This is a genomic window from Micromonospora sp. DT53 (genome assembly GCF_049841535.1).
Classification (GTDB): Bacteria; Actinomycetota; Actinomycetes; order Mycobacteriales; family Micromonosporaceae; genus Micromonospora.
On sequence record NZ_JBNCKM010000005.1, the window covers coordinates 183,035 to 237,167 of the forward strand.

Below are 54,133 nucleotides of genomic sequence, written 5' to 3' on the forward strand. Positions count from 1 at the left end.
GGCGGCGTTGACCAGCAGCGCCCCGTCCGGCATCGCGGCCAGGAACGCCTTGTCGATCAGGCCACGGGTCTGGTCGGTGAGCGGCACCACCACCACCACGACGTCCGCGTCGGGCAGCAGCCGAGGCAGGGCCTCCACGGCGTGCACCCCCTGCTCCGGGCGGGCCGTCCTGGCGACCAGGGTGAAGCTCACGTCGAAGGGGGCGAGCCGGTCACGCACCGCGGCGCCGATCGAGCCTGCACCGACGATGAGCACCCGCTTTCCGGTCAGCTCGTCGGTCGGGGTGTTCTCCGCGTACGTCCAGCGCCGCTCGGCCTGCGCGCGGACGAACGCCGGGAACGCCCGCAGCTGGGTGAGGATCGCGGTGACGATCCACTCGGCGGTGGAGGGGTCGTGCACGCCCCGGGCGTCGCAGAGCGTGACAGCCGGCGGTGTCCGGCCGGCCCACGCCTCGGCACCGGCGGAGAGCAACTGCACCACCGCCAGGTCGGGCAGCTCACCCAGCACCGCCGTCGCGTCCGAGCCACCCAGGAACGGCGGCACCCAGAAGCGGACGTCGGCCGCCTCGGACGGCATCCGGTCGGTGTGCTCGAAGACCTCCACGGTCACGTCCGCGGGCAACTCGCCCAGCAGGTCGAGGCCGGCCTGGTGCGGAATCCATACCTTCACGTCCACCGACGATAGTCCCCGACGCCGAGGCCGGCGGAGGCACGGCGGCGAACCGGCGTCCCGGGGGATGGCGCGCGGGGGCGAGGCGGGCGAGACTCAGCACACCGATGTTCGACGCCGACCTGGACGAGGTATAACGAAGGGTCGGAGGGCCGGTCGGCCTCCGCCCCGGCAGACAGGTGCTCGATGACCGACGGCTCCCCCGGCACCGCCCGGCGTTCGATCGCGCCACCTTCGGTGCTCGGCGACCCAGCGAGGTTGCGCGCGCTAGCCGACACCGGGCTGGACGCCGCCCCGGACGAGGCGTTCGACAGGTTCGCACGGCTGGTCAGCGACCTGCTGGACGTGCCCGTCGCGCTGGTCTCCCTGGTCTCCGCCGACCGGCAGTTCTTCCCGGGCGCGGTCGGTCTGCCGGAGCCCTGGTCGGAGCGCCGCCAGACCCCGTTGAGCCACTCGTTCTGCCAGCACGTGGTGGACATCGAGGCGCCGATGGTGCTGCCGGACGCCCGGCTCTACCCCCGCGTCCGGGACAACCTGGCCATCGACGACCTCGGCGTGGTCGCGTACGCCGGGATGCCGCTGACCGACCTGTCCGGACGGGTGCTCGGCTCGCTCTGCGCCATCGACAACAAGCCCCGCGCCTGGACGGCCGCGCAGCTGCGGACCCTGGCCGACCTGGCCGCCGCCTGCTCGTCGGAGCTGCGACTGCGGATCGCGCTCGACGGCGCGCAGGAGGCACGGCGGCGGGTCGTGCAGGCGCACGAGCGGCTGGAGCTGCTGGCCGGGGTGAGCGAGACCCTGGCCGGCACCCTGGACGTGGGCACCGCGCTGCGCCGACTCGCCGCCACCATGGTGCCGCTGCTCGCCGACTGGTGCCTGCTCACCCTGATCGGGCCGACCGGCCTGCCCCGCGAGGTCGTCTCGGTGCACCGGGACCCGGCCCGCGCGGCGGACGTCGACCGTTTCGGCGAGCTGCTGCGCACCGGGCTGAGCCCCGAGTCGAGCATCCGGGCGGTGCTCCGGACCGGCCAGCCCCGGCTCGGCAGCATGGCGTCGCTGGCCGACGTGACGCGGGGCACCACCCACCCGGAGATGGCCTCCATCGCCGGTCGGCTGGGGATCGCCTCGTACCTGAGCGTGCCGGTGCGGGGCGTCGGTGGCACGGTGCTGGGGGCGATCACCCTCGTCAACGGCGGCCAACGGCAGCAGTTCGACGACCGGGACCTGCTCACCGCTGTCGACATCGGCCGGCGGGCCGGCCAGGCCGTCGGCAACAGCTCGATGTACGGCGAGCAGCGGCACGTCGCCGAGGTCCTGCAACACAGCATGCTGCCCCAGCTGCCGGTGGTGGCGGAGTTGGAGCTGGCGGCCCGCTACCAGCCGGCGGCCGACCGGGTGGAGGTGGGCGGCGACTGGTACGACGCCTTCGTGCAGCCCGACGGCGACGTGATCGTGGCGATCGGGGACGTGGCCGGGCACGACATCGAGGCGGCGGCGACCATGGGCCAGCTGCGCAACCTGGTGCGGGGCAACGCCTTCGGCCGGCCGGACGCGGTCGGGTCACTGATGAGCAACCTGGATGGCGCCATCCGTGGCCTGCGGCTGCCGATCGCTGCCACCGCGACGCTTGTGCGGATCTGCCCGCAGCGCGCCGGTCTGCACGAGGTGACCTGGTCCAACGCCGGGCACCCGCCGGCCCTGGTGGTCCGCGTGGGCGGGGCGGTCGAGGTCCTGGAAGCGACGCCGGAGCCACTGCTCGGCCTGGCCCGCCCGTCGCCGCGAAGCAGCCAGTCGACAAGCCTGTCCACCGGTGACACCCTGCTGCTCTACACCGACGGGCTGATCGAACGGCGGGACCGCTCGATCGACGAGGGGTTGGCCGAGCTGGCGGGCCGGCTGACCGGCACCGACACGCTGCCCCTCGACGACCTGTGCGACCTGCTGCTCGCCTCGATCGAGCACCGCGAGGACGACACCGCGCTGCTGGCCGTACGGGCACGGTGAGCGGTCCACCGGGGACCACCGAGCGGGTCCGTCGGCGCCCGTTGCATCTCGACGGACACGGCCGGGCCGCGCGGCGGGCTACCCTGGGCCGGGTGAGCGCCCGTCCCCCGTACCCTCGCATCCACCGCCTCCGGGTGGCCCTCGCGGCGTCCTGCGCGGCGCTGCTGTTCGTCGCCGGTTGCAGCTTCGGCGAGCCGGAGCCCGACCCGGCCGGCGAACCGCCAAACCTGCCCACCCCGTCCGCGTCGGCGAGCCCCGGCGGCGCCGGCCAGCAGGCGGTGGCGACAGTGCTCGCCAAGCGTCTGCGGGTGCCCTGGGCCATCGCCTTCCTGCCGGACGGCGGCGCGCTGGTCACCGAACGGGACAACGGCCGGATCCTCCAGGTCGGGCCCCAGTCGGGGCCGGACGGGCTGACTGTCCGCCCGCTCCAGACCATCCCCGACGTGGCGGCGGCGGGCGAGGGTGGCCTGCTCGGCATCGCCGCCTCCCCCGACTACGCCCGGGACCAGACGGTGTTCGTCTACTACACCACCGAACGGGACAACCGGGTCGCCCGGCTGCGACTCGGCGGGCAGCCCACCCCGATCCTCACCGGCATCCCCAAGGCCAATGTGCACAACGGTGGTGGGCTGGGCTTCGGCCCGGACAAGCAGCTCTACGTCAGCACGGGTGACGCCGGTCAGCGCCCCCTCTCGCAGGACGTGAAGAGCCTCGGCGGCAAGATCCTCCGGATCACCCCGGACGGCAAGCCCGCCGCCGGCAATCCGTACCCCAACTCCCCGGTGTGGTCGATGGGCCACCGCAACGTTCAGGGCTTCGCCTGGGACGCCGCGAAGCGGATGTACGCCGTCGAGTTCGGCCAGAACACCTGGGACGAGATCAACCAGATCACCAAGGGCGGCAACTACGGCTGGCCGGAGGTCGAGGGTAAGGCCGGCGACAATCGGTTCACCGACCCGATCGCGCAGTGGGCGACGTCGGACGCGTCCTGCTCCGGTCTGGCCGCCACGGACCGGCTGCTGGTCACCGGCTGCCTGCGCGGCAAGCGCCTCTGGGTGATGGAGCTGACCGACACCGGCACGCTGCTCGGTCAGCCCAGTGAGCTGCTCACCAACCGCTACGGCCGGCTGCGTGCGGTCGCTGCGGCACCGGACGGGTCGCTCTGGGTGAGCACCTCCAACCACGACGGGCGCGGCGACCCGGCGGGCGACGACGACCGGCTCCTGCGGGTGGTCTTCGCCGGCGGCGACGGCGGACGCAGCTGATTTCGTCACCATCCGTTCAGGTTTACCAAGATCTTCCGACGGGCAGGTCAGACTCTCAGCATGGACGGCCAACGCGACGAGCGGCACGACGACGCCGATGACCGGGGTGACCCGGTGACCGGCGACGATCGGCCACGCCCGACGGGTTGGCGGGTCGGCGCCGCCGGCCCGCTGCGCCGCCTCGGGCTGATCGTCGCCGTCCTCGCCGTGGCCCTGGCCGGGGCGGTGCTGGGGGTGCTGGCGGGCGGTCAGGTGAGCACCGACATCGGCCCGTTCCGGGCCAACCTCAGCATCTCCCCCGCCCGGGACGGCGGCACCACCGTCGACATCCCGCCGCTCGGCGCGCTGCTGCTCGACAGCCACGACGGGCCGACCCACCTCACCGTCCGGCTGGGCGCCCTCGACCAGGGGCGCACCGAGGCGCTGATCGACGACCCGGCCAGCATCAGCCGGGCCAGCCAGAGCGCCGTGGAGGACGTCCGCTCCGGGGTGATGCGCCTCGGCCTGCGTACCCTCGGCGCGTCGGTTCTTGTCACGTTGGTCCTGGCCGGGCTGATCTTCCGCGACGTCCGGCGTACCGCCTGGGCGGGTGGGCTGGCGCTGCTGGTCACCGCCGGCAGCCTCGGCACGGCGGCGGCGACCCTGCGTCCGCAGGCCATCGAGGAGCCCCGCTACGAGGGGCTGCTGGTCAACGCGCCGGCCATCGTCGGTGACGCCCGCCGGATCGCCAACGACTACACCAAGTACGCGGAGCAGTTGCAGCGCCTGGTCGGCAACGTCAGCCAGCTCTACACCACCGTCTCGGCGCTGCCACTGCTGGAGCCGACCCCGGGCACCACGCGGGTGCTGCACGTCTCCGACATGCACCTCAACCCGACCGGCTGGCAGCTGATCCGGACGGTCGTGGAGCAGTTCGGCATCGACGTGGTGATCGACACCGGGGACATCACCGACTGGGGCAGCGAGCCGGAGGCCTCCTTCGTCGCCTCGATCGGCCTGTTGAAGAAGCCGTACGTCTTCATCCGGGGCAACCACGACTCCGGCAAGACCGCCGCAGCGGTGGCCCGCCAGCCGAACGCGATCGTGTTGAGCAACTCGACCACGACCGTCGGCGGGCTGACCATCGCCGGGATCGGCGACCCGCGCTTCACCCCGGACAAGAACACCTCCCCCGCCGGCAGCGGGTTGACCCAGCAGGTGGCCGACCAGGTGACCGGGGTCGGCAACCAGCTCGCCGCGACGATCCGCAGCTCACCGCGACCGGTAAACATCGCCCTCGTGCACGACCCGGCGTCGGCCGGGCCGCTCGCCGGCACCTGCCCGCTGGTGCTGGCCGGGCATACCCACTCCCGGCAGGTCTCCAAGCTGCCGGAGACACCCGGGCAGCAACCCACCACGCTGATGGTGGAGGGCTCCACCGGCGGTGCCGGGCTGCGTGGCCTGGAGGGCGAGAAGCCCACCCCACTGTCGATGAGCGTGCTCTACTTCGACCAGCAGAAGCTGCTCCAGGCGTACGACACCATCACCGTCGGCGGCACCGGGCAGGCCCAGGTCAACCTGGAACGACGCCTGGTGGAGAACCCGACCGCCGGCGTTCCCGCCACACCCACGCCCACGCCCACGCCGACCGACGGTGTCCCCGGCACACCCACACCCACGCCGACCGGCTGAGCCGACACCGGCGGGCGCGGACGGTCAGCGGAGGGCGATGGCGGCCAGGGCGGCGGTGACGATGCTGCCGGGCAGCAACACGGTCAGCACCGGCACCCGATCGGCGAACGCGGACCGCAGGGGGTGGCGGCAGGCCGCCGCCGGGTCACGGCGGCGGCGTGCTCCGGGTGGGTGTCAGCCCTGGACGCCGAGGCGCTCCAGGATCAGCTCACGCAGGGTCTTCGCGTCGGCCTGGCCCCGGGTGGTCTTCATGACCGCGCCGACCAGCGCGCCGACCGCCGCGACCTTGCCACTGCGGATCTTGTCGGCGATGCCGGGGTTCGCGGCGATCGCCTCGTCCACGGCGGCGGTGAGCGCGCCGGTGTCCGACACGACCTCCAGGCCCCGACTGGTCATGATCTCGGTGGGCGAGCCCTCACCGTCGACCACGCCCTCCAACACCGTGCGGGCCATCTTGTCGTTGAGCTTGCCGGCGTCGACCAACCCCTGCAGCTCGGCGACCTGGGCGGGGGTGGCACCGATCTCGGCCAGCTCCACGCCGCTCTCGTTGGCCCGGCGGGACAACTCACCCAGCCACCACTTGCGGGCCGCGGCCGGGGTGGTGCCGGCGGCCACGGTGGCCTCGATCAGCTCGACCGCGCCCGCGTTCAGCACCGACTGCATGTCCAGGTCGGAGAGGCCCCACTGCTCCTGGAGCCGACGCCGGTGCACCCGGGGCAGCTCCGGCAGGGCGGCCTTCAGCTCGGCGACCCACGCCGGGTCCGGGGCGATCGGCACCAGGTCCGGCTCGGGGAAGTACCGGTAGTCGGTGGCCGTCTCCTTCGAGCGACCCGGGGTGGTGTCGCCGGTGTCCTCGTGGAAGTGGCGGGTCTCCTGGGTGATCCGGCCGCCCGCGTCGAGCACCGACGCCTGCCGCAGCATCTCCGAGCGGACCGCGCGCTCCACCGACCGCAGCGAGTTGACGTTCTTGGTCTCGGTACGGGTGCCCCACTCCTCGCCCGGCAGGTTGAGCGAGGTGTTCACGTCACAGCGCAGCGAACCCTCCTCCATCCGCACGTCCGAGACGCCGAGGGTGCGGATCACGTCGCGCAGCTCGGCGACGTACGCCTTGGCCACGTCGGGGGCGAGCGCACCGGTGCCCGTGATCGGCTTGGTGACGATCTCGACAAGCGGAATGCCGGCCCGGTTGTAGTCGACGAGCGACTCCGTCGCGCCGTGGATGCGGCCGGTGGCGCCACCGACGTGCAGCGTCTTGCCGGTGTCCTCCTCGAGGTGCACCCGCTCGATCTCGATCCGCACGGTCTCGCCGCCCACCTCGACGTCCAGGTAACCGTCGACGCAGATCGGCTCGTCGTACTGGCTGATCTGGAAGTTCTTCGGCATGTCCGGGTAGAAGTAGTTCTTCCGGGCGAACCGGCACCACTCGGCGATCGAGCAGTTCAATGCCAGGCCGATCCGGATGATCGCCTCGATGGCCGCCTTGTTGGCCACCGGCAGCGAACCGGGCAGACCCAGGCACACCGGGCAGACCCGGGTGTTCGGCTCGCCGCCGAAATCGGTCGGGCAACCGCAGAACATCTTGGTGTTCGTGCCCAGCTCGACGTGGGTCTCCAGGCCGATCACCGGTTCGAAGCGCGCAACGACCTCGTCGTACGCGGGCAGTGTCGTGGTCATGAGACGCTCCAGGCGCGATCCGGGACAGAACCTGTCCAGCCTAATGGGGTTGTCCGATCAATCCTCGGCCGGGTTTCGTCAGGCGCGCGTGGCGTCGTTGGCGGCGGGGTACGAAGCGACAATGACGAATACGGGGAGAGAGCCAGGAGTGCAGGTCCGGCCGGTGCTCGTCGGAGTGGTCGCGGTGTGGGCGGTGGCCGTCGTGGTGACCCTGATCAGCTGGTTCGCCTCCGGGGAGGATCGCCAGCCGGACACGGCCGCCGAGCTGGTGATCGGCATGGTGTTGCCCGGGGTGGTGGCGGTGGCGATCGCGTACGCCCTGGCGCATTTGGTGAACCGGCGGCGCCGGAATCAGGGGCGGCCGTGACCACCGAGGAACGTGGCGCAGCCGATGGGCAGGTGACGCAGAGGCGGGACCCCAGCACGTACGTTGTCGCCGCGTTGGTAGTGGTCCTCTTCGCCGCGCTGGGCACCGCCGCATTTGTCGGCCGCGGCACCGTGAAGTCCGATGACCTGCTCGTGACGTTCGCGTGGATGCTGGTCCCGCCGCTGGTCGGCGCGGTCGTCGCCCTCGCCTTCGGCCGTCGGCTGATCAGGCGGATGCCGCAGACGGCCGGCACCGCTCCGGCGACGAAGCGGCGGGTCGAGCGGGCGCTACGCGACGGGTCCACCGACGACCCGCAACTCGACGCGCTCGCCCGTAAGGAGGCCCAACTCCGCATCAGTCAACGCTGGCTGCTGTGGCTGTTCGCCGCAGGCGTCCTCACCCAACTGCTGACCCTGGTGAGCGCGGTCCGCCCGTCCACCCGCTTGCTGGCCGTCCTGCTGATCCTGCTCTGGGGAGGTGCCGCCTGGTTCCGCTGGCGTGGTCTGCGGGAGGCCCGCCGCTACCTCGCCGAGCCGCCGAGCCGGCCCTGATCGACACCCCACCTGCCCGGACGCGCGATCGGCGCCGAGGGACAGATCCCTCGGCGCCGATGCGATGACTTCCGTTCTAGAGCGTCGGCGGGGTGAACGTGCCGACGGCGGACTCCAACGCGGCGGCGACCCGGTACATCCGGTCGTCGGCCATCGTCGGGGCCATCACCTGCAGACCGACCGGCAGCCCCTCGGAGAGCCCACAGGGCACCGAGATGCCCGGCCCGCCGTACAGGTTGGTCGGAATCGTGTACAGGTCGGCCAGGTACATCTGGTACGGGTCGGCGGTCCGCGCGCCCATCGGGAACGCCACCGACGGAGTGGTCGGCGAGATCAGCGCGTCGACCCGCTCGAACGCGGCGGTGAAGTCCCGGGTGATGAGCGTCCGGACCTTCTGCGCCTGCCCGTAGTACGCGTCGTAGTAACCCGACGACAGCGCGTACGTGCCGATCATGATGCGGCGCTTGACCTCCGGGCCGAAGCCGGCCTCCCGGGTCAGCGACATGACCTCCTCCAGCGACCGGTTGCCGTCGTCGCCGACCCGCAGGCCGAACCGGACACCGTCGAACCGGGCCAGGTTGGAGGAGCACTCGCTCGGGGCGATCAGGTAGTAAGCCGGCAGGGCGTACGCGAACGTCGGGCAGGACACCTCGACGACCTCGGCGCCCATCTTGGTCAGCGCGTCCACCGACTCCCGGAAGGCGGCCATCACACCCGGCTCGGCGCCCTCGCCGACGAACTCGCTCACGATGCCGAGCCGCACACCGGTCAGGTCACCTGTCGCGCCGAGCTTCGCCGCGGCCACCACGTCCGGCACCGGCAGCGGGATCGAGGTGGAGTCACGCGGGTCGTGCCCGCCGATCACCTGGTGCAGCAGGGCCGCGTCGAGCACCGTACGGGCACACGGGCCGGGGGTGTCGAGCGACGAGGAGAAGGCCACCAGCCCGTACCGGGAGGTGCCACCGTAGGTGGGCTTGGCGCCCACGGTGCCGGTGACCGCGCCGGGCTGACGGATCGAGCCGCCGGTGTCCGAGCCGATCGCCAGCGGCGCCTCGTACGCGGCCAGCGCGGCGGCGCTGCCACCACCCGAGCCACCGGGGATCCGGCTCAGGTCCCACGGGTTGTGCGTCGGGCCGTACGCCGAGTATTCGGTGGAGGAGCCCATCGCGAACTCGTCCATGTTGGTCTTGCCGAGCATCACCGTGCCGGCGTCCCGCAGCCGCTGCACGATCGTCGCGTCGTACGGCGGGCGCCAGCCCTCCAGGATCTTCGACCCCACGGTGGTGGGCACGCCCCGGGTGGCGAGCACGTCCTTGACCGCGACCGGCACACCCGCGAGCGGGCCCAGCTCCTCGCCGGCAGCCCGGCGCGCGTCCACGGCGCGGGCCGCGGCCAGCGCGCCGTCGGTGTCGACGTGCAGGAAGGCGTGCACGCGGTCGTCGACCGCGGCGATCCGGTCCAGGTGCGCCTGGGTCACCTCGACGGCGGAGGTCTCGCCCCCGGCGACCAGGGCCGCGATCTCCGTCGCGGTCATGCTGATGAGATCGCTCATGCTCATGAGGCCACATCCTCGGTCAGGATCCGCGGTACGCGGAAGCGCTGGTCCTCGGCGTCGGGCGCGCCCGACAGCGCTTCCTCCGGGGTCAGGCACGGCGTGACGACGTCCTCGCGGAAGATGTTGGTCAGCGGCACCGAGTGCGAGGTCGGCGGGATGTCCGCGGCAGCGACCTCGCCGACCTGGGCGACCGCCTGGAGGATCACGTCGAGCTGGCCGGCGAACGTGTCCAACTCCTCCTCGGTGACGGCGAGCCGCGACAGGCGCGCCAGGTGCGCGACCTCCTCGCGGGAGATGGCGGCCATCCGTGCCCCCTTCTGAATTCTTGCTGGTCGGGCGGTGTGCCGGCCGCGCGACGGGTGGAGCGTGACACGCGGTGACCGGAGCGAGTCTATTGTTCCGCTCCGGTGCCGCGTCCCCGACTCCCCCTCTGCCGGCCGTCGTGCCGTGTCGGCGGGCGGGTCAGCGGATGGGACGGCGAGCGACATCCGGCTGCGGGTGCCCGCCGGTCGGGCGGACCGGCCGGTACCGGGCCAGCCAGGTGACCAACTCCTCGGCCGGCATCGGCCGGGCGTAGAACCAGCCCTGAGCGGCGTCACAGCCGGCGGCGTGCAGCATCCGCCAGGTCCGCTCGTCCTCGACCCCCTCGGCGACCACCCGCAGCCCCAGAGCGCCGGCCAGCTCGATCATCGACCGGACGATCGCCGCGTCGTCGGCGTCGTCGGCCATGCCGAGAACGAACGACCGGTCCACCTTCACCTCGGACAACGGCAGGCGGCGCAGGTGCTGCAGGGAGGAGTAACCGGTGCCGAAGTCGTCCAGGGCGATGGCCACCCCGATCCGGTGCAGCCGGGAGATGGTGGCCAGCACCCGGCGCGGGTCGGCCATCAACGCACCCTCGGTGATCTCGACCTGCAGTCGCTCGGCCGGCACCCCGTAGCGGGCCAGCCGGTCGGCGATCTGATCGGCGATCTCACCGGTGTGCAGGTCGCGCACGCTCACGTTCAGCGCCGCGCGGAGGCTGATCCCGGCCGCCGACCACTTGGCGAGTTGCTCCACCACATCGTCGACGACACGACGGGTGAGCAGGCGCATCACGGCGCTCTGCTCGGCGACCCGGATGAGTTCCTCCGGGTCGACCATGCCCCGCCGGGGGTGCCGCCACCGCAGCAGGGCCTCGACGCCGACCACCTCGCCGGTCGCGATGGCGATCTGCGGCTGGTAGTACATGGTGATTTCCCCGGCGTCGTCGGCCGGCTCATCGTCCGCGTGCGCCCACCCGGTCGCTTCGGGTGGCTGCCCAGGCGTACCCGGCCCGACGTCCCGCCGCGCCCCGGTGCGACCCTTACCCACCGCGCTCCCGTTCGGGGACCGCCGGCCGTTCCCGCCCCCGGCGCGCCGATCCCGGGCCGAGCCGGAACGGGTGCCGGCGAGCGTGGCACGGGCGTTGCGGCCCCGGATCGGGTCGGCTCCGGTGGCGATCCGGTTGATCAGCTCATCGGAGTGCACCAGCTCGGCGTCGGTGCGCCGACGGCGTGCCCACCACCGAGCAGCTCCCGGCGGCGCCGTGGCGACCGCCGGCGCCGGGTCCGCCGCTGGCGCGGGCTGGCCCGGCGCTGGGCTGGGCAGCGCCGCCCCGTCACCGCCGCGCACCTCCGCAGCCACGGCGAGGGGTACGTCGGCCGTCCGCTCGGCGTCGCTCGGCACGCCGTGCCGGCCGTTTCCGTCCGCCCGCGCAGCCGCCTCCTCGCCCTGGCCCTGACCTGCCGGCTCGGCGTTGAACGGGCCCTCGGTCGAGGGGCTGGCCTCCAGTACGCGGCGCAGGTCGGCGAGGAGGCCGAGTCGCTCGGCGGAGTTGTGGTCGGACTCCGGCGCGTACACGGCCACCGTGTCGTTGCGGTGCTTGGCGTCGTACATCGCCACGTCGGCGTGGCGCATCAGGGTGGCGAAGTCCTCGCCGTGCTCGGGGAAGAGGGCGATCCCGATCGACCCGCCCACGTCCAACGGCAGCCCGTCGAGCGGCACCGGCTCGGCCAGCGCCTGGACCACCTGGTCGGCCAACTCCCGCGCCTGACCGACGTCGGTCAGCCCGGTCATCACGATCGCGAACTCGTCACCGCCGAGCCGGGCGATCATCTGTGGTCGGGGCTGCACGTCGGTGAGCCGAGCGCTGACCTCGACCAGCAGCCGGTCGCCCACGGCGTGCCCGAGGGCGTCGTTGACGTTCTTGAAGCGGTCCAGGTCGATCAGCAGCAGCGCCAGCTGCCCGTCGGGTTCGCCGCGGGCGGTCCGCTCGGCATGCACGTGCAACTGCTCCGCCACCTCGGCCAACAGGGCCTTGCGGTTGGGCAGCCCGGTCAGCGGGTCGGCGGCGGCGAGGTGCTGCTGCTCGTTCGTCAACCGCGCCATCCGGTAGACCGCGAAGAGCGGCACCAGCACCAGCGGGATCAGCGCGGCGCTGACCCGCGCCGCGGCGACCAGCACCGGAGCGAGCAGCAGCAGTGAGCCGGTGGAGAGCAACTCGAAGCCGAGGCCCTGACGGACGGTGGGCCACCAGCGATCCCCGAAACGCAGCCGCACCGCCCAGCTGACCAACCCGTAGTTGACGGCGAACCAGGCCAGCGCCGCGCCACCGATGGCGGCCACGTCGGTCCAGTGCAACCGCCCGCCGGAGAAGATCGTGCCGGACCCGAGCTGGATCACCCCGTACGCGGCGGCGAGGGCACACGCGTACTGGCCGACGTTGAACGCCGTGCGCCACGCGGCGTGCCCCATCCGCCAACCCGAGACGACCACCCCCAGCGCCTGCACCACCACCGCCGGGCCGAGACCCCAGCCGAGCAGGATCGCGAAGGTGAAGCAGGTGGACGGGAACACCGCCGACGTCTGCCGACGCCCCGGCGGAACGAACGGGCGCGCGTCGCAGACCACGGCGAGCGCGGCCATCGTCCAGAACGCCACAGGCAGCCCGGGCAGTTCGTCGGGGAGCCTCGCGAGTGGAACGGCGGCGGTCAGCGCGGCGACCGCCAGGATGCCGGCGACGAAGGCGGCGAACGGCGCGACCCGTCCCGCGGGCAGCGAGTTGCGTGGGTCGGCGACCTCCACCACACCTCCCGACCGACCAACGGCGTGCCGGTGCGCCCGCCGTGACCCAATGAAACGCCCTCGGCCCCCAGTTTCCCGGTATGACAGTCACGAATCGGTAGTAGTCGTAATTAAGTTGGTATACGCGGTCAGTCGCCGTGCCGGCCGCCGGCGGGGTCAGCCGCCGAGCTGGGCGACCTCCCGGGCGGCGTCCGGGCCGGCTTCCAGCAGCAGCCGGAACCCGTCCTCGTCGAGCACCGGCACCTTGAGACTGGTGGCCTTGTCGGCCTTGGACCCGGGGTTGTCCCCCACCACCACGAAGCTCGTCTTCTTGGAGACCGACCCGCTGACCTTGCCGCCCCGGCTCTGCACGGCCTCGGCGGCCTGGTCGCGCGAGAACCCGGCGAGTGTGCCGGTCACCACCACCGTCAACCCCTCCAACGGGCGCGGCCCCTCGTCGACCGCCTCCTCGGCCATCCGTACGCCGGCCTCGGCCCACTTGCGGACGACCTCGCGGTGCCAGTCCACAGCGAACCACTCGCGGATGCTGGCGGCGATGGTCGGCCCGACACCGTCGACCGAGGACAGCTCCTCCTCGGTGGCGGCGTCGATGGCGTCCATCGAGCGGAAGTGCCGGGCGAGCGCCTGGGCGGCGGTCGGGCCGACGTGCCGGATGGAGAGCGCCACCAGCACCCGCCACAGGTCCCGTTCCCGGGCGACCGCGAGATTGTCCAACAACTTGGTGGCGTTGCTGCCCAGGCTGCCATCCTTGTTGACGAAGAACGGCGAACGGGACAACTGCTCGGCGTCGAGCTGGAAGAGGTTGCCCTCGTCGCTGATGATCTCCGCGTCGAGCAGGGCGGCGGCACCCTTGTAGCCGAGCACCTCGATGTCGAACCCGCCCCGGCCGGCGAGGTGGAACACCCGCTCCCGCAACTGGGCCGGACAGCTGCGGGTGTTGGGGCAACGGATGTCCACGTCGCCCTCCTTCGACGGGGCGAGCGGGGTGCCGCAGGCGGGGCAGCTGGTCGGCATGACGAACGGCCGGGCATCGGCGGGCCGCAGGTCGACCACCGGGCCGAGCACCTCGGGAATCACGTCGCCGGCCTTGCGCAGCACCACCGTGTCGCCGATCAGCACGCCCTTGCGCTCCACCTCGCGGGCGTTGTGCAGGGTGGCGAGCGCGACGGTGGAGCCGGCCACGCGCACCGGTTCGAGCACGGCGAACGGAGTGACCCGGCCGGTGCGCCCCACGTTGACGTCGATGTCGAGCAGCTTGGTGGTGACCTCCTCCGGCGGGTACTTGAAGGCGATCGCCCAGCGCGGGGCACGACTTGTCGACCCGAGCCGACCCTGGATGGAGACCGGATCGACCTTGACCACCACGCCGTCGATCTCGTGCTCGACGTCGTGCCGGTGCTCGGCGTAGTACGCGATGAACTCCGCCACGCCGGCCAGGTCCGGGACGACCCGCCACCGGTCGCTGGTCGGCAGCCCCCACGACTTCAGAGCCGCGTACGACTCGGACTGCGCCGTGGGCTGGAACCCACGACGGGCGCCGATGCCGTGCACCACCAGGCGCAGCGGCCGGGTGGCGGTGACACGTGGATCCTTCTGTCGCAGGCTGCCGGCGGCGGCGTTGCGAGGGTTGGCGAAGGGCGCCTTGCCCTGCTCCACCAGACCCGCGTTGAGATCGGCGAACGCGGCGATCGGGAAGTAGATCTCGCCCCGGACCTCCACCAGCTCGGGAACGTCCGGGAATTCGCCGGACGGGACGAGCTGGCCGGGCACGTCCCGGATGCTGCGCACGTTGGCGGTGACGTCCTCACCGGTGCGCCCGTCGCCCCGGGTGGCGGCCCGGACCAGCCGGCCGTTCTCGTAGGTCAGGTTGATCGCCAGCCCGTCGACCTTCAACTCGCACAGGTAGGGCACCGGGCCGCCCGCGTCGCGTTCGACCCGCTCGGCCCAGGCCGCCAACTCCTCGTCGGCGAAGGCGTTGTCGAGCGAGAGCATCCGTTCGGCGTGGGTGACAGCTGTGAAGTCGGTGGAGAACGTGCCGCCCACCCGTTGGGTCGGCGAGTCGGGCGTCCGCAGCGCCGGAAACTCCGCCTCCAACGCCTCCAGCTCGCGCAACTGCCTGTCGAAGTCGGCGTCGGGAATGGTCGGCGCGTCCAGGACGTAGTAACGGTATTGGTGCTCGGTCAACTCCTGGCTGAGCGCGGCATGCCGCTCCCGGGCCTGCGGCGTCGGCTCAGCCCCGGCCGCCGCCTCCTGCGCCGGGCTGACCTGCTGACCGATCTGCTCCTCGGACACACCGCCACCTTCGGACACGCCTGCGACCTCCCTGATCACGCTACTCCGGCACGGTATCGGGCCGGTGGGACAATCCGCCGCCCGCCCGCGCCCGGAGCGATCTCGCCCTCAGCGCGTTCGGTGCTGACCGTGGGGTCCCCCGGGGCGGTGGGCGGCTGCGGTGTGGTTGGCGGGCGGCACGGGCGGTGGCGTGCGAGGATCGCCGGACGATGGCGGCCCGTGGGCCGCCGGGACACGGAGGTACGGATGCCCGAGGCACTGCTCTGGGCGGTGGCGATCCTGCTAGCGGTGGCCGCCGGCTGGGCGTGGAACAGTTGGCGGCACCGGGTGACCACCCGGCGTCCGGGCACCCGGCCGGGTCGGGGCGGCACCGGTGGTCGTCGTTCCACCCCGCCACGGCCCCGTGGCGCCGAACGGCCGTCCACCACACCCCGCTCGCGCGACACCGACCGGCACGGCGACACCCCGGCGCCCGGTGAGATCTGGTGGGCCGACGTGCCGTACGCCGACGGCAGCGGGTCGAAGGTGCGCCCGTGTCTGGTGCTGCGCGCCGACTCCCGGGGCGCAGACGTCCTGAAGATCACCAGCCAGGACAAGAGCGACCGGGACGACCACGTCCGGATCCCCACCCGGGACTGGGACCCCGGCGCGGAGCACGACAGCTACCTCAGCCTCACCGAGCCGATCCGACTCAGCTCGGCCGCCTTCGCCGACCACGCCGGCCGCTGCGACGCCGACCTGTGGCGAAAAGTCCGCAGCCTGCGTCACCTCCCCACCTCCTGACCACCTCCTGACCAGCCGGGCCGCCCCGGACCGTCCTCGTGGCCGCCCGCCGGCCATGGTCGACTCGGGTTCTTGAAAGTCGCGGTGTCCCAGAGCTTCGGATACCCCGGTTTTCAAGACCCGAGTCGATCACCCCGACTGGCGCCACAGGGTCAGTCCCAGGCCGCGCCCAGCGCGGCCAGCTGGTCGGCGTACTCGATGCGGTTGGCCCACTCGCGCGGCCAGGCGGTCATGCCGACGGCCGCGCCCACGAAGGCGCCGGCCAGTGCGGCGATCGAGTCGGAGTCGCCGGCGGTGGTCGCGCCCCGGGCCAGCGCCGAGACCGGATCGTCGGCGTGCCGTACGGCGCAGAGCACAGCGGTGGCCAGCGCCTCCTCGGCCACCCAGCCCTCCCCGGTGGCCAGACACGGGTCACCGCCGTCGTCCGGCTGCGCCAGGGTGTTGGTCAGCCGGCCCAGCACCGCCAGGCACTCGTCCCAGCCCTGCGCGATGAACTCCCCCGGAGAGCCGGAACCCGCGCGTTGCCAGAGGTCGCCCAGCCACCGCTCCCGGTAGACCAGGCGCTGGGACAGCGCCCGCTCGGTGAGCACCACGGGAAGTTCGGGCAGCGAAACCCCCGCACGCAGCGCGAAGACCGCGTACGCGGTGAGTTCGCTGGCGGCCAGGCCGGTCGGGTGGCCGTGGGTCAGCCCGGCCTGCAACTGGGCCAACCCCGCGAGCGTGTCGAGGTCCGTGTCGAGCAACCCGACCGGGGTGACCCGCATGTTGGCCCCGCAGCCCTTCGAGCCGAGCACTGTCGCCTCCTGCCAGCGCACCCCACGGCTCAGCTCGGCGCAGGCTTGCAGGCAGGTCATCCCCGGAGCACGGTTGTTGTCCGGACTGACCGCCCAGGCCAGGAAGCGTCGCCGCAGCAGTGGCTCCACCGCCTCCGGCGTGAACGACGGCGCCTCGCGCAGCGCCCAACCCACAGCCAACGCCATCTGGGTGTCGTCGGTGACCAGGGCCGGCTCGCCGGACAGCTCACGCGGACCGGTCGGGCCGAACCGTCGCTCGATCTCGGCGACGGTCAGGAACTCGGTCGGCTTGCCCAGCGCGTCGCCGTAGGCGAGGCCGAAGAGCGAGCCGGAGGCACGCAGCGCAGAGGTGTGGATCACGGCGGCCATCATGCCCGGCCGCCGCAACCCACCGGGTGTGCTCAGTCCCAGCAGAGGCAGAACGGGTGGCCGGCCGGGTCGGCGTAGACCCGGAAGCCCTCGCCCTCACCTGGCAGCCGCCGAGCCCCGAGCGCGAGCGCCGCCTTCTCGGCGGCCTCGATGTCGTCCACCGTCACGTCGAGGTGGAACTGCTGTGGACGCTCGGGATCCGGCCAGGCCGGGGGCCGCAGGTTGAGCGCCTGCTGGAAGGCGAGGCGCGGCTGGTGACCGGGCGGACCGCCCAGCACCACCCAGTCGTCATCGGAGGCGCCCTCGGCGAGAGGTACGCCGAGCAGCTCGGCGTAGAACGCCGCCAACGCCCGTGGGTCCGGGCAGTCGATCACCACTGAACGCAGCTGTCCAATCATGACCGTCATCCTGCCCACCCCGTACGACAGGAAACCTCAGTCCTCGGCGAAGCGCCGGCCGGCGTCCCGGCACGCGGCGAGCACGGCCCGGGCGTACTGCGGGGTCGCGCCGGCGAGGCCGCAGGCCGGGGTGACCACCACCTGCTCGGCGAGCTGCCGACGGGGAAAGCCGAGGCGGTCCCAGAGCTGGCGTACCCGATCGGCGATCTGGGCGGAGGTCGGCGCGCCACCGGCCGACGGCGGTCGGGTCGGCGCGGCCCCGGCCAACAACCCGAGGCCGGCGTCGAGCGCCTCCCCCAGCGGGTCCAGGTCGGTGACGAGGTCCAGGTCGAGGGCGACCGCGACGGCGCCGGTGGAGCGGATCAGCTCCAGCGGCACGTCCGGGGCGCAGCAGTGTACGAGCGTCGGCACGCCTACCGCCTCGACGATCGTGCGCAGCAGGGCGGCGGCGTCCACCGACTCGACAGCCCGGTACGCGCCCAGCCCGCTCTCGGTCGGCACCCGCCCGGCCAGCACGGTCGGCAGTGACGGTTCGTCCAGTTGCAGGAGCACCGACGCCTGGGGCAGCCGGCGGGCGACCGCCGCGACGTGCGCGCGCAACCCTTCGGCGAGGGAGCCGGTCAGGTCGCGGACCGCGCCGGGATCGCGCAACAGCCGACCACCGATCGGCAACTCCAGGGTGGCGGCCAGCGTGAGCGGACCGGCCGCCTGCACCTTGATCGGCCCGGCGTACCCCTCGGCCTGCTCGGCGAGCTGGTCCAGGTCGCGTTCCATCAGGTCACGGGCCCGACGCAGGTCACGGCCCGGGCGTGGGGCGACCCGCCAGCGACCCGCGTACACCTCGACCGGCAGTTCGACGAGCAGCCCGAGGGACCTGCCGATCATGTCCGCGCCGGGGCCACGGGCCGGCAGCTCGGGCAGATGGGGCAGCTCGGGAAGCTCACCGAGGACCACCCGCTGAGCCTCGCCGATGTCGGTGCCGGGCAGCGAACCAATTCCGGTTGCCGCGCCGGCCGGCCAGGGCCACGCCTGATCTGTCACGGGCGAAGGCTATCCCGCGAACAACCGGGCGGTGCGGTCAGCCGGTGATGGTCGCGGAACCGAGGACCACGTCGCCGGCCGGGTCCGGTCGGTACGCCACCACTGCCTGACCGGCGGCGACGCCACGCACCGGTCGGCGCAGCTCGGCGTGCAGCCGGTCACCGTCGAGCGCGACGGTCGCCGGCACCACGTCACCGTGCGCGCGCAACTGCACCTCGCACTCGACAGGCACGTCCGGGCGTGCGCCGCCGCTCCAGACCGGGCGTACGGCGTGCACGTCGGACACCTCGAGCGCCTCGGCCGGGCCGACCGTCACCGTGTTGGTCTTCGGGGTGATGGAGAGCACGTAGCGGGGTCGGCCGTCCGGGGCGGGCCGGTCCAGGTGCAGCCCGCGACGCTGCCCCACCGTGTACGCGTACGCACCGCTGTGACTGCCGACGACCGCGCCGGTGGACGCGTCCACCACATCGCCGGGCGCCTCACCGAGCCGACCGGCGAGGAAGCCGCGGGTGTCCCCGTCGGCGATGAAGCAGATGTCGTGCGAGTCCGGCTTGTCGGCCACCGCCAGGCCACGCTCGGCGGCCTCCGCGCGGACCTGCGCCTTTGTCGAGTCACCGAGCGGGAAGATCGACCGGTCGAGCTGCTCGCGGGTGAGCACCGCGAGCACGTACGACTGGTCCTTGGCCAGGTCGACACTGCGCCGCAGCAGCCCGTCCGCGCCGAGGCGGGCGTGGTGCCCGGTGACCACCGCATCGAAGCCCAGGGCCACCGCCCGGTCCAGCACCGCCGCGAACTTGATCTTCTCGTTGCACCGCAGGCAGGGGTTCGGCGTACGGCCGGCAGCGTACTCGGCCACGAAGTCGTCGACCACGTCCTCGTGGAAGCGGTCGGCCATGTCCCACACGTAGAACGGGATGCCGATCACGTCGGCCGCCCGCCGGGCGTCCCGGGAATCCTCCAGGGTGCAGCAGCCGCGTGCCCCGGTCCGGTAGGTCTGCGGGTTGCGCGCCAGGGCCAGGTGCACGCCTGTCACGTCATGCCCGGCCGCCACCGCCCGCGCCGCAGCCACGGCCGAGTCAACCCCGCCCGACATCGCCGCCAGAACCCTCACCAGCGCACTCCCTTCCCCTCCGCCAGCCTACCCACCCACCCCGGCACCAACTCCGCTGGCGGCGCAGTGACCTCTTCCACCCCGAGCCGCCGTCGATCAAGGAGTTGTGGTGGGTGACAAAAGCCAACATTGACCATCTTCCCGGCACCACAACTCCATGATCGACCGCGGAGGGGGGCGGGGGCGGGGCGGGGTGGGGTGGGGTGGGGTGGGGTGGGGGTTTAGCGGGGGGTGCGGAGGGCGGCGGCTCGGCGGGCTCGGTCTACCGCTGCCGGGAGGGCCGCGATCAGGGCGTCCACGTCGGTCTGGGTGCTGGTGTGGCCCAGGGTGAACCGCAGGGAGGAGCGGGCGCGGTCGTCGTCGGCGCCCATCGCGAGCAGTACGTGCGAGGGCTGGGCCACGCCGGCCGAACAGGCGGAGCCGGTCGAGCAGGCGATCCCCTGCGCGTCGAGCAGGAGCAGCAGCGCGTCGCCCTCGCAGCCGGGGAAGGAGAAGTGGGCGTTGCCGGGCAGCCGGTCGGTCGGATCACCGTTGTAGATCACCTCGGGCACCGCCTGGCGAACCCGCTCGATCAGGTCGTCGCGGAGCGCGGCCACCCGGGCCGCGTACTCCTGTTGGCCCTTCACGGCCGTCTCGACGGCGACCGCGAAGGCGACGATGCCGGCGGTGTCCAGGGTGCCGGAGCGGATGTCGCGTTCCTGGCCGCCGCCGTGCAGCAGCGGCGTGGCCGGCACGTCCCGGGCGAGCAGCAGCGCGCCCACCCCGGTCGGGCCGCCCAACTTGTGCCCGGTGACGGTCAGCGCGGCGACCCCGCTGGCGCCGAAGTCGACGGGCACCTGACCGACCGCCTGGATGGCGTCGGTGTGGAAGGGCACACCGTGTTCGGCGGCGACGGCGGCCAGCTCGGCCACCGGCTGGACGGTGCCCACCTCGTTGTTCGCCCACATCGCGGTGACCACGGCCACCTGGTCGGCGTGCGCGGCCAACTCGGCGCGCAGGGCCTGCGGGTCCAGCCGACCGACGGCGTCCACCGGCAGCCAGCCGACCTCGGCGCCCTCGTGCTCGGCCAGCCAGTCGACCGCGTCCAACACCGCGTGGTGCTCGACGGCGCTGGAGACCACCCGGCGGCGGTCGGGGGCGGCCCCACGGCGGGCCCAGAAGATGCCCTTGACCGCGAGGTTGTCGCTCTCGGTGCCACCACCCGTGAAGATCACCTCAGAGGGCCGGGCGCCCAGCACCGCGGCCACCCGCTCGCGTGACTCTTCGACCCGGCGGCGGGCACGGCGACCCGCCGCGTGCAGGGAGGACGCGTTGCCGACCTCGCGGGCGACAGCGACGTACGCCTCCAGTGCCTCGTCGAGCATCGGAGTCGTCGCCGCGTGATCCAGGTAAGCCATCGTCGTTCAGCGTACGGCCGACACCTTGGGGACCGGATGCCGGAGGGGGACCGCACGCGACGGCCGGGGTGGAACTCCACCCCGGCCGGATACGCGCGGGCCCGGTCAGACGGGCACCGCGGTGACGACGATGTTGTCGCGGTACTTGCGCGCCTTCGCGTCGAACGGCCCACCACAGGTGATCAGGGTCAGTCGCGGCTTGCCGTCGCGGGCGAAGTACCGGTCCAGTGGGATCTTGGTCTTGGCGTACTCCTCCCGGGCGACGACCCGGTAGCGCCGAGCCTCGCCGTCACTGCCGGTCGCGGTCAACGTGTCACCCTGGTCCAGCTCCCGCAGCCGGAAGAACGCCCCCTTGCCCTGCTTGGCGCTGTCCACGTGACCGGCGATGACCACCGAACCGGCACCCGCCTCCAGGCCGGGGCCGTAGCGGTACCAGCCGATCTGGTCGACGCTCGGCGGCACCTCGAACTCGTTGGTCCGCTCGTTGATGCCTACCGCGTTGACGGTGGCGGTGACGCCGATCTCCGGGATCAGCAGCCGTACCGGCGGGATGGTCGTCGGGCCGGCGGGCAGCTCACCGGCGGCCACCGGCACCGACGGGACGCTGGCGGTGGTCGGCGCGGCGCTGGCCAGCGTGCTCGCCTCGTCGGCTCCCACGGTCCCGGCCGGTTGGTTGGCGCACGCCACCAGGGCGGCGCCGGTGAGCGCGGCAACGCCGGCGGCCAGGGCCGCCAGCGCGCCGCGGTTGCGCACCGTCACTTGCGGCCGGTCCGCGCGGTCGCCATCCGCACCCCACCACCAAGCAGCAGGAGTACGCCGGCACCGGTGAGCACGTACCACCAGGTGTCGACGCCCGTGCCGGCCTGACCGCCGTCACCGCTGGGCACGCCGCCGGGAGCGGAGTGCAGGCCGGTGATGGTCTGGGCCACCACGTCGAGGGTCTTGCCCTCGGCGGAGCCGATCGCGTAGACGATCGTGGCGGTGCCCTCCTTGAGGTTGAGGTCCGCCGGGCCGATGGCCACGGTGTCGGTACCGGCCAGCACCACGTCCGCCTTCACGTTGCCCGCGTCGACGTCGCCCTTCGCCTCGTTCGGGTTGGTGAGGTCCTCGAAGACCGGGGTGCCACCGGCGCGGACGTCGACCGCCGGAGCGGCGGCGGTGTGCCGGACGATGAGCCGCGCCTTGCCGGCGTCGACCTTCGAGACGTCGTTCACGAACGGGGTGATCTTCGGCTGGCCGGCGGCGTCGAGGTGGGCCGCGATGCTGATGTTCGCACCGCCCGGCACCGCGGCGTTGTCGACCTTGAGGATCGCGCTGCCGATCGGCTCGCCCGGCTTGGTGAGCGCGATGTCGTAGTCGCCCTCCTCCAGGTTCAGCGGGCCGGCGACGTCGCCGGGCTTGAAGTTGTCAAGCGTCTTCTTGCCGTTGACGTAGACGTCGACAGGGGTGTCCGGGATGCCGTGCACGACGGAGACCTTCGACGTGGCGGCGTACGCGGGGCCGGCGGTGAACGCTCCGACGCCGGCGAAGGCCAGCGCGGCGACCGCGCCGCCCGCGGCGACCCGACGGAAGTACGAGAGCTGCATGTCTGCCTCCTGATAGTTGGTGCTGATTCGTCAGGCCTGGCTTGCAGAACTGGTTACGCCGGCTCCCGGACGGGTGGATGCGTACCTGTCGCACTTTTCTTTTTCGCTCCCACCTGCATCCGGAGCGGGGTCGGGGGACGAAGAGCAGGTGAGATGACATCGACCGGGGAAGTGGGGCGGAGACTGTGGCGGCTACAGTCGGGCATGCCCCATCGAAGGCGAGCCGCCCGATGACGGCGCCACGACCGGAACCGGACCCTCCGGTGGACGACCTCGACCGCAGGTTCCACGCCGGCGACGACGTGGCGCTCCGTGAGGCCTACGACCGCTACGGTCGTGCCGTGCTCCACCTGGCCACGTCCATGCTGGCGAACCGCAGCGACGCCGAGGACGTCACCCAGGCGACGTTCGTCGCCGCCTGGCTGGGCCGCGACACGTTCGACCCGGCCAAGGGGTCGCTGATCGGTTGGTTGCTCGGCATCGGCCGGCGGAAGGTCATCGACCGGATGCGCGCCTCGGCCCGGGAGACCCGGGTGGTGGAGACGGTCCGACAGCTACCCGAGCAGGCGCAGACCGACCCCGACCCGGACCGCGTGGTGGACCGGTTGGTGATCGCCGACGAGTTGGCTCGTCTTCCGGACGACCAGCGACGGATGTTGGAGCTGGCCTTCTACGACGACCTGACACACCAGCAGATAGCCACGGTGACCGGCGTGCCGTTGGGCACCGTGAAGAGTCACATCCGACGCGGCATGGCGAGCTTGAAACGCAGATGGGAGGTGGACGGTGCAGCACCTGGACCACGACCGGCTGGTATTTCTGGCGCTCGGTGAGAGCGAGGCGGACAACGGGGAGAGCACCCACCTCGGCACCTGCGCGCACTGCCGTACCGAGTTGGCGACACTTGAGCGGGTGGCGGGGCTCGGCACCGAGACACGGGGCCTGGCTGACCTGCCCGACCCGCCGGAGCACGTCTGGCAGGGCATCGAAGCCCAGGTCAGGGCCGCGGAGCCCGGGCCGGCACGGGCCGAGACCCGGGTGCCTGGGCAGGCCAGCACCAGAACGGCCGAGCCGGTCCCGGACGCGGCGGCCGGGCCGACGGTGACCCGGCTGGATTCGGTTCGTCGGTCCCGGCGGGGCTCTGGTTTGTCGCGCTGGGTGGCCACCGCGGTGACCGCCGCCGCGGCGGCCGCGGTCGGCGTGGTCGGCACCGTCTCCGTGCTCCGACCCGACGATCCGACGCCCACCCCGACGCCTGTGGTGGTGGCGAGCGCGCCGCTGGCGGCGTACGGGGCGACGCCCCCTGCGGCCAAGGGTGACGCCCGGGTTCTCCAGGACGGCCAACTACATCTGCATGTGGCGAATCTCCCGCGCGTCCCGGGGTACTACGAGGTCTGGCTCATCAATCCGACGACGATGGAGATGTTCTCGGTCGGCACCCTGGGTGGCGGCTCGGACGCCCTGCTGCCCCTGCCCCCGAATGTCGACCTCACGAGCTACTCGGTCGTCGACGTCTCCGCCGAGCGGTACGACAACAACACCCGCCACTCCGGCGACAGCCTGTTGAGGGGCACCCTGACGGGCTGATCGGCGGGCCGGCTCAGCTCCCCGGCTCGCCGATCAGCTCCCCACACGGCGGTGGCCGCCCGTTCGCACGGGCGGCCACTGACGTGTCGCTTGGTTACTTGCGCTTGCGGATCTCCTCGGCGGCCTGCGGGACGATCTTGAACAGGTCGCCCACCACCCCGAAGTCGGCCAGCTCGAAGATCGGCGCCTCGCCGTCCTTGTTGACAGCGACGATGGTCTTCGAGGTCTGCATGCCGGCCCGGTGCTGGATGGCACCGGAGATGCCGAGCGCGACGTAGAGCTGCGGGGAGACCGTCTTGCCGGTCTGGCCCACCTGGAACTGGTGCGGGTAGAAGCCGGAGTCGACGGCCGCGCGGGACGCGCCGACGGCGCCGCCGAGCAGGTCGGCCAGCTCCTCGACCAGCTTGAAGTTGTCGGCGTTGCCGACACCCCGGCCGCCGGAGACGACCACGCCGGCCTCGGTCAGCTCGGGGCGGGAGCCCTTCTGCTCGGCGACCCGCTCGACGACAGTGGTCAGCTTGTCGGTGTCGGTGACCGACACACTGAGCTGCTCGATCGTCGGGGTGGCCGCCGCCGGGGCGGGGGTGACCGAGTTGGGCCGGACGGTGACCAGCGGCAGGCCCTTGGTGACCTTGGACTTGACGATGGCGGAGCCGGCGAAGGCGACCTGGGTCGCGGTGCCGTCGGCGTCCAGGCCGACCACGTCGGTCAGGATGCCGTTGTCGAGCTTGATGGCGAGCCGGGCGGCGATCTCCTTGCCCTCCTGGGCCGAGGCCAGCAGCACGGCGGCCGGCTGCACCCGCTTGACCAACTCGGCCAGCACTGTCGCCTTGGGGGCCACCAGGTAACCGTCGATCTCGTCACCCTCGGCGGCGTAGATCTTTTCCGCGCCGTACTCGCCCAGCTTGCCGCTCAGCGCCTCGGCGGCGCCAGCGCCGCCGAGCACCACCGCGCTCGGGGTGCCCAGCTCACGCGCGAGGGTGAGCATTTCCAGGGTGACCTTCTTGACGCCGAATTCCTTTGTGGCTTCGACGACGACGAGAACCTCAGACATGTCAGAACCCCCCTCTCACACGAACTTCTCGGTGGCGAGGAACTCGACAAGCTTGACGCCGCCCTCGCCCTCATCAGTGATCTTGGCGCCGCCGGAGCGCGGGGGGCGCTTGGTGTGCTCGACGACGGCGCTGGTGGCGCCGTCGAAGCCCACCTCGTCGGGCGCGACACCGAGGTCGGCCAGCGAGAGCGTCTGCACCGGCTTCTTCTTGGCGGCCATGATGCCCTTGAAGGAGGGGTAGCGCGGCTCGTTGATCGTGTCCCACACGGAGACCACGGCCGGGGTGGAGGCGGTGACCACCTCGTAGCCCTCCTCGGTCTGCCGCTCGACGGTAAGCGTCGCGCCGTCGACGGTGAGCTTGCGGGCACCGGTGAGCGCCGCGACGCCCAGCCGCTCGGCGATCATGTGCGGCATGACCTGGACCCGGCCGTCGGTGGACTCGGCACCGCAGATGACCAGGTCGGCATTGAGCTGACCGAGCGCGGCGGCGAGCACCTTCGAGGTGGCGACGGCGCACGAGCCGTGCAGGGCGTCGTCCAGCACGTGCACGGCCTTGTCCGGGCCCATGGAGAGCGCCTTGCGGATCGACTCGGTCGCCCGGTCCGGACCCATGGTCAGGATGGTGACCTCGCCGCCGTGCGCCTCCTTGATCTTCAGGGCCTCCTCGATGGCGTACTCGTCCATCTCGTTGATCACGTTGTTCGCCGAACCGCGGTCGACGGTGTTGTCGTCATTGCGCAGGTTGCGGTCCGCGCCCGAATCAGGCACCTGCTTGACGAGTACGACGATGTTCATCGCGCTTCGACGACCCTCCTGTGTGGTGGTGCGATTCGCTCGCCCGGTCTGGGGCGCAGCGTCGCGCGTCGGTCGACGTCAGGTCAACCGAGGGCGGTTGTGCGGTTGCCCACGACGCAATGTTACCTGCCAGTAGGTTGCGCTCCCGCAGCACTCAGGGTGACACAGCTCACCGACGCGCGGCCGGTCAGGCCGGCTCGGCCAACGCGACCCGGATCTGGTCGATGGCCACCGCCTCGGCGGGCGCCACCCCGTCGTGCGCCCGGGCCACCTGGTCCGCCGCGGCCAACACCAGTTCGCGGTACGCGTCCACGTCGCGCGGGCACTTCTCGCGCAGGATCCGCACCGCCCGCCCCAGCGCCGGCAGCACCACCGACTCGATCTCCAGCTGCGAGTCGCGGGGAAGCCGCGGCAACGGGCCGGTGGTCAGCGCCTCCTTGACCGTGCCACTGGCGGCGGCCAACGCGCCGGACGCGGCGATGCTCTCCCGGATCACCCCCAGCACGCCCGGGTCGGCGTTGGAGACCAGGAAGACAGCGCCGAAGGCACCGGTCTTGAGGGTCAGCCGCTCCTCGTCCGTCAACCGCTGCTCCATGATCACGGAGTGTAGACGTACGGGGTGGTGGTGGTGACCGCGACGAGGCCGAGTCGCTGGAGGATGGGCCGGCTGTCCTCGGAACAGTCGACCTGCACCAGCGTGCGACCCCGCTGGTCGGCCAGCCGCGCCCGATAGTTGACCAAGGCCCGGTAGATGCCCTTGTGACGCCACTGCGGCAGGGTCGAGCCACCCCACAGGGTGGCGAAGCCGGTGTTCGCCGGAAAACGCACCCAGCCGGCGCTCACCACCGTGTCGTCCGCCTCGGCCACCACCACGGTGATCGAGTTCGGATCGGCGTCGATCTCCTTGGCCAGACCCCCCACGAGGTGCGAGCGGTCCTCCTGCCAGACCTCCTCCTCCATCGCGGCGATCCGCTCCAGGTCGGCGCGAGAGGTCACCTCACGAAGGCGTACCCCCTCGGGGGTGACCGGCAGCGCGGCGGCCAGCGGGGCGACCGGCCCGACCACGACGGTCTCCCGGTCCTCCGGCACGAAGCCGGCGGCGCGCAGCCGGTCCGCCAGGTCCGCCGGTTCGTCGTGCCCGTTGAGCTTCCACTCGACCGACTGGCCACGCTCGCGGAACAGCTGCACCTGCCGGGCGATCAGCGCGTCCAGCGCGTCGCCGGTCAACCCGCCCAGGTCGCGGTAGGTGAGGAACCCTCCGGCGTCGAGCCCGACGATGCGGACCAACGGCCCGTCCCGCTCCACCGTCACCCCGGCCGGCACCGGGTCGGGGATCTCCGGGCGGAGCTGGTTGTCGTAGGCGGCACGAAGCGTCATCACGTCGAGATCTGTCACCGGCCCAGGCTATGTGGGGTGGGAAGCGAATAATCGGCGCTATGTGGGAGGCGATCAGGCGATGGTTCGACCCGGCGGAGCTGGGTTCGGTCGGTGAACCGCCGGACTACCGGTTCTCCCTGGCCAACGAGCGGACCTTCCTCGCCTGGCTGCGCACCGGGTTGGCGCTGGTCGGTGGCGGGTTGGCCGCCGCGCAGTTCCTGCCGCCGCTGCCGATGAGCCACCTGCGGGAGGTGATCGCCGTGGCGTTGCTGCTGCTCGGCGCGACGGTCGCGATCCGCGCGGTGGACCACTGGGCGCGTACCGAACGGGCCATCCGGCTCGGTCAGGAGCTGCCCGCGTCCCGGTTCCCCGCCATCCTGGCCCTCGCCGTCGGCGTCGGCGCGTTACTGCTGGTGGTCGCCGTCCTGCTGCGGGCGGTCGGCGGGCGGTGAGCAGCGGACGCGACCCGGGGCTGCAACCGGAGCGGACCCGGCTGGCCTGGCGGCGCACGCTGCTCACGGTGACAGTGGTGAGCGTGCTCGCCGTCCGGCTGGCGTCGAGCGGCGGTCCGTTCGGAGCAGTGGTCGCCGGCGCGGCCGTCCTGGTCTGGGGAGGCGTGCTCGTGCTCTGCTGGCCCCGGAGCACCGGCACCGGGGCGGCCCGCACCGGCGGCCGGACGTTGCCGCTGGTCGCGCTGGGCACCGTCGGACTCGCGCTGCTCGGCGTGGTGGTGACCGTTCGCGGACTGTGGTGACGCGACGCGGTGCGCCATGATAGGTGGATGGCCCGGCTTGGCGTACTCCTCTTCCTGGTGCAGATTGTCCTCGCCGTCTGCGCGCTGATCAGTTGCCTCTCCGCCGAGGAGGGTCAGATCCGTGCCCTGCCCCGGATCGCCTGGGTGCTGATCATCCTGATCTTTCCCCTGGTCGGCTCGATCGCCTGGTTCATCGTCGGCCGGGAGCCCAGCTCCGCGGCCCGCGGGGCGCGGCCCGCAGGCGGTGGCTCCAGCGAACGGCAGCCGCGCCGCCCGCTCGCTCCCGACGACGACCCCGAGTTCCTCCGCTCGGTGCAGGACCGTTCCCGCCAGCAGGACCAGGAACTCTTCCGCCGCTGGGAGGAGGACCTGCGCCGGCGTGAGGACGACCTGCGCCGCCGCGACGGTGACCCGCCCCGTGAGGGTGACCGGCCGGAGGTGTGAACACCAGCCCGGCCGCGCCGATGCCGGTGGCCGGCCCGGTGGGCGACACAATCGGCGGAGTGCAGGTCAGCCTGCTCGGCCCGTTGCAGGTCCGTGTCGATCCGACTGCGGGTCACACTCGACGCTTGAGACCGCGTACGGCCAGCGGCGCGAAGATCACCGCGATGCCGGCGCCCCACAGCAGCGTCTGGAGCGCCGGCCCGGCCACCGGCCCGCCGACCAGCAGCCCCCGCAGCGCGTCGGCCACCACGGTCACCGGGTTGACCTCCACCCAGTTCTGCAACCAGCCCGGCATCCGGTCGGTCGGGACGAAGATGTTGCTGGTGAAGGTCAGCGGGAAGATCACCATGAAGCCGAAGATCTGCACCTTGTCCGGTTCGCTCACCAGCACCCCGACCAGCACCGAAATCCAGGACGCGGCAAGCGTGAACGCCAGCAGCAGCGCGAACGCCCCCACCACGCCGAGCACGCCGTTGCCGACCCGGAAGCCGAGGATCGAACCGACGCCGAGCAGCAGTGCGATCGACCACGCCTGCTTGACGGTGTCGGCGAGGATCCGACCGGCCAGCGGCGCCCACCGGGCGATGGGTAACGCCCGCAGCCGGTCGAAGACGCCCTTGGTGAGGTCGTTGTTCAACCCGAACCCCGTCGTCATGGTGGCGAATAGCGCGTTCTGGACCATGATGCCGGGCAGCATGAAGGTGAGGTACTCGCCGGACGAGCCGGCGATGGCGGTGCCGAAGACGTAGGTGAACAGCAGCACGAACATCACCGGCTGGATGCTCAGGTCGAGCAGCTCCATCGGGTTGTGTTTGATCTGCACCAGGCTGCGCCAGGCCAGTGTGAAGGTGTGCCGCAGCCCGGCGGCGACGCCGAGTCGACGGGCCGGGGCGAGGGCGGGGCTGAGGGTCACGGCGGTCATGCCGGTGTCCTTTCCAGGTCGGTGTCGGCCGGGGCGTCCTCGGCCCGATGGCCGGTGAGGGTGAGGAAGACCTCGTCCAGGCTGGCGCCGCGCAGCGCCAGCTCCGCGACCGCGATCTCGGCGGCGTCGAGGCGGCTGACCACTGCGGGCAGGACGCCGGGATCGTTCACGGCAACGGTGACGGCGCTCTGGGCCACCTCGGGGACCGCACCGGACACCTCACCGACGATGGCGCTCACCATGCCCAGGTCGCTGCTGTCCGCGGGGCGCACGGTGAGGGTCTGACCGCCGGTCCTGGCCTTCAGCTCCTCCGGCGTGCCCTGGGCGATCACCCGCCCGTGGTCGACGACGGCGATCTCGTCGGCGAGCTGGTCGGCCTCCTCCAGATACTGCGTGGTGAGCAGCACCGTGACCCCGTCCGCGACGAGCGTGCGGACGAGGTCCCACAGGTCGTTGCGGCTGCGCGGGTCCAGGCCGGTGGTCGGCTCGTCGAGGAACAGCACCTGCGGCCGACCGACCAGGCTGGCGGCGAGGTCCAGCCGTCGCCGCATCCCGCCGGAGAACGTCTTCACCGCCCGGTCGGCGGCATCGCCGAGCCCGAAGTCGTCGAGCAGTTGCCGGGCCCTTCGCTTGGCGTCGGCCCGAGTGAGCCCGAGCAGCCGCCCGATGAGGAGCAGGTTCTCCGCGCCGGTCAGGGTCTCGTCGACCGAGGCGTACTGGCCGGTGAGGCCGATCAGCTGACGCACGCGGTGGGCGTCGCGGACCACGTCGAACCCGCCCACCGTGGCGTGTCCCTCGTCGGCGCGCAGCAGGGTGGCGAGCACCCGTACCGCTGTGGTCTTGCCGGCGCCGTTCGGCCCGAGCAGACCGAAGACCGTCCCCGTGGGGACCGCCAGGTCAACTCCGGCGAGGGCAGTGGTGGCGCCGAAACGCCGCACCAGACCCTCGGCGCGGATCGCGTGGTCCATCGCAACTCCTGTCGTCTGCGGGTGATGACACCACCATGGGCGACAGGGCTGACATCCCGCTGTTCCCGCGCTGACGTTACGACGATCGACGCTGACATTCCGTGTATTTAGCTGCGAGAAGACACCGCGCCGCCGCCCGCGAGGGGCGACGGCGGCGGCGGGTGCGAGTCAGGCCAGGTTCGACGACCGGGGGTACGCGTCGGTCGGGTCGGTGAGCACGTTCACCAGGTACGGCACTCCGGAGTCGAAAGCCCGCTGGAGCGCCGGGCCCAGGTCGGCCGCCTTGGCGACCGTCTCCCCCGCCCCGCCGAGCGCGCTGACCACCGTGTCGTACCGCAGCTCAGGCTGCAGGTCGGCGGCCACGTCGTAGCCGTACATGGCCCGCATCGGGTGCTTCTCCAACCCCCAGATGCCGTTGTTGCCGACGACGATCACCACCGGGAGCTTCTGGCGGACCAGCGACTCGACGTCCATCAGCGAGAACCCGGCCGCGCCGTCGCCCATCAGCACGCAGATCTGCCGGTCCGGGTGACTGACCCGGGCGCCCATCGCGTAACCCATGCCGGTGCCCAGGCAGCCGTACGGGCCCGGGTCCAGCCAGGTGCCGGGCTGGGCCGGCTCCAGGTACCGCCCGGCGTACGACACGAAGTCGCCGCCGTCGCCGATGGTGATCGCGTCCGGGGCGAGCGCCCGACGCAGCTCGCCGTAGATCCGGGCCGGGCGGATCGGGTCGGTCTCGGCGGCCATCTCCGCGGCGTCCCGAGCCTTCGCGGCGTCCTCGGCGACGCGCAGGTCGGCGATCCAGTCGGCGTGGTCGGCCCGGTCGCCGGAGTGGTCGGCCAGCGCGGAGAGGATCAGACGCAGGTCACCGGCGGGGGCGGCGGCCGGCTGCACGTGCGTCGCCCGCTGGCTGGGCGCGTCGACGATGTGCACCACCTTGGCGTCACCGAAGTCACCGAAGCTGAGCCGGAAGTCCAGCGGGGTGCCCACCACCACGACCACGTCGGCGCCGGAGAGCGCGGCCCGGCGGGCCTTGGCGAACGCGAGTGGGTGCTGCGGCGGGAGCGAGCCGCGACCCATGCCGTTGGTGAAGACCGGCACCTGCAACGCCTCGGCCGCCTCGCGCAGGGCGGCGACGGCGTCGCCCGCGTACACGTCGGAGCCGGCGATGATGACCGGCCGCTGCGCCCCGGCGATGAGCAGCGCGGCGCGGCCCACCTCCTCCGGGTCCGGCGCGATCGGGTCGACACCCGTCACGGTGGGCAGCTCGGCCTCGGCGACCGAGAAGACCGTCTCCAGGGGAAAGTCGAGGAAGGCCGGGCCGCGGTGCGGGGTGAGCGCCGCGTTGAGCGCCGCACCGACCGCGCGCGGGATGTCGTCGGTGCTGAACACCGTCTCGGCGTGCTTGGTGACCGGGCTGACCAGCGGCAGGTGGTCCATCTCCTGCAGGCTGCCCGAGCCCCAGCGGAACGCGGGCGCTCGGCCCCCGAGCACCAGCACCGGCGAGGCGTTGAAGAACGCGCTGGTCATGCCGGAGATGCCGTTGGTGACGCCGGGCCCGGCGGTGAGCACGGCGAGGCCGGGACGGCGCTGGAGCTTGGCCACCGCCTCGGCGGCGAAGACCGCGGACTGCTCGTGTCGGACGTCGTAGATCGGGAAGTCGGTCTTGTACGCGGCGTCGTAGAGCGGGAAGACGTGCCCGCCGGACAGCGTGAACATCTCCCGTACGCCGTGCGCGCGTAGTGCCGCGAGCGCCAACTCGCCGCCGTGACCCTCGATCCGCTCCGTCATGTCGCTCCCATCGTCCGTGGCCGGGATCACAGGTTACCGGCCAGTCACTTGACCCCTCGACCGTGGCCCCGGCCAGTGGACGTTGCCGAGGTCAGAGGGCGGTGGGCCGGGAAGCGACGGATCAGCGGCCGGTGAAGCCCGGCTTACGCTTCTCGACGAAGGCCGCCATGCCCTCGCGCCGGTCGTCGGTGGCGAACAGCGCCGCGAAGAGCTGACTCTCCCAGGCCAGACCCGAGTTCAGATCCATGTCCAGGCCGCCGTCGACCGCCAGCTTCGCCGCGCGCAGCGCCTGCACCGGCCCGCTGAGGTACGGAGTGATCAGCGCGACGGCCGCGTCGTACACCTCGGCGGCCGGGGCGACCCGGTCGGCCAGGCCGATCCGCAGCGCCTCCTGCGCGTCCACCATCCGCCCCGACATGATGAGGTCCTTGGCGCGGGCCGGGCCGACCAGGCGGGCCAGCCGCTGGGTGCCGCCCGCACCCGGGATGATGCCCAGCTTGATCTCCGGCTGGCCGAGCTTGGCGTCCTCGGCGACCACCCGCCAGTCACACGCCAGCGCCAGCTCGCAGCCGCCACCGAGGGCGTACCCGGTGATCGCGGCGACCACCGGCTTGGGGATCCGGGCGATCGCGCCGAGCGCGCTGGACAGGTTCGCGGCCCGCTCGGCCATGTCCACGTAGGACATCTCGGCCATCTGCTTGATGTCCGCGCCGGCGGCGAAGACCTTCTCCCCGCCGTACACGATGACGGCGCGAACCTCGGGATCGGCGGTGGCCGCCGTGGCGGCGGCGCGCAACTCCTCCTGCACCTGGGTGTTGAGCGCGTTCATCGGCGGCCGCTCCAGCCGGATCGTGCCGATGCCGTCAGTGGTCTCCAGCCGAACGAACTCGCCCACGCTGCCCTCACTTCCTCGTCGAAGTCGCGTGCCAACCTTACGACCCGGCTCGTTTGGGTAAGTAGTGTGGTGTCAGCCCCGCGGGCGGGAGTCCAGCCATGATCACTTATTACGACGACAGGTCGGTACAGGTCACCTCCACCACCGTTCGCGTCGACGGTCGCAGCTACGCGCTGGCCGACATCACCGTGATCTGGCACCGCCGTGGCACCCGTTCCTGGCGCGTTCTGGTGGGGCGGGGCGCGATCGGCGCCGCGCTCGCCGGCCCGCTGGTCGCGGCGGTGCTCGGCATCGGCGTGGCCGTCTGGCTGCACCGCTCCCCCACCGTGACGATCGCGATCGTCGGCGCGTCGGTGCTGGTCGGCTTGGCCGTCGGGCCGGTCGCCGACTTCCTCTTCGAACACCTGGACCGCTCGTACGCGCGGGGCAGCCGCCAACTGGAGATCTGGGCCCGTTGGCGGGGTCAGCCGGTGCGGCTGCTGCGCACAGGTGACGCGTTGCGCTTCGGGCAGATCTATCGGGCGGTGCAACGCGCGGTCGAGCACAGCCAGCCGGCCCGTCCCGGCACGCGCCGCTAGCCGCCGCAGACCTTGGACAGTTTCCGTTAGCCGGAACGGAAACTGCCCAAGATTGCCGAGGCGAGGGTTGCCCGCCGGTGGTTAGGCTTAGTGATGACCCTCTATTACCGGGACGACGCGGTGCAGGTGACCTCCGAGTCGATCCGGGCGGGCGGTCACGTGATCGCCCTGTCCGACGTGACGTTCGTCTGGCACGCACGGGGGCAGAAAACCCTCGCCGTCCGTGGCCGCGTGCTGGGGCGCGGTGTCCTGGTGCTGCTGCTCTCGCTACCGCCGCTGGTCGCCGTGGTCTGCGTGCTGTCACTGGCGTGGTCGGCACAGGACCGGGGCAACTGGCAGCTGGCGTTGATCATTCTCGCCGCCTGCGCGGTGGGGGCGCTGGTGGCGCTGCCGTTCCTGGAGATTCCCCTCGGCTGGCTGGACCGCTCCTACGAGCGTGGCAGCCACGTGCACGAGTTGTGGGTGCAGCACCACGGCCGGGAGGATCTGCTGGTACGCACCCCGGACGCGCTACGGTTCGGGCAGATCTACCGGGCCGTGCAGCGCGCCGTCGAACAGCAGGGGGACCATCGATGACCACCCGCCGCGGCGAGGCCGTCGCCCTGGCCGGCCTGCTCGCCGCGGCCGGTGTCACCCACCCGCCGCACTCTTCGTCGCCGTCCTGCCGGCGAACGTGAAGATGGCCGTGGACTGGCGACACCGACGCCCGACGAAGCGCGCCATCGCGTACGGCCGGGTGCCGTTGCAGGCGCCGCTGATCTGGTGGGCGCTGCGGGTGGGCCGCGCCGACACCGCCGGTCGACGGTCCCGCTGACCAGCGCCGTCGGGCGGTTGTGGCACGGCCGACGCACACTTGACCCCATGGCGATTCCCCTCCCCACCCCGGCCGCCGTGGTCGGCCTGACCCGTTCCGCTCTCGACCAGGCGCTCGGCTCGGCCGTCTCGATGGCCGCCGTGCCCGCCCGCGCGTTCGCGGTGCTCGACGGGGTGGAGGCGCTGTTGGCCCGGATCAACGGCGTGGTCGACCGGATCGAGACGACCCTGGAGCGGACCGACCAGGTGCTCACCGATGCCGAGGGCGCGGTTCGCGAGGTGGCCGTCATCAGCGCCGCCGCGACCACCGCCATCGACACGGCCACCGAGGTGGCCACCGCCGCCGCAGTGGTGGTCGCCGAGGCCGACCGGGTCTCCCGCGCCGCGGCCACGGTGGTCGCCGAGGCCGACCGGGTCGCGGGCCGCGCCGCCGCCACCGTGGGCACCGCTGCGGAGGCCGCCGCCACGGCGGCCGAACTGCTGGCGGCGTACGAGCCGGCGCTGCGCCGGGCCGCGCCGATGGCCGGGCGGTTCGTCGAGGAGTTGAGTCACGAGGAGATCAGCGCGGCGATCCACCTGATCGACGAGTTGCCCAAGCTCAGGGAACACCTGACGGCGGACATCCTGCCGATCCTGGCCACGCTGGACCGGGTCGGCCCCGACCTGCACGACCTGCTGGACGTGACCCGCGACCTCAAGCTCGCCGTGGCCGGCATCCCCGGGCTCGGCATGCTGCGCCGACGCGGCGAGAAGCTCGCCGACGAGCCCGTCGGCTGAACGCCCGGACGGGCCGGACGGCGTGCGGCGCGCTCAGGCTGGTACGTACAGCTCGTCGATCTCGGCGCGTTGCGGTAGCGCCACCGACGCGCCGAGCTTGCGGACGCAGGCAGCGCCGGCCGCCGACGCCCAGCGCACCGCGTCGACCAGGTCGCGCCCCTCGCCCCAGCCGACGGCCAGCGCGGCGGTGAACGCGTCACCGGCGGCGGTGGAGTCGACCGCGTCGACAGGTACCGCCGGCACGTGCACCTCGGTGCCGTCCCGGTCGACGTACCAGGCGCCCTCACCGCCGAGAGTGAGCACGGCCCGGGGGGCCAGATCGAGCAGCGCCCGGGGCTCCTCCCGACCTCGGCCGGCGAGCGCCTGCGCCTCGCCCTCGTTGACGACCAGCAGGTCCACGGCGGCGAGCAGTTCGGGTGGGAGGTCCCGCGCGGGGGCGGCGTTCAGGATGACCCTGGTGCCGGCGTCGCGGGCGGCCACCGCGGCGGCGGTCACGGTCTGCACCGGGATCTCCAGTTGGGCGACCAGGACGTCCGCCGCGCGCACCGTGGCCAACTCCTCCTCGCTGAGGCCGACCAGGGCGTCGTTCGCGCCGGGGGTGACCACGATTGCGTTCTCCCCCTGGGCGTTGACCATCACCAGCGCCACCCCGGAGGCGCCGTAGACCACACGCAGCTGGCTGGTGTCCACGCCGGCCGCGGTGATGCGGGCCTTGAGGGTGACGCCGAAGGCGTCCGAGCCGATCGCGCCGAGGAAGACGCAGGACGCGCCGGCCCGGACCGCGGCCACGGCCTGGTTGGCGCCCTTACCGCCGGGCACCATCACGAAGTCGGTGCCGAGCATGGTCTCGCCCTGTCGCGGCAGCGCGGGCGCCATCGCGACCAGGTCCATGTTGGCACTGCCCACCACGGCGACCCGGGTCTGCGGCACTGTCGTCTCCGCCTCTCCGACGCTCAGGCGGCGCGAGCCGTGAAACGGTCGCCGGACCGCTCGACCACCAGTGGCAGCCCGAAGGTCTTGGAGAGGTTGTCACCGGTCAGCGTCTCGGCGAGCAGGCCCTGGGCGACCACCCCACCCTCGCGCAGCAGCAGCGCGTGCGTGAACCCGGGCGGGATCTCCTCCACGTGGTGGGTGACCAGCACCATCGCCGGGGCGTCCGGGTCGTACGCCAGCTCGGCCAGCCGGGCGACCAGGTCTTCCCGACCACCCAGGTCGAGCCCGGCGGCGGGCTCGTCGAGCAGCAGCAACTCCGGGTCGGTCATCAGGGCACGGGCGATCTGCACCCGCTTGCGCTCGCCCTCGGAGAGGGTGCCGTAACGGCGCTCGGTGAGGCCACCGACGCCGAGTTGGCTCAGCAGTGCCCGCGCCCGCGTCTCGTCGCCACGGTCGTAGTTCTCCCGCCAGCGGCCGACCACCGACCAGGCGGCGGTCACCACCACGTCGCTGACCCGCTCGTCGGCGGGGAGTCGCTCGGCGAGCGCGGCGGTGGTGAGCCCGATCCGGGTACGCAACTCGTTGACGTCGGTGCGGCCGATCCGTTCGCCGAGGACGTGCGCGACACCCGTGGTGGGGTGCAGCCGGCCGGCGGCGAGGTTGAGCAGTGTGGTCTTGCCGGCGCCGTTGGAGCCGAGCACGACCCACCGCTCGTCCAGTTCGACGCGCCAGGTCAGGTCCTGCAGGAGGGCGGTGCCAGAGCGGCGTACGCCGACGCCGTCGAGGCTGACCACCAGATCCGGGTCCACGAAAGCGGCGGCAGGCGCGGCGCCGGCAGCGCCGGGGATCAGGTCACCAGTCACCGCACCATCCAACCACGCAGCGCCTGGGCGCCCCCCATGGGCGGCGCCTCAGCCATAGGGTGAAGCGCCGTGTCGTTGATCACCAAGCCCGAAGGACGGCCCATGCCCCGTCGACGTACGGAGCCGCGCGGATGAGCGCGGTCATCGAGATCGAGGGTCTGCGCAAGACCTTCCACAGCATGCGCAGCGGCCGAAGGGTGGCGGTGGACGGGTTCGACCTGCTGGTCGAGGCGGGCCAGGTCCACGGCTTCCTGGGCCCGAACGGTTCGGGCAAGACCACCACCCTGCGGGCCCTGCTCGGGCTGGTACGCGCCGACGGCGGCCGGATGAGCGTGCTCGGCGAACCGTCGCCGGAGCTGCTGACCCGGGTGGCGGGCCAGGTCGGCGCCATCGTGGAGAGCCCGCAGTTCTTCGGCAACTTCACCGGTCACCGCACCCTGCGGTTGTTGGCCCGCGCTGGTGGGGTGCCGGTTTCCCGGGTGGACGAGGTGCTGGATCTGGTGGGCCTGCAGGACCGGGGCGATGACCGGGTGAAGGGCTACTCGCTGGGCATGAAGCAACGGCTCGCGGTGGCGTCCGCGCTGCTGAAGGACCCGCGGTTGCTCATCCTGGACGAGCCCGCGAACGGGCTGGACCCGGCGGGCATCCGGGAGATGCGGGACCTGATGCGGTCGCTGGCGGCCAGCGGGGTGACCGTGCTGGTGTCCAGTCACATCCTGGGCGAGATCCAGTTGATCTGCGACCACGTCACGATCATTTCCCGGGGGCGGCGGGTCGCGACCGGTCGGGTGGACGAGGTGCTGGCGGGCCACGATCGGCACGAGTTCCTGGTCCGGGTGGCCGAGCCGGAGCGGGCCGTCGAGTTGCTGCACGCGGCCGAGCTGACGGCGGTCGTGGACGGCGCGGCGGTGGTGGTGGGCGGGGTGAGCGACCCGACGGTGATCAGTCGGGTCCTCGGTGAGCAGGGTCTGTGGGTGGGCGAGCTGACGCCGCTGCGGCCGGATCTGGAGAGCGTCTTCCTGGAGCTGACCGGCGCGTACGAGCATCCGTCGGTGCCCCGGCAGGGCGGCGACTCGTCGCCGCCGCAGGGTGAAGCCGTGATCGACCTCGATCGGGGAGTGGACGCGTGAACCTGGTGCGTGCCGAGTTGGAGCGACTGTCCGCGCGTCGCTTCGTGCAGCTCATGGTGGTCCTGTTGGTGTTGGCGTTCGCTGTCACGGCGGCGACCACGATGGCCGGCTCCCACAAGCCGAGTGCCAGCGAACTGAGTTCGGCGCGGGAGCAGGCCGCCGACGCGCGGCGCGGCCTGGAGGCCACCCACCAGGAGTGCCTGGATCGCCAGAACGGCACCCTTCCGACCGACACGGACAAGCTCTTCCCCAGCGACTGTTCGGCGATCGACCCGATCCGGCAGGACCGGCTGCCGATCGCCGCCGACTATCTACCGGGTGTGTTCAACTTCGCCGACCAGGCCCGGCCGCTGCTGTACTTCCTCATCGCGTTCCTGGTGCTGTTCGGGTTCCTGGTCGGCGCCTCCTACATCGGCGCGGACCTGACCTCGGGTGGCGTGGTGAATCTGCTGTTGTGGCGACCGCGCCGGTTGACGGTGCTCGCGGCGAAGTTGGGCACCCTGCTCGGCACGGTGTTGGTCCTGGCCCTGCTGGCGTCGGTGGCCTACCTCGCCACGTTCTGGGTGATCGGGCAGACCGCCGGGTTGCCGGGCCGGCTGGACGGCGACTTCTGGCGATCACTCGGCGCGGTGCACGGCCGTGGCCTGGTGTTGGTGCTGCTGTCCGCCGCCCTGGGCTTCGCGATCGCCACGCTGGGTCGGCACACGTCGGCGGCGCTCGGCGCGGTGGCGGCGTACGCGGTGGTGTGGGAGTTGGGTGGCCGGCTGGTGCTGGAGATCGTCGACGCCCGGCGGCCCGATCAGCTGATGCTCTCCAGTCACATCGGGGCGTGGCTCGGCGGTAGGGCGCGGTTCTTCGACCCCGAACTCTGTCGGGGCAGCGCGGGGACCGGTTACTGCGAGGGCTTCTACACCCTGACCTGGCCGACGGCGCTGCTGGTGCTGTTGGTGCTCACCGGCGGCCTGACCGCGGCGGCGTTCGCCGTGTTCCGTCGCCGCGACCTGATCTGACTGGGGGTCCGTCGGGTCGCCCCGGTCGGGGCGGCCCGACGGACCGGGCCACCGCCAGCGCGCGGCAAGAGGTTGCACCCTGTGGGCGTACGGTGAAATATTTCTTCACATGACCGCCGTAGCGGGCTCAGCCGACGGTGGAGCCGAACACCTCGTCGCGCACCGCGTCCAGGGCGGTGCGCAGCGCGCCGTGCAGGATCGGCTCCTCGGTCAGCCCGGTCGGCACCACGCGCGGCTGGACCAGGGTGATCGCCGCGACCTCCTGCTGCACCCGGTCGGCAAGAGCCGCGCCACCGGCCTGCCCCACCTCGCCGGCGAGCACGACAAGCGGTGGGTCCAGCACCACGCAGGTGCTGGCCACGCCGAGCGCGAGCCGACGGGCCAGCTCGTCGAGCATCGGACCGCCGTCGGCGCCGGCCGCGACGGCCGCACGGACCGCCTCGGCGGCGTCGGCGTCCGGGTAGCCGTGCTCGGCGGCCACCGCGCGCACCGAGTCCGCACCGACCAACTGCTGGAAGGCCGGCTTGGCGCGCCGGGAGACGTCGCGCGGGATGGGCGCGCCGGGCACCGGCAGGTAGCCGATCTCGCCGGCCGCACCGCTGCTGCCGTGGTGCAGCCGGCCGCCCAGCATGATCGCCAGGCCGACGCCGGCACCCACCCAGACCAGCACGAAATCCGCCAGCCCCTGGGCGGCGCCGGACTGCGCCTCGGCCACCGCGGCCAGGTTGACGTCGTTCTCGAAGACCACAGGCGTGTGCAGGTCGTCCCGCAGCGCGGCGAGCAGACCGCTGTGCCAGCGGGGCAGGTTGAACGCGAAGGTGATGTCGCCGGTGCCGGGGTCGACCAGGCCCGGGGTGCCGAGCACGATCCGTCGTACGCTGCTCAGCTGCGCCTGGGCGCTGCTCGCGGCCTGCACGACGGCGTTGTGCACCACGCCCACCGGGTCGTCGGTGTCCCGGGTCGACTGCTCCACCCGGCCGATGACCGCACCTGTGATGTCGGCGCAGGCGGCCACCACCCGGTCCGGTCCGACATCCACGCCAACCACGTGCGCGCTGCCCGGGCGGACCGCGTAGAGCTGGGCGTTCGGACCACGCCCGCCGGCCTGCTCGCCGACGCGCGCGACGAGGCCGCGCTCCTCCAACCGCTCGACCAGTTGCGAGGCGGTGACCTTCGACAGCCCGGTCAGCTCGCCGAGGCGAGCGCGGGTCAGCGGGCCGCGTTCCAGGAGCAGTTCCAGCGCGGCACGGTCGTTGAGCGCCCGCAACAGGCGGGGGGTGCCGGGCAGCCGGGTCGCACTCATGACACGTCCTCTAGTTTTAGTAAACTTTGCTAACTGTAAACCAACCTGCGAACGGGTAGCCGTAGCGTAACGGCCACTCGGCGGTGGGACGCTCGGCCGAGTCGGCAGGGCCAAGACCACCACCGGTACGACGTTTCGTACCCGCGGGGCACCGAAGGGGGAAGATCACGTGGGGTTGGATCCAGGACTGCGCCGGCTGGCGCTGGGCACGCTCCTCGCCGCGTACCCGGGACCGGTCCCGCCGGACTGGGCGGTCGACCTGCTGGCCGACGGGTTGGCCGGGCACACCCTGTTCGGCACCAACGTGCACGACCCCGCGCAGGTGGCGGCGAGCACCGCCGCGCTGCGCGCCGGCCGGCCGGACGCGCTGATCGCCATCGACGAGGAGGGCGGCGACGTGACCCGGCTGGCGCACGCCACCGGCAGCCCGTACCCCGGCAACGCCGCCCTCGGGGCGATCGGCGACGTGGCGCTCACCCGACGGGTCTACCAGTCGATCGGCGCGGAGCTGGCCGCGCTCGGCATCACCGTCAACCTCGCCCCCACTGTCGACGTCAACACCGCCGACGACAACCCGGTGATCGGCACGCGATCCTTCGGCGCGGATCCGGTGCGGGTGGCCGCCCACTCGGCCGCCGCCGTGGCGGGGCTACAGGCCGCCGGCGTGGCCGCCTGCGCCAAGCACTTCCCCGGGCACGGCGCCACCGTCACCGACTCCCACCACGAACTGCCCACAGTGGACGCTCCGCTGAGCCTGCTCCGTCAGCGGGACCTGCCGCCGTTCGCGGCCGTCGTCGCCGCCGGGGCGCGCGCCGTGATGACCGCGCACATCCGGGTGCCGGCGCTCACCGGCGCCGACCCGGCCACCTTCAGCCGGGCCGTCCTGGTCGACCTGCTGCGCACCGAGTACGGCTTCACCGGCACCGTCATCACCGACGCGCTGGAGATGAAGGGTGCCGCGGTGGCGGCCGGCGGCGTCGGGCCGGCCGCGGTCCGGGCGCTCAGCGCGGGCGCCGACCTGCTCTGCATCGGCGCGACTGTCGATGCCGAGCTGGTCGAGCGGGTGGCCGCCGAGATCGTCGACGCGCTCGCCGACGGCCGGCTCACCCAGGCGCGGGTCGAGGAGGCCGCCGGCCGCGCCGCCGACCTCGCCGCCTGGACCCGGGCCACCAGCGGGTCGCCGGCCACTGGGGACACCGAGCTGGGGTACGCGGCAGCGCGCCGAGCGGTCCGGGTGGACGGCCTGCTCACCGGCCTGGATCAGCCACTTGTGGTGCAGTTGCACACCGAGTCGACGATTGCCGAGGGTCGGGTGCCGTGGGGCCTCGGGCCACACCTGCACGGGGTGCCGGAGATCCGGGTGATCGCCACCGAGACCGACCCGGCGACACTGCGCGGGTTGGCCGGCGACCGCCCCATCGTGTTTGTCGGACGACACCTGCACCGGCTGCCCGGCGGCCCGGAGCTGATCGCCGACCTGGCGGCGGCGCACCCGGTGACAGTTGTGGAGATGGGCTGGCCGGCGCAGTGGCGGCCGGCGGGCGTCCGCGCCTTCGTCACCACCTACGGCGCGAGTCACGCCAACGGTCGCGCGGCGGCCGAGGTGCTGGGCCTGGCCGGCTGAGCCACCACGTCCTCCGGCCGGGCTCCAGGGCTCGGCCGGAGGGCGCGCTCTCTCGCACCGCCGCACAGTGTCCACAGTCACTCGTCGCACCTTCTTGAACATGTTCAATGTCCGCTCTAGTCTGACGACGTCGGTAGTTGAACACGTTCAAGAAGGGCGTCCACATGGACATCAAGGTCTGGATGTACCTGATCTACCTCGCGGTCAGCGTCGGCCTGACCATCTGGGTGGCCCGAGCGCTGTCCCGCAACGGGCAGGTCTTCCTGGAGGAGGTGTTCGCCGAGGAACGTCTCGCCCGAGCGGTCAACAGCCTCCTGGTGGTCGGCTTCTATCTGCTCAACCTCGGCTACGTCACGGTGGCGATGAAGCACTCCGACCCGGTGGAATCGACAAGCCAGGCCATGGAGGAACTGTCTCTCAAGATCGGCTTGGTGCTGCTGGTGCTCGGCGCGCTGCACTTCTTCAACGTCTTCGCACTCGGCCGCTACCGCCGCAACCGACTCCGCCAGCTCGCCACCCACCCTCCGATCCCCCCGATCGGCCGACTCCCCATGCCGTCCGCCCCACCCGGATCGCAGTTGGTCGGCGCGTACCCGGCAGGGCCACAGCCGACCGGCGGATACCCGGCCGGACCCCATCCGGCCGGACCGCAGCCGGCCGGACCGCAGCCCGGCACCGGTCCGGCGAGCAACCCGCCGACCCGATGACCGTGCCCCCGACCGGTGGCATCGGTCGGCTCCCGGATCCCACCGCGCACCCCGGCGGTGGGATCCGGGGGTTCACCGTCCTGTTCGACGCGGCCTGCCCGCTGTGCCGCGCCGCCCGCCGGTGGTTGACGTCCCGCGCCCAGCTCGTACCCCTGGAGTTCGTGCCGGCCGGGTCCGCCGAGGCCCGGCGGCGCTTTCCCGACCTGGACCACGACGCGACGCTGCGCGACCTCACCGTGATCGCCGACACCGGCGAGGTGTACGCGGGCGACGGCGCCTGGTTCGCCTGTCTCTGGGCGCTGGCCGACCACCGGTCCACGGCCGAGCGGTTGGCCCGACCGCACCTGCTGCCCCTCGCCCGGCAGACGGTGGCCGCCGCCTCGGCGATCCGGGAGCGGATCCGGGACCCGCGGGCCGAGCCGACCGACCAACCGCCGGGATACGGTGACCCCGATGACCGAGCAGCCTGCGCAGACGACCACTGCGGGTGACCCTGCCACCGCCCGAGGCGAGCAGACCCGGCAGCTGATCCGGGACACCGCGATGCGGCTGTTCCGCGAACGCGGATACGCCCAGACCACCATGCGGGCGATCGCGCAGGAGGCCGGCGTGGCGGTCGGCAACGCCTACTACTACTTCGGCTCCAAGGACCACCTGATCCAGGAGTTCTACGCCCAGGCCCAGGTCGAGCACCGGGCCGCCGCGCAGCCCGTGCTCGATCGGGAGGAGGCGTTCGGCCCCCGGCTCGCCGGAGTGCTGCACGCGGGGATCGACGTGTTGACGCCCTCACACGGGTTCGCGGCGACCTTCTTCAAGACGGCGGCCGAGCCCACCTCCCCGCTGAGCCCCTTCTCCGCCGAGTCCTCCGGCCCCCGACAGGCCGCCATCGAGCTGTTCGGCGAGGTGTTGACGGGCTCGACGGCCAAGGTCGACGCCGAGCTGCGCCCACAGTTGCCCGAGCTGCTCTGGCTCGCGTACATGGGCGTGATCCTCTACTGGGTGCACGACCGCTCGCCGGGTCAGACCAAGACCCGCCAGCTGATCGACGGGGCAGTACCGCTGATCGACCGGCTCGTGGCGCTGTCCCGGCTTCGGGTCCTCCGCCCGGTGACCCGACAGGTGCTCGACCTGATTCGCACGCTCCGTCACTAACCCGATTGGTGCCAGCGATCAGCGAAGCAGCAGGTCAAGTCCACTATTCGACACTCCGAACCGACAGCTCCAACCTTGCCTCGAGCCTGTTCGATACGTAGCGTGATCGACGCGTAGCGGCTCGCCCACGGCAGAGCCGCTACACCCGGAACCGGGGCCTGGGGGGAGGTTGCGGACCGTGGATCCGGCCCGGGATCCACGGTCCGCGCCCAACGCTTGCTCAGCGCGGATAGACCCCGTACGCGCGCCAGCCCCGGTCCGGGAAACCGGCCGCTTCGGCGACCCGGGCCGAGGCGTGATTGTCCCGCTCGTGCAGGTAGGTGGGCACCGCCCCCTCGTCGAGCACCCGGCGCGCCGCCTGGGCCGCCAGTCGACGGGCGAAGCCACGCCCCTGGGCGGCCGGCACGGTGCCGACAGCCAACTCGTGCCCGTACGCGTCGTGCCGTTTGATCCCGGCGCCGGCCAGGTAGGCGCCGTCCGGGTCACGGACCACCAGCACCGGCCGGTCGAAGAGTCGCAGCCACGGCGGCAGGCCGGGAGCTGTCGACTCGGTCCACTCCCCCACCTCGGGCAGCGGTGCGGGCGCCAGGCTCCACCGGAAGAGGCCGTCGTGCACGCAGAACTCGGGCCGGCCGACGGCTTCCGGCAGTGCGGCGAGCAGCCGAGCCGGCGTACGGCGAGCCAACGCGCGGACCGCCGCCACGCGATCCGGCGCCACCGAGAGCACCGCGCTCCGCCCGGTGTCCACGGCGAGCGCGGGGCGCAGCCGGCCGTCCCAGGCCGGTTCGGCCCGCCGCTGCGAGGCCACCACGTGCAAGCCCGGCCCGGCCGGCCACTGGCCGAGCCAGGTGGCCAGGTGCAGGTGCAGTCGCCGGTCGAGCATGCGCACCTCCCCGTCACCCGACCCGTCGTGGATCACCGTACGCCGGACGGCAGGGCCGGGCGCAGGATACGTCAGGGCCGAGTGGGCCGGGGTGCGGGAACCGACCTGATGAATTGACCGTCATATGTATTTCCATATCTGGACACCTTTGTTTGGGACGGTGAACGCATGCCGATTCAGCCGAGCGACCACTACCAGCAGGACCCCGAGCGACTGTGGCGGGCGGCGGAGGCAGTTGGAGGCAATCCGCCGCAGCCGCGCTACCGGAACCCCCGCGCGGTCGGCGGCCACGCCCTGTCGTGGGCCGGTTTGAACAAGCTGCCCGTCGGCAGCTCCAGTCGGCACCGCCTGAACACCCACTGACGCACCATCTTTGGCCTAAACTTGGTGCCTTAGCCACGGCTGATCTGGTGTATCGTCACGTCATGACTCGCATCACCGTGGACGTGAACGACGAGTGGCTGGACGCCGCAAAGGATGTGCTTGGCACCGAAACCAAAGTTGCCACCATCAATGCGGCCCTGCACGCGTTCGCCGTACGCCGGCAGGCTCGCGAGATTGTTGCCGCCTTTGATCAGGTGGAGATGGACTTCTCCGGGTCCGTCGACGCCTGGCGCTACGGTGGCGGTCGCGACCTGGACTCGCTCGTCGAGCAGGCGCGTGACGCCGAGGCAGCCTGATGGCTGGTCAGATCCTCTATCTCGCGGACACCTCGGTCTACGTCTTGCAGGGGCGTCACGCGTCGGTCCGGCGGCGCTTCGAGTCGCTTCTGGCCGAGGGGCGGCTCGCCGCCTGCCACATGACCAGCCTGGAATACCTCAACAACGCACCGCACCCGAAGGGGTACGAGATCCTCTGGCAGGCGCTGCGTGGCGGTCGTTGGATGGACGTGTCGACAGCGGCGATGGACCGCGCCATGGCGGTTCATCGCCTCCTCGCGGCCGAGAGCCAGCACCGCAACTTCCGGCTGCCCGACCTGATCATCGCGGCGACCGCCGAGGAACACGGCGCGACCGTCCTGCACTACGACGCCGACTACGACCGCATCGCCGCTGTCACCGGCCAACCCAGCGAGTGGGTGGCACCGAAGGGCAGCCTCTGACGTTCGCCCGGGGCGACACACCGGAGGAGGTCCAGCGGCGGCTTTCGCACACCTGTCGGGTAATTTCTTGTGGTCCGCCATCCCGGCCTACGACAGGAGAAGCTCCGCGCATGGGCAAGAAGACGATCCACGTCTCCGACTTCACCGGCACGGTTCTGCAGCAGGACGACGAGGTGGTCCGCGTCGTCGTGCTGGAGCACCCGGACCTGGTCGCCGGGCCCGTGCAGTTGGACGCCACCCCGGGCGAGGTGGAACACATCGACGACGCCGCGCTGGACGTGGCGGTGGTGGAGATCCACGACCGGCACGGTGGCGGCGAGCCCCGTCGGGTGGTGTTGACCGCCAGCGAGTTCGACGCGATGGCCACCGACGTGCCGATGGCGCAGCTGTTGAAGACGGCCGAGCGGGTCCGTCCACCCAAGGCCCGCAAGAGCGTCGAGAAGATCGACTACGGCACGCTGGAGCACGCCGGCAAGCCACACCGGGGCCGGGTCACCGAGGAGGAGGCCCGCCTGGTGCGCGAGCACCTCGACGAGGTCAACAAGCGCCTCGCCGACGCGGGCGTACGCCAGATCGACTCGGCCGATCCGGAGCACGCCCTGCGTTACGGCTTTCCTGAGGTCTCCTGACTCCGGGTTCTCACTCCTTCCCGACGGCGGCGGCGAGGGCGCTGGCCAGGTCGGCCTCGACCGTCGCCTTGTCCAGGCCGAGGTTGGTGAGCACGCCGGCGCCGTCCTCGTGCTCCAGCAGGGCGAGCAGGATGTGCTCGGTGCCGATGTAGTTGTGCCCGAGGCGCAGCGCCTCCCGGAAGGTCAGCTCCAACGCCTTCTTGCCGCGGGCGTCGTACGGGATGAGGTCCGGAACCTGCTCGGCCCGCGGTGGGAGGACGGCACCGACCGCCTCCCGTACCGCCTCGGGGGTGGCGCCGCGACCGGCCATCACCCTGGCGGCCAGCCCCTCCGGCTCGGCCAGCAGGCCCAGCACCAGGTGCTCGGGGCCGATCTCGGCGTTGCCGCTGGCACGGGCCTCCTCCTGCGAGGCGATCACCACGTTGCGGGCGCGAGGGGTGAACCGGCCGAAGCCGGCGTTGGGGTCGAGCGCACCCGCGTCGGTCGCCTTCGGCACGAAGCGCTTCTGGGCGGCCTGCTTGGTGACCCCCATGCTGCGGCCGATGTCGGTCCAGGAGGCGCCCGAGCGCCGGGCCTGGTCGACGAAGTGTCCGATCAGGTGATCGGCGACCTCGCCGAGGTGATCGGCGGCGATGACCGCGTCGGTGAGTTGGTCGAGCGCATCGGTGTGCGCCGTCTTGATCGCCTGGATCAGGTCGTCGAGCTTGACGGTGTTACCGATCTGGAGAGGTTCTGTCATGCGTCAACCTTAGGTTGACGCGTCCGTGACGTCAACCCAGAGTTGACGATCTCAGGCTGCGTACTCCGGCAGGAGCTGCGCGACGGCCGCCGGCGAGGGCATCGCGGCGATCTCCTCGGCGACCGCGCGGGCCGCGTCGCGCTGCTCGGCCTGGCCATGCCGCGGAAGCAGGAGGTGAGCCTGCTCGGCGATGGCGCTCGCGTCCACCTGGCCGGGAAGGAGCCGCAGTGCGACGCCGGCGGCGGCGAGCGCGTCGGCGTTGGCGAACTGGTCGGCGCCCTGCGGCAACATCAACTGGGGTACGCCCGCCGCGAGCGCGCCGAGCGTGGTGCCGCTGCCCCCGTGGTGCACCACCAGGTCGACGAGCGGCAGCAGCTCCGCCTGGGACACCCAGGACTGCACGCTGACGTGATCAGGGATCTCGCCCAGTTGTTCCAGGGGCACCCGGCCCGCCGCGACCACCACCTGCGCGTCCAGCGTCGCCAGACCGGCGAGGGCCGTGCGCAGCAGCTCCGGCGTGCCGAACGCGGTGCCGAGGGTCAGATAGACCAACGGTCGGGACGTCCGGTGGTTCACCCGTTCGGGCAGTGGGGTCGGTGTCGAGAAGGCGACAGGTCGCAGCTCGATCCGACGTTCGGTGGCGAGGAAGCTCCTGTCCTGCAGCGAGGGCGGCCAGATGTCCAGGTGCGGCCGGCCGACGACCTCGGCGTTCCTGGTGGGGAGTTCCAGGCCGATGCCCTCCGGAAACATCCGACCGAACCCGTGCCACAGGCCAGGGATCCCGGCCCGATGAGCCGCCACGGCCGCCCCCGGCAGCCCCCACTCGTGCACCACCAGGTCGGGCCGCAGCCGCGCCAGCTCCGGTGCGAGATCCTCGGCGTACACCTCGTAGAAGGCGTCGCCGGGGCGGAACGGCCGCAGGCCGTGCGCGGCGAGTGGCGCGTGCACCTCCGGACCGGCGGCGAAGTGGACCTCGTGCCCGGCCTCCCGGGCGGCCATCGCCAGCGGGATCAGCGGATAGGTGTGACCGACCGACGCAAGACTTGCGAACAGCACACGCATGGCGTCGGACCCTACCTGCCGCACCATGGGCCCAGCCGGGTCCGCCGGCCCGTATACGGTGGCTCCGGTCGAGCGCGGGTCACCGGCGGGAGGGGCGGTCATGCGTCTGCACGTGGGGTGCGCGATGTGGAGCCACCGGTCGTGGCCAGGCCACCGGCTGCCGCCCACGGAGCGCCTGCGGCACTACGCCAGCTGGTGCGACGCCGTGGAGGGCAACACCACGTTCTACGCGACCCCGGCCCGGGACACCGTCGCCTCCTGGGCCGCGCAGACGGACCCCGCCTTCCGGTTCGTCCTCAAGCTCCCCAAGGTCATCACGCACGAACGCCGGCTCACCGACGTCGGCGAACCGCTGCGCGCCTTCCTGGACGCCATCGAGCCGCTCGGCCCCCGCGCCCACGCCCTCTGGATCCAGCTACCCGGCTCGTTCGCACCCGCCGACGTCCCGACCCTGAGCCGCTTCCTCGATCAGCTTCCGCAGTCCCACAGGTACGCGGTGGAGGTCCGCCATCCCGCGTTCTTCACCGACGCCCGCGCGGCCCGACTGCTCGGGACGACCCTCGCCGCCGCCAGCGCCGAGTGGATCCCCTTCGACACGACAGCCTTCTTCGCCAGCCGGCCGACCAGCGACGCGGAGCGGGACGCCTGGACCAAGAAGCCGCGCGTGCCGCTCCGGTCCCTCGCGCTGACCGACCGGCCGATCGTCCGCTACCTCGGTCGCGACGACCCGACACGCACGGTCGACGGGTGGCAGCACTGGATCGACGTGACAGTCACCTGGCTGCGCGAGGGGCGCTCGCCGACGATGTTCGTCCACACCCCGGACAACGCCGACGCGCCGGCGCTCGCCCGCCGGTTCCACGACGAGGTACGGGCACGCGTACCCGGGCTCGACGCGTTGCCCGAGCCGATCCCGGTCGAGCCGCTGACGCTGTTCTGACCGGACCGGTCAGCCCTGCGGGTCGAGCAGGTCGTCGAGGTGCGCCGCGGTGCTGATCAGCGAGAGGTGGCTGAACGCCTGCGGGAAGTTGCCGATCTGCTCACCGGTCGGCGCGATCTCCTCGGAGAAGAGGCCGAGCGGGTTGCTGTAGGTGAGCATCTTCTCGAAGGTCAACCGGGCGTCGTCGATCCGGCCGGCCAGGGCGAGCGCCTGTACGTACCAGAAGGTGCACATGTTGAAGGTGCCCTCGGTGCCGGCGAGACCGTCCGGCGAGGCTTGCGGGTCGTAACGGTAGACCAGGCTGTCGGAGACCAGGCCGGTGTCCATCGCCCGCAGCGTCGACTCCCACATCGGGTCGGTCGGCGAGATGAAGTTCAGCCCCGGCATCGCCAGCAGCGAGGCGTCCAGGATGTCGGAGCCGTAGTGCTGCACGAACGCGCCACGTTCCTGGTTGAACCCACGGGTCATCACCTGCTGGTAGATGGCGTCCCGTTGCGCGGACCAGCGGGCGATGTCGCCGGGGCGGCCCCGGCGGCCCGCGATGCGGATGGCCCGGTCCAGCGCGACCCAGGACAACACCCGACCGTAGGTGAAGTCCTGCCGACCCGACCGGGTCTCCCAGATGCCGTCCTCGGGCTGGTCCCAGTGCTCACAGAGCCAGTCCATCAGGCCGGCCGTCTTGCGCCACCCCTCGTACGGCGGGATCAGCCCGTTGCGGTCCGCGAGATCCAACGCGACGAGCGCCTCGCCGTAGATGTCGAGTTGGAGTTGGCCCGCCGCACCGTTGCCGATCCGCACCGGCGCGGAGCCGCGATAGCCCTCCAGGTGACCCAACACCTCCTCGGGAAGGTCCGGTGAGCCGTCGATGCGGTACATGATCTGCAGCGGCAGGTTGCCGTCCCGGGCCTCACGGATGCGCGCGTCGAGCCAGAGCAGATATTTCTGGGCCTCGTCGGTGAAGCCCAGGCGCAGCAGCGCGTGCACCGAGAACGACGCGTCCCGGATCCAGGTGTAGCGGTAGTCCCAGTTCCGCTGCCCACCGATCTGCTCCGGCAGCCCCGCGGTGGGCGCGGCGACCAGGGCACCGGTCGGCGCGTACGTCATCAGCTTGAGGGTCATCGCCGAGCGCTCGACCACCTCCCGCCAGCGGCCCTTGTAGCGGGAACCGCCCACCCACCGCCGCCAGTGGTCGCGGGTCTCGGCGAGTAGTTCGCACGCCTCGTCCGTACTGAGTGCGCGGGGCGCGTGCGGGCTGGCCGTCTCCAGGACAACACCGCCGATGTCACCGGCGTGCAGCGTGAACGACGCGGACACGCCGTCGGCGTCACGTCGAATGTCCCTCGTGTCGAACTCGCGGAGCGAGTTCTTGAAGGCGGCGAGGGTGAGGCTCATCGTCGCGCTGCGGAAGACGTCACCCTCCGGGTGCACCTCCAGCTCGTACGGATCGCGCCCGTAGTTGAACCGTGGGTGGCAGTGGAAACGGAACCGCATGCTTCCCCGGACCATCCGGACCAGCCGGATCAACCGGTGCCGGTCGGTGGCCTGCGCACCGGTGACGGGCATGAAGTCCAACAGCTCACCGACTCCGTCGGCGCTGTGGAAGCGGGTGATCAGGATCGGCGTACCGGGCAGGTAGAGCTGCTTGCTCGCGTAGTCGACACCGTCGGGCGAGAGCTGGAAGTGGCCGCCCTTGCGGCGGTCCAGCAGCGCGCCGAAGATGCTCGGCGAGTCGAAGCGGGGCGCGCAGAACCAGTCGACCGTACCGTCCGTGCTGATCAGCGCCGCGGTCTGTAGATCACCGATCAGACCGTGGTTCTCGACTGCCGGGTAGCTCTCCACGCCGTCCCCCGCCATCCGTGCCGGGCAATGGCGGCGACTACCCGGAAATTGACGGAAGATGCGACCCCGCCGCTCGACACGGTCACGGCCCCTGACTCATTGCGGAAGCAAAACTTCCGCAATCGTCGATAGCGTCAACACCAACGACATCGACGAGAGGACACCTGATGAGCCTGCGAGGCTTTGCCACCCTGAACATCTGGGCGGACGACGTGGCAGCGGCAACGGCCTGGTACGCGGACTTCCTCGGCGTCGAGGCGTACTTCATGCGCCCCGGCCCCGACGGACGCCCGGCCTACACCGAGTTCCGCATCGGGGACTACCAGGCCGAGCTGGGCATCATCGACCGCAGGTTCGCACCGGCCGGCGCGGCGACCGGGCCGGGCGGCGTGGTCATGCACTGGTACGTGGACGACCTCGACGCGACAGTCGAGCGACTGTTGGCGATGGGTGCCACCGAGTACCAGCCGATCACCCCGCACGGGGGCGAGGGGTTCATCACCGCGGCGGTGGTCGACCCGTTCGGCAACGTGCTGGGCGTCATGAAGAACCCGCACTACGTCGAGGTCCTCGCCGCACTGAAGGCGACCTGACCTGGGCGTCCCCGACGGCGCCGACGCGCGGCCGGCGGCTCAGCGATAGCGGCGGAGGTGCCGGGGCGGTTCAGTCCCACTCGTCCCGGTCCGCCGTCCGCCGCACCAACGCTGCCGCCTCGTTGGCGTTCAGCCCGCTGGCCATCAGCAGGTCGTGTGCCGACGTGCGAAAGTCACCCGCGGCGATCATGCCCGAGTAGCCCAGCCGGTGCGTGTGCGGGCGGGTGGGATCCGAGGCGGCGGGCCCCTGCGCCTTTCCGACCAACTCGATGGCGGAAAGGATCTGCTGGCGCGCCTGTTGCGGCTCGGCCCGCGCGCGGATCGCGCAGCGCAGCGTCTGCACGCTGTCGGCCAGCAGGTCGATGGCCCCGGGAAACTCCTCCGGCACCGGTTCACCGTCCCGCAGGGCCCTGGTGAGCCTCCTCGCGATCGCGCGCATGCTGTACAGGGTGCGTTCCATGTGTCGGACGGCATCGGTGTAGTAGGCCAGGGATGGGCGCTCCCGCCAGCGCAGTGGCGCCAGTCGCACCACCTCCTGTGCGGCGCCGAGCCCCTCGTCGAGCACGGTCAGCCGGGAGCCGAGGCCGCGTAACGCGTCAAGGCTCCGCTGGGCGCCGTCAAGATCCCGAAGGCGTAGCGCCGCGGCCAGCTCGTGCATGGCGGTGATGGCCGGGTCGAGGACGGGTTCGGCCAGCCGCCGCACGGTCCGCTGCGGGTGGATGGGCACCAGCAACAGACCGACCGCCAACCCGACCACGCCGCCGACCGCGGCGTCGACGAAGCGAGGGACGGACAGGTCACGCACGGGCGGTTCCAGGGTGGCGATCAGCACGGCGGTGCCGCCGGCCTGCGTGAGCAGGGAGCCACCGCCCTTGAGCAGGATGGCGACGATGATCGCCAGCACGACGACCACCCCGGTCTGCCAGGCCCCGATGCCGAACAACGGCATGAGCGCGTCTCCGACGGCGAGCCCGAGAACGACCCCGACCAGCAGCTCGATGGTGCGCCGCAGGCGCGAGCCCATCGAGGCGGCCACGATGCCGACCGCGGTGGTGGGCGCGAGCACCGGGGCGGGATTGTCCAGGAACTCGTACCCCACGAACCAGGCGATCGTCGCCGCGACGCCGGCCTGCACGGCGAGCAGCCCGAAGAGGCGAAACCGCCAGGCGCGGGAGCGCAAGCCGTGCCGCACCCGGCCGCGCAGGCCGGCCCAGGTTCGGTCGACCCGGGACCCGCGGTGCGGGGGCGGGTCGTGGTCAGCTGCCGGCTCCTGGTTGGCGGGCATCCGCGCCGCTTACCCAGCGAAGGCGTACCTATCCGGCGGGTGAGCCGAATCGTCTGGCGTCCGGTCAGTGGGCGGGGTTCGGCGTGTGCGGGAGTTTGCCGAGTTGACGCCAGTTCGTCTCGGCGACGTCGACACCGTAGTGCTTGGCGGCGGCAAGGATGTTCTGAAAGGCCAGGTCACGGTCCTTGTCGGTGACGCCCTGCACCTGGTCGAACCGGGCGATGGCATTGCGGACGTGGCCCGCATCGGTCATCGGCTCCTTGCGCTTGTCGGGGAACGCGAAGACGCTCTCCGGCAGCTCGCGCTTGTCCTTGTCCGACAGGGTGCCGTGCTGCTCGTGGGGCTTCCAGGTTGACTTCATCGCCCAGCATTACCCGCGCGCTCTCCGGCAGCACCTCCGAAGCCGACATTTTCCGGGCGAGCCGAGCCGACCGGCACAGCGTGGGGGCACCCGGCGTCGACATCGACGGCGAGTGCCCCCACAACCGGGGTGGAGATCAGCTCAGCGAGCTGCTGCCCCCGGGCTGGACCACACCGTTCACGGTGAGCTTGTACGGTGCGTACTGCCGCACCTGCTCGGTCGGCTCGTCGTACGCCACGACGGCGACGACCTTCGGGAAGGCGTCCAGCACGGCCAGCTCAAGCTTGCCGATGGTGACCTCGGAGCGGCCGTTCTTCTCGAACTGCCAGGCGATCGAGTGCTTCTCGTCGATGCCGACGAGTCGCAGGTTCCAGTTGTTGATCTGGGTCGGCCGGATCTCGGTGGGCGAGTCGAACGGTGCCAGGCTGGCACCGTCGCTGAGCAGGGTCCCGCCGACGGTGATGTCGTCGAGCAGCAGGCCGCCCTCGTTGGTGCCGCCATCGCTGACGTACTGGAAACCGAGCAGCACGGTCTTCCCGGCGTACGCCGACAGGTCGTACGAGCGGGCCTCGAAGCCGCTCGTCGTGCCGT

General features: G+C 72.0%; 58 protein-coding genes (2 of these 58 cut by a window edge). 27 read left to right on the forward strand and 31 right to left on the reverse strand.

Annotation, left to right across the window (positions count from 1 at the left end; translation table 11 throughout):
* Positions 1-669: the 5' portion of a 2-hydroxyacid dehydrogenase gene (locus tag ACLQ3B_RS17785; RefSeq protein WP_425781846.1), read on the reverse strand. It extends 258 nt beyond the left edge of the window; the window shows 669 of its 927 coding nt (coding positions 1-669); the start codon lies at positions 667-669; its stop codon lies beyond the left edge, outside the window.
* A gap of 186 nt (positions 670-855) precedes the next feature.
* Between ACLQ3B_RS17785 and ACLQ3B_RS17790 the strand changes: the two genes are divergently transcribed.
* The 3 genes from ACLQ3B_RS17790 to ACLQ3B_RS17800 all read left to right on the forward strand — a co-directional run bounded on the left by ACLQ3B_RS17790 (position 856) and on the right by ACLQ3B_RS17800 (position 5,609).
* Positions 856-2,673, forward strand: coding sequence for a SpoIIE family protein phosphatase (locus ACLQ3B_RS17790; RefSeq protein WP_425781847.1), 1,818 nt, complete (start codon positions 856-858; stop codon positions 2,671-2,673).
* Between the two features lie 92 nt (positions 2,674-2,765).
* Entirely contained in the window at positions 2,766-3,938 is a 1,173-nt protein-coding gene (locus ACLQ3B_RS17795; RefSeq protein ID WP_425781848.1) for a PQQ-dependent sugar dehydrogenase, read from the forward strand.
* Positions 3,939-3,998: 60 nt separating this feature from the next.
* Entirely contained in the window at positions 3,999-5,609 is a 1,611-nt protein-coding gene (locus ACLQ3B_RS17800) for a metallophosphoesterase (protein ID WP_425781849.1), read from the forward strand.
* A 174-nt stretch (positions 5,610-5,783) separates the two neighbouring features.
* Here the strand turns inward: ACLQ3B_RS17800 and gatB are convergent, their stop codons facing one another.
* Positions 5,784-7,283 carry an Asp-tRNA(Asn)/Glu-tRNA(Gln) amidotransferase subunit GatB gene (gene gatB, locus ACLQ3B_RS17805; RefSeq protein WP_396715300.1) on the reverse strand — a complete coding sequence of 500 codons (1,500 nt, stop codon included), beginning with the start codon at positions 7,281-7,283 and terminating at the stop codon, positions 5,784-5,786.
* Between the two features lie 121 nt (positions 7,284-7,404).
* Between gatB and ACLQ3B_RS17810 the strand changes: the two genes are divergently transcribed.
* Both ACLQ3B_RS17810 and ACLQ3B_RS17815 read left to right on the forward strand, forming a co-directional pair.
* Entirely contained in the window at positions 7,405-7,650 is a 246-nt protein-coding gene (locus tag ACLQ3B_RS17810) for a hypothetical protein (protein WP_425781850.1), read from the forward strand.
* A gap of 32 nt (positions 7,651-7,682) precedes the next feature.
* Positions 7,683-8,201 (forward strand): hypothetical protein, encoded by a 519-nt coding sequence (locus ACLQ3B_RS17815; RefSeq protein WP_425781851.1) that lies wholly within the window; start codon positions 7,683-7,685, stop codon positions 8,199-8,201.
* Between the two features lie 76 nt (positions 8,202-8,277).
* On the opposite strand, the gene gatA is transcribed toward ACLQ3B_RS17815, so the two are convergent.
* The 4 genes from gatA to ligA all read right to left on the reverse strand — a co-directional run bounded on the left by gatA (position 8,278) and on the right by ligA (position 15,153).
* Complete coding sequence (gatA, locus tag ACLQ3B_RS17820) at positions 8,278-9,753, reverse strand: Asp-tRNA(Asn)/Glu-tRNA(Gln) amidotransferase subunit GatA (protein ID WP_425781852.1); 1,476 nt, start codon at positions 9,751-9,753, stop codon at positions 8,278-8,280.
* A gap of 2 nt (positions 9,754-9,755) precedes the next feature.
* A complete protein-coding gene (gatC, locus tag ACLQ3B_RS17825; RefSeq protein WP_091393256.1) occupies positions 9,756-10,061 on the reverse strand; it encodes an Asp-tRNA(Asn)/Glu-tRNA(Gln) amidotransferase subunit GatC in 306 nt (101 codons plus the stop codon).
* A 157-nt stretch (positions 10,062-10,218) separates the two neighbouring features.
* Positions 10,219-12,861 carry a putative bifunctional diguanylate cyclase/phosphodiesterase gene (locus ACLQ3B_RS17830; RefSeq protein ID WP_425781853.1) on the reverse strand — a complete coding sequence of 881 codons (2,643 nt, stop codon included), beginning with the start codon at positions 12,859-12,861 and terminating at the stop codon, positions 10,219-10,221.
* Between the two features lie 156 nt (positions 12,862-13,017).
* On the reverse strand, positions 13,018-15,153 hold the full coding sequence (ligA, locus tag ACLQ3B_RS17835; RefSeq protein WP_425781854.1) for an NAD-dependent DNA ligase LigA: 2,136 nt from the start codon (positions 15,151-15,153) through the stop codon (positions 13,018-13,020).
* Positions 15,154-15,399: 246 nt separating this feature from the next.
* Here ligA and ACLQ3B_RS17840 point away from each other — a divergent pair, with 246 nt between their 5' ends.
* Positions 15,400-15,936, forward strand: coding sequence for a type II toxin-antitoxin system PemK/MazF family toxin (locus ACLQ3B_RS17840; RefSeq protein WP_425781855.1), 537 nt, complete (start codon positions 15,400-15,402; stop codon positions 15,934-15,936).
* 152 nt (positions 15,937-16,088) lie between these two features.
* Here the strand turns inward: ACLQ3B_RS17840 and ACLQ3B_RS17845 are convergent, their stop codons facing one another.
* From ACLQ3B_RS17845 to ACLQ3B_RS17875, 7 genes are all read right to left on the reverse strand, one after another.
* Positions 16,089-17,099 carry an ADP-ribosylglycohydrolase family protein gene (locus ACLQ3B_RS17845; RefSeq protein WP_425782138.1) on the reverse strand — a complete coding sequence of 337 codons (1,011 nt, stop codon included), beginning with the start codon at positions 17,097-17,099 and terminating at the stop codon, positions 16,089-16,091.
* 32 nt (positions 17,100-17,131) lie between these two features.
* On the reverse strand, positions 17,132-17,497 hold the full coding sequence (locus ACLQ3B_RS17850) for a VOC family protein (protein WP_425781856.1): 366 nt from the start codon (positions 17,495-17,497) through the stop codon (positions 17,132-17,134).
* Positions 17,498-17,533: 36 nt separating this feature from the next.
* Complete coding sequence (locus tag ACLQ3B_RS17855) at positions 17,534-18,538, reverse strand: methionine synthase (protein WP_425781857.1); 1,005 nt, start codon at positions 18,536-18,538, stop codon at positions 17,534-17,536.
* Between the two features lie 37 nt (positions 18,539-18,575).
* Positions 18,576-19,649: a tRNA 2-thiouridine(34) synthase MnmA gene (gene mnmA / locus ACLQ3B_RS17860; protein WP_425781858.1), complete on the reverse strand. Its 1,074-nt coding sequence runs from the start codon at positions 19,647-19,649 to the stop codon at positions 18,576-18,578.
* Positions 19,650-19,870: 221 nt separating this feature from the next.
* Positions 19,871-21,046, reverse strand: a complete 1,176-nt coding sequence (locus ACLQ3B_RS17865) for a cysteine desulfurase family protein (RefSeq protein WP_425781859.1) — start codon at positions 21,044-21,046, stop codon at positions 19,871-19,873.
* Positions 21,047-21,151: 105 nt separating this feature from the next.
* Positions 21,152-21,805, reverse strand: a complete 654-nt coding sequence (locus ACLQ3B_RS17870) for a class F sortase (protein ID WP_425781860.1) — start codon at positions 21,803-21,805, stop codon at positions 21,152-21,154.
* Positions 21,802-22,632 carry a DUF4397 domain-containing protein gene (locus tag ACLQ3B_RS17875; RefSeq protein ID WP_238678391.1) on the reverse strand — a complete coding sequence of 277 codons (831 nt, stop codon included), beginning with the start codon at positions 22,630-22,632 and terminating at the stop codon, positions 21,802-21,804. The genes ACLQ3B_RS17870 and ACLQ3B_RS17875 overlap by 4 nt, the downstream gene beginning before the upstream one ends.
* A 230-nt stretch (positions 22,633-22,862) precedes the next feature.
* On the opposite strand from ACLQ3B_RS17875, the gene ACLQ3B_RS17880 reads away from it, so the two are divergent.
* Both ACLQ3B_RS17880 and ACLQ3B_RS17885 read left to right on the forward strand, forming a co-directional pair.
* Entirely contained in the window at positions 22,863-23,465 is a 603-nt protein-coding gene (locus ACLQ3B_RS17880) for an RNA polymerase sigma factor (RefSeq protein WP_425781861.1), read from the forward strand.
* Complete coding sequence (locus tag ACLQ3B_RS17885; RefSeq protein ID WP_425781862.1) at positions 23,419-24,219, forward strand: anti-sigma factor; 801 nt, start codon at positions 23,419-23,421, stop codon at positions 24,217-24,219. The genes ACLQ3B_RS17880 and ACLQ3B_RS17885 overlap by 47 nt, the downstream gene beginning before the upstream one ends.
* Positions 24,220-24,313: 94 nt before the next feature.
* Here the strand turns inward: ACLQ3B_RS17885 and ACLQ3B_RS17890 are convergent, their stop codons facing one another.
* From ACLQ3B_RS17890 to ACLQ3B_RS17905, 4 genes are all read right to left on the reverse strand, one after another.
* Positions 24,314-25,273 carry an electron transfer flavoprotein subunit alpha/FixB family protein gene (locus tag ACLQ3B_RS17890; RefSeq protein ID WP_425781863.1) on the reverse strand — a complete coding sequence of 320 codons (960 nt, stop codon included), beginning with the start codon at positions 25,271-25,273 and terminating at the stop codon, positions 24,314-24,316.
* 15 nt (positions 25,274-25,288) lie between these two features.
* Positions 25,289-26,068 (reverse strand): electron transfer flavoprotein subunit beta/FixA family protein, encoded by a 780-nt coding sequence (locus ACLQ3B_RS17895; RefSeq protein ID WP_425781864.1) that lies wholly within the window; start codon positions 26,066-26,068, stop codon positions 25,289-25,291.
* A gap of 187 nt (positions 26,069-26,255) precedes the next feature.
* On the reverse strand, positions 26,256-26,669 hold the full coding sequence (locus tag ACLQ3B_RS17900; RefSeq protein ID WP_425781865.1) for a hypothetical protein: 414 nt from the start codon (positions 26,667-26,669) through the stop codon (positions 26,256-26,258).
* On the reverse strand, positions 26,666-27,463 hold the full coding sequence (locus ACLQ3B_RS17905) for a GNAT family N-acetyltransferase (protein WP_425781866.1): 798 nt from the start codon (positions 27,461-27,463) through the stop codon (positions 26,666-26,668). Before ACLQ3B_RS17905 ends, ACLQ3B_RS17900 begins: the two co-directional genes overlap by 4 nt.
* 41 nt (positions 27,464-27,504) lie before the next feature.
* Here ACLQ3B_RS17905 and ACLQ3B_RS17910 point away from each other — a divergent pair, with 41 nt between their 5' ends.
* Genes ACLQ3B_RS17910 through ACLQ3B_RS17920 form a run of 3 tightly spaced genes read left to right on the forward strand, consistent with a single transcriptional unit; the run spans position 27,505 to position 28,643 of the window.
* The gene (locus tag ACLQ3B_RS17910; protein ID WP_425781867.1) at positions 27,505-27,897 is read left to right on the forward strand and encodes a YidH family protein; all 393 of its coding nucleotides are present in this window, start codon (positions 27,505-27,507) and stop codon (positions 27,895-27,897) included.
* On the forward strand, positions 27,894-28,199 hold the full coding sequence (locus ACLQ3B_RS17915) for a DUF202 domain-containing protein (RefSeq protein WP_425781868.1): 306 nt from the start codon (positions 27,894-27,896) through the stop codon (positions 28,197-28,199). The genes ACLQ3B_RS17910 and ACLQ3B_RS17915 overlap by 4 nt, the downstream gene beginning before the upstream one ends.
* 27 nt (positions 28,200-28,226) lie before the next feature.
* Positions 28,227-28,643 carry a PLD nuclease N-terminal domain-containing protein gene (locus ACLQ3B_RS17920; RefSeq protein ID WP_425781869.1) on the forward strand — a complete coding sequence of 139 codons (417 nt, stop codon included), beginning with the start codon at positions 28,227-28,229 and terminating at the stop codon, positions 28,641-28,643.
* A 112-nt stretch (positions 28,644-28,755) separates the two neighbouring features.
* Here the strand turns inward: ACLQ3B_RS17920 and ACLQ3B_RS17925 are convergent, their stop codons facing one another.
* The 4 genes from ACLQ3B_RS17925 to ACLQ3B_RS17940 form a co-directional block, all read right to left on the reverse strand.
* Positions 28,756-29,565 carry an ABC transporter permease gene (locus ACLQ3B_RS17925; RefSeq protein ID WP_425781870.1) on the reverse strand — a complete coding sequence of 270 codons (810 nt, stop codon included), beginning with the start codon at positions 29,563-29,565 and terminating at the stop codon, positions 28,756-28,758.
* Positions 29,562-30,533: an ATP-binding cassette domain-containing protein gene (locus tag ACLQ3B_RS17930; protein WP_425781871.1), complete on the reverse strand. Its 972-nt coding sequence runs from the start codon at positions 30,531-30,533 to the stop codon at positions 29,562-29,564. Before ACLQ3B_RS17930 ends, ACLQ3B_RS17925 begins: the two co-directional genes overlap by 4 nt.
* Before the next feature lie 168 nt (positions 30,534-30,701).
* Positions 30,702-32,324 (reverse strand): acetolactate synthase, encoded by a 1,623-nt coding sequence (locus tag ACLQ3B_RS17935; protein WP_425781872.1) that lies wholly within the window; start codon positions 32,322-32,324, stop codon positions 30,702-30,704.
* Positions 32,325-32,445: 121 nt separating this feature from the next.
* Entirely contained in the window at positions 32,446-33,219 is a 774-nt protein-coding gene (locus tag ACLQ3B_RS17940) for an enoyl-CoA hydratase/isomerase family protein (RefSeq protein WP_425781873.1), read from the reverse strand.
* 98 nt (positions 33,220-33,317) lie between these two features.
* Here ACLQ3B_RS17940 and ACLQ3B_RS17945 point away from each other — a divergent pair, with 98 nt between their 5' ends.
* From ACLQ3B_RS17945 to ACLQ3B_RS17960, 4 genes are all read left to right on the forward strand, one after another.
* Positions 33,318-33,797 carry a DUF6232 family protein gene (locus tag ACLQ3B_RS17945; protein ID WP_425781874.1) on the forward strand — a complete coding sequence of 160 codons (480 nt, stop codon included), beginning with the start codon at positions 33,318-33,320 and terminating at the stop codon, positions 33,795-33,797.
* Between the two features lie 93 nt (positions 33,798-33,890).
* The gene (locus ACLQ3B_RS17950; protein WP_425781875.1) at positions 33,891-34,373 is read left to right on the forward strand and encodes a DUF6232 family protein; all 483 of its coding nucleotides are present in this window, start codon (positions 33,891-33,893) and stop codon (positions 34,371-34,373) included.
* Positions 34,374-34,482: 109 nt separating this feature from the next.
* Positions 34,483-34,611, forward strand: a complete 129-nt coding sequence (locus tag ACLQ3B_RS17955; RefSeq protein WP_425781876.1) for a hypothetical protein — start codon at positions 34,483-34,485, stop codon at positions 34,609-34,611.
* 47 nt (positions 34,612-34,658) lie between these two features.
* On the forward strand, positions 34,659-35,387 hold the full coding sequence (locus tag ACLQ3B_RS17960; RefSeq protein ID WP_425781877.1) for a hypothetical protein: 729 nt from the start codon (positions 34,659-34,661) through the stop codon (positions 35,385-35,387).
* 33 nt (positions 35,388-35,420) lie between these two features.
* Here the strand turns inward: ACLQ3B_RS17960 and ACLQ3B_RS17965 are convergent, their stop codons facing one another.
* Both ACLQ3B_RS17965 and ACLQ3B_RS17970 read right to left on the reverse strand, forming a co-directional pair.
* Complete coding sequence (locus tag ACLQ3B_RS17965) at positions 35,421-36,317, reverse strand: ribokinase (RefSeq protein WP_425781878.1); 897 nt, start codon at positions 36,315-36,317, stop codon at positions 35,421-35,423.
* A gap of 23 nt (positions 36,318-36,340) precedes the next feature.
* Positions 36,341-37,183, reverse strand: a complete 843-nt coding sequence (locus tag ACLQ3B_RS17970) for an ABC transporter ATP-binding protein (protein ID WP_425781879.1) — start codon at positions 37,181-37,183, stop codon at positions 36,341-36,343.
* Between the two features lie 131 nt (positions 37,184-37,314).
* Between ACLQ3B_RS17970 and ACLQ3B_RS17975 the strand changes: the two genes are divergently transcribed.
* Positions 37,315-38,313 carry an ABC transporter ATP-binding protein gene (locus ACLQ3B_RS17975; protein WP_425781880.1) on the forward strand — a complete coding sequence of 333 codons (999 nt, stop codon included), beginning with the start codon at positions 37,315-37,317 and terminating at the stop codon, positions 38,311-38,313.
* The gene (locus ACLQ3B_RS17980) at positions 38,310-39,323 is read left to right on the forward strand and encodes an ABC transporter permease subunit (RefSeq protein ID WP_425781881.1); all 1,014 of its coding nucleotides are present in this window, start codon (positions 38,310-38,312) and stop codon (positions 39,321-39,323) included. Before ACLQ3B_RS17975 ends, ACLQ3B_RS17980 begins: the two co-directional genes overlap by 4 nt.
* Positions 39,324-39,450: 127 nt before the next feature.
* Here the strand turns inward: ACLQ3B_RS17980 and ACLQ3B_RS17985 are convergent, their stop codons facing one another.
* On the reverse strand, positions 39,451-40,626 hold the full coding sequence (locus ACLQ3B_RS17985; RefSeq protein WP_030331123.1) for an ROK family transcriptional regulator: 1,176 nt from the start codon (positions 40,624-40,626) through the stop codon (positions 39,451-39,453).
* 169 nt (positions 40,627-40,795) lie between these two features.
* Here ACLQ3B_RS17985 and ACLQ3B_RS17990 point away from each other — a divergent pair, with 169 nt between their 5' ends.
* The 4 genes from ACLQ3B_RS17990 to ACLQ3B_RS18005 all read left to right on the forward strand — a co-directional run bounded on the left by ACLQ3B_RS17990 (position 40,796) and on the right by ACLQ3B_RS18005 (position 44,109).
* Positions 40,796-42,250, forward strand: a complete 1,455-nt coding sequence (locus ACLQ3B_RS17990) for a glycoside hydrolase family 3 N-terminal domain-containing protein (protein ID WP_425781882.1) — start codon at positions 40,796-40,798, stop codon at positions 42,248-42,250.
* Positions 42,251-42,387: 137 nt separating this feature from the next.
* A complete protein-coding gene (locus tag ACLQ3B_RS17995; protein ID WP_425781883.1) occupies positions 42,388-42,957 on the forward strand; it encodes a hypothetical protein in 570 nt (189 codons plus the stop codon).
* Entirely contained in the window at positions 42,954-43,448 is a 495-nt protein-coding gene (locus tag ACLQ3B_RS18000; protein ID WP_425781884.1) for a thiol-disulfide oxidoreductase DCC family protein, read from the forward strand. Before ACLQ3B_RS17995 ends, ACLQ3B_RS18000 begins: the two co-directional genes overlap by 4 nt.
* Complete coding sequence (locus tag ACLQ3B_RS18005; RefSeq protein WP_425781885.1) at positions 43,411-44,109, forward strand: TetR family transcriptional regulator; 699 nt, start codon at positions 43,411-43,413, stop codon at positions 44,107-44,109. The genes ACLQ3B_RS18000 and ACLQ3B_RS18005 overlap by 38 nt, the downstream gene beginning before the upstream one ends.
* Before the next feature lie 220 nt (positions 44,110-44,329).
* On the opposite strand, the gene ACLQ3B_RS18010 is transcribed toward ACLQ3B_RS18005, so the two are convergent.
* On the reverse strand, positions 44,330-44,992 hold the full coding sequence (locus ACLQ3B_RS18010; protein WP_425781886.1) for a GNAT family N-acetyltransferase: 663 nt from the start codon (positions 44,990-44,992) through the stop codon (positions 44,330-44,332).
* Between the two features lie 168 nt (positions 44,993-45,160).
* On the opposite strand from ACLQ3B_RS18010, the gene ACLQ3B_RS18015 reads away from it, so the two are divergent.
* The 4 genes from ACLQ3B_RS18015 (at position 45,161) to ACLQ3B_RS18030 (ending at position 46,723) form a co-directional block, all read left to right on the forward strand.
* On the forward strand, positions 45,161-45,355 hold the full coding sequence (locus ACLQ3B_RS18015; protein ID WP_425781887.1) for a DNA repair protein: 195 nt from the start codon (positions 45,161-45,163) through the stop codon (positions 45,353-45,355).
* Between the two features lie 62 nt (positions 45,356-45,417).
* Positions 45,418-45,672 (forward strand): type II toxin-antitoxin system VapB family antitoxin, encoded by a 255-nt coding sequence (locus tag ACLQ3B_RS18020; RefSeq protein WP_425781888.1) that lies wholly within the window; start codon positions 45,418-45,420, stop codon positions 45,670-45,672.
* A complete protein-coding gene (locus ACLQ3B_RS18025) occupies positions 45,672-46,094 on the forward strand; it encodes a PIN domain nuclease (RefSeq protein ID WP_425781889.1) in 423 nt (140 codons plus the stop codon). The genes ACLQ3B_RS18020 and ACLQ3B_RS18025 overlap by 1 nt, the downstream gene beginning before the upstream one ends.
* Positions 46,095-46,204: 110 nt before the next feature.
* Positions 46,205-46,723, forward strand: a complete 519-nt coding sequence (locus ACLQ3B_RS18030; protein ID WP_425781890.1) for a hypothetical protein — start codon at positions 46,205-46,207, stop codon at positions 46,721-46,723.
* A gap of 10 nt (positions 46,724-46,733) precedes the next feature.
* On the opposite strand, the gene ACLQ3B_RS18035 is transcribed toward ACLQ3B_RS18030, so the two are convergent.
* Together ACLQ3B_RS18035 and ACLQ3B_RS18040 are read right to left on the reverse strand one after the other, a co-directional pair.
* A complete protein-coding gene (locus ACLQ3B_RS18035; RefSeq protein WP_425781891.1) occupies positions 46,734-47,462 on the reverse strand; it encodes a Clp protease N-terminal domain-containing protein in 729 nt (242 codons plus the stop codon).
* A gap of 51 nt (positions 47,463-47,513) precedes the next feature.
* Positions 47,514-48,524 (reverse strand): glycosyltransferase, encoded by a 1,011-nt coding sequence (locus ACLQ3B_RS18040; RefSeq protein ID WP_425781892.1) that lies wholly within the window; start codon positions 48,522-48,524, stop codon positions 47,514-47,516.
* 124 nt (positions 48,525-48,648) lie between these two features.
* Between ACLQ3B_RS18040 and ACLQ3B_RS18045 the strand changes: the two genes are divergently transcribed.
* Positions 48,649-49,464, forward strand: a complete 816-nt coding sequence (locus ACLQ3B_RS18045) for a DUF72 domain-containing protein (protein WP_425782139.1) — start codon at positions 48,649-48,651, stop codon at positions 49,462-49,464.
* 9 nt (positions 49,465-49,473) lie between these two features.
* Here the strand turns inward: ACLQ3B_RS18045 and ACLQ3B_RS18050 are convergent, their stop codons facing one another.
* A complete protein-coding gene (locus ACLQ3B_RS18050; RefSeq protein ID WP_425782140.1) occupies positions 49,474-51,303 on the reverse strand; it encodes a glycoside hydrolase family 15 protein in 1,830 nt (609 codons plus the stop codon).
* A 167-nt stretch (positions 51,304-51,470) separates the two neighbouring features.
* Between ACLQ3B_RS18050 and ACLQ3B_RS18055 the strand changes: the two genes are divergently transcribed.
* The gene (locus ACLQ3B_RS18055) at positions 51,471-51,896 is read left to right on the forward strand and encodes a VOC family protein (protein ID WP_425781893.1); all 426 of its coding nucleotides are present in this window, start codon (positions 51,471-51,473) and stop codon (positions 51,894-51,896) included.
* 70 nt (positions 51,897-51,966) lie between these two features.
* Here the strand turns inward: ACLQ3B_RS18055 and ACLQ3B_RS18060 are convergent, their stop codons facing one another.
* From ACLQ3B_RS18060 to ACLQ3B_RS18070, 3 genes are all read right to left on the reverse strand, one after another.
* Entirely contained in the window at positions 51,967-53,181 is a 1,215-nt protein-coding gene (locus ACLQ3B_RS18060) for an FUSC family protein (RefSeq protein WP_425781894.1), read from the reverse strand.
* A 64-nt stretch (positions 53,182-53,245) separates the two neighbouring features.
* Positions 53,246-53,542 (reverse strand): DUF6582 domain-containing protein, encoded by a 297-nt coding sequence (locus tag ACLQ3B_RS18065; protein WP_425781895.1) that lies wholly within the window; start codon positions 53,540-53,542, stop codon positions 53,246-53,248.
* 136 nt (positions 53,543-53,678) lie between these two features.
* Positions 53,679-54,133: the 3' portion of a peptidase M6 immune inhibitor A gene (locus ACLQ3B_RS18070; protein WP_425781896.1), read on the reverse strand. The gene runs 1,765 nt beyond the window's last position; the window shows 455 of its 2,220 coding nt (coding positions 1,766-2,220); its start codon lies off the right edge, out of view — the gene reads right to left on this strand; the stop codon is at positions 53,679-53,681.

Excerpts from the sequence above, each read along its gene's own strand:
- ACLQ3B_RS17790 (WP_425781847.1), top strand. The coding sequence starts at position 856 with ATGACCGACGGCTCCCCCGGCACCGCCCGGCGTTCGATCGCGCCACCT.
- ACLQ3B_RS17800 (WP_425781849.1), top strand. The coding sequence starts at position 3,999 with ATGGACGGCCAACGCGACGAGCGGCACGACGACGCCGATGACCGGGGT.
- gatB (WP_396715300.1), bottom strand. The coding sequence starts at position 7,283 with ATGACCACGACACTGCCCGCGTACGACGAGGTCGTTGCGCGCTTCGAA.
- ACLQ3B_RS17810 (WP_425781850.1), top strand. The coding sequence starts at position 7,405 with ATGACGAATACGGGGAGAGAGCCAGGAGTGCAGGTCCGGCCGGTGCTC.
- gatA (WP_425781852.1), bottom strand. The coding sequence starts at position 9,753 with ATGAGCGATCTCATCAGCATGACCGCGACGGAGATCGCGGCCCTGGTC.
- gatC (WP_091393256.1), bottom strand. The coding sequence starts at position 10,061 with ATGGCCGCCATCTCCCGCGAGGAGGTCGCGCACCTGGCGCGCCTGTCG.
- ACLQ3B_RS17840 (WP_425781855.1), top strand. The coding sequence starts at position 15,400 with ATGCCCGAGGCACTGCTCTGGGCGGTGGCGATCCTGCTAGCGGTGGCC.
- ACLQ3B_RS17845 (WP_425782138.1), bottom strand. The coding sequence starts at position 17,099 with ATGGCCGCCGTGATCCACACCTCTGCGCTGCGTGCCTCCGGCTCGCTC.
- ACLQ3B_RS17850 (WP_425781856.1), bottom strand. The coding sequence starts at position 17,497 with ATGATTGGACAGCTGCGTTCAGTGGTGATCGACTGCCCGGACCCACGG.
- ACLQ3B_RS17865 (WP_425781859.1), bottom strand. The coding sequence starts at position 21,046 with ATGGCTTACCTGGATCACGCGGCGACGACTCCGATGCTCGACGAGGCA.
- ACLQ3B_RS17875 (WP_238678391.1), bottom strand. The coding sequence starts at position 22,632 with ATGCAGCTCTCGTACTTCCGTCGGGTCGCCGCGGGCGGCGCGGTCGCC.
- ACLQ3B_RS17880 (WP_425781861.1), top strand. The coding sequence starts at position 22,863 with ATGACGGCGCCACGACCGGAACCGGACCCTCCGGTGGACGACCTCGAC.
- ACLQ3B_RS17890 (WP_425781863.1), bottom strand. The coding sequence starts at position 25,273 with ATGTCTGAGGTTCTCGTCGTCGTCGAAGCCACAAAGGAATTCGGCGTC.
- ACLQ3B_RS17895 (WP_425781864.1), bottom strand. The coding sequence starts at position 26,068 with ATGAACATCGTCGTACTCGTCAAGCAGGTGCCTGATTCGGGCGCGGAC.
- ACLQ3B_RS17910 (WP_425781867.1), top strand. The coding sequence starts at position 27,505 with ATGTGGGAGGCGATCAGGCGATGGTTCGACCCGGCGGAGCTGGGTTCG.
- ACLQ3B_RS17920 (WP_425781869.1), top strand. The coding sequence starts at position 28,227 with ATGGCCCGGCTTGGCGTACTCCTCTTCCTGGTGCAGATTGTCCTCGCC.
- ACLQ3B_RS17925 (WP_425781870.1), bottom strand. The coding sequence starts at position 29,565 with ATGACCGCCGTGACCCTCAGCCCCGCCCTCGCCCCGGCCCGTCGACTC.
- ACLQ3B_RS17930 (WP_425781871.1), bottom strand. The coding sequence starts at position 30,533 with ATGGACCACGCGATCCGCGCCGAGGGTCTGGTGCGGCGTTTCGGCGCC.
- ACLQ3B_RS17935 (WP_425781872.1), bottom strand. The coding sequence starts at position 32,324 with ATGACGGAGCGGATCGAGGGTCACGGCGGCGAGTTGGCGCTCGCGGCA.
- ACLQ3B_RS17945 (WP_425781874.1), top strand. The coding sequence starts at position 33,318 with ATGATCACTTATTACGACGACAGGTCGGTACAGGTCACCTCCACCACC.
- ACLQ3B_RS17950 (WP_425781875.1), top strand. The coding sequence starts at position 33,891 with ATGACCCTCTATTACCGGGACGACGCGGTGCAGGTGACCTCCGAGTCG.
- ACLQ3B_RS17960 (WP_425781877.1), top strand. The coding sequence starts at position 34,659 with ATGGCGATTCCCCTCCCCACCCCGGCCGCCGTGGTCGGCCTGACCCGT.
- ACLQ3B_RS17975 (WP_425781880.1), top strand. The coding sequence starts at position 37,315 with ATGAGCGCGGTCATCGAGATCGAGGGTCTGCGCAAGACCTTCCACAGC.
- ACLQ3B_RS17985 (WP_030331123.1), bottom strand. The coding sequence starts at position 40,626 with ATGAGTGCGACCCGGCTGCCCGGCACCCCCCGCCTGTTGCGGGCGCTC.
- ACLQ3B_RS18000 (WP_425781884.1), top strand. The coding sequence starts at position 42,954 with ATGACCGTGCCCCCGACCGGTGGCATCGGTCGGCTCCCGGATCCCACC.
- ACLQ3B_RS18005 (WP_425781885.1), top strand. The coding sequence starts at position 43,411 with ATGACCGAGCAGCCTGCGCAGACGACCACTGCGGGTGACCCTGCCACC.
- ACLQ3B_RS18010 (WP_425781886.1), bottom strand. The coding sequence starts at position 44,992 with ATGCTCGACCGGCGACTGCACCTGCACCTGGCCACCTGGCTCGGCCAG.
- ACLQ3B_RS18015 (WP_425781887.1), top strand. The coding sequence starts at position 45,161 with ATGCCGATTCAGCCGAGCGACCACTACCAGCAGGACCCCGAGCGACTG.
- ACLQ3B_RS18020 (WP_425781888.1), top strand. The coding sequence starts at position 45,418 with ATGACTCGCATCACCGTGGACGTGAACGACGAGTGGCTGGACGCCGCA.
- ACLQ3B_RS18025 (WP_425781889.1), top strand. The coding sequence starts at position 45,672 with ATGGCTGGTCAGATCCTCTATCTCGCGGACACCTCGGTCTACGTCTTG.
- ACLQ3B_RS18030 (WP_425781890.1), top strand. The coding sequence starts at position 46,205 with ATGGGCAAGAAGACGATCCACGTCTCCGACTTCACCGGCACGGTTCTG.
- ACLQ3B_RS18035 (WP_425781891.1), bottom strand. The coding sequence starts at position 47,462 with ATGACAGAACCTCTCCAGATCGGTAACACCGTCAAGCTCGACGACCTG.
- ACLQ3B_RS18040 (WP_425781892.1), bottom strand. The coding sequence starts at position 48,524 with ATGCGTGTGCTGTTCGCAAGTCTTGCGTCGGTCGGTCACACCTATCCG.
- ACLQ3B_RS18045 (WP_425782139.1), top strand. The coding sequence starts at position 48,649 with ATGTGGAGCCACCGGTCGTGGCCAGGCCACCGGCTGCCGCCCACGGAG.
- ACLQ3B_RS18055 (WP_425781893.1), top strand. The coding sequence starts at position 51,471 with ATGAGCCTGCGAGGCTTTGCCACCCTGAACATCTGGGCGGACGACGTG.
- ACLQ3B_RS18060 (WP_425781894.1), bottom strand. The coding sequence starts at position 53,181 with ATGCCCGCCAACCAGGAGCCGGCAGCTGACCACGACCCGCCCCCGCAC.
- ACLQ3B_RS18065 (WP_425781895.1), bottom strand. The coding sequence starts at position 53,542 with ATGAAGTCAACCTGGAAGCCCCACGAGCAGCACGGCACCCTGTCGGAC.